The 57,671-nt window shown below is 44.3% G+C and carries 47 protein-coding genes and 1 pseudogene (1 of these 48 cut by a window edge); 11 read left to right on the top strand and 37 right to left on the bottom strand.

Translation table 11 applies throughout. The features are described 5' to 3' along the window. A protein-coding gene (locus Xsze_RS09115; protein WP_038239223.1) for a 5-formyltetrahydrofolate cyclo-ligase crosses the window boundary here: on the top strand, positions 1 to 206 show its 3' portion. The gene continues 391 nt to the left of window position 1, outside the view; 206 of the gene's 597 nt are visible here — the last part of the coding sequence; the start codon falls outside the window, past its left edge; its stop codon occupies positions 204 to 206. Positions 207 to 259: 53 nt separating this feature from the next. On the opposite strand, the gene serA is transcribed toward Xsze_RS09115, so the two are convergent. Then, a complete protein-coding gene (serA, locus tag Xsze_RS09110) occupies positions 260 to 1,501 on the bottom strand; it encodes a phosphoglycerate dehydrogenase (protein ID WP_038239226.1) in 1,242 nt (413 codons plus the stop codon). Between the two features lie 397 nt (positions 1,502 to 1,898). Further along, entirely contained in the window at positions 1,899 to 2,558 is a 660-nt protein-coding gene (gene rpiA, locus Xsze_RS09100; protein ID WP_038239228.1) for a ribose-5-phosphate isomerase RpiA, read from the bottom strand. A gap of 128 nt (positions 2,559 to 2,686) precedes the next feature. On the opposite strand from rpiA, the gene Xsze_RS09095 reads away from it, so the two are divergent. Next, positions 2,687 to 3,592, top strand: coding sequence for a LysR family transcriptional regulator ArgP (locus Xsze_RS09095; RefSeq protein WP_038239230.1), 906 nt, complete (start codon positions 2,687 to 2,689; stop codon positions 3,590 to 3,592). Here Xsze_RS09095 and Xsze_RS09090 read toward each other — a convergent pair. The 5 genes from Xsze_RS09090 to acnB all read right to left on the bottom strand — a co-directional run bounded on the left by Xsze_RS09090 (position 3,589) and on the right by acnB (position 9,458). Further along, entirely contained in the window at positions 3,589 to 4,323 is a 735-nt protein-coding gene (locus Xsze_RS09090) for an oxidative stress defense protein (RefSeq protein WP_038239232.1), read from the bottom strand. The two genes, Xsze_RS09095 and Xsze_RS09090, sit on opposite strands and share 4 nt — an antisense overlap. Positions 4,324 to 4,438: 115 nt before the next feature. Continuing rightward, complete coding sequence (argO, locus tag Xsze_RS09085; protein ID WP_038239234.1) at positions 4,439 to 5,050, bottom strand: arginine exporter ArgO; 612 nt, start codon at positions 5,048 to 5,050, stop codon at positions 4,439 to 4,441. A gap of 191 nt (positions 5,051 to 5,241) precedes the next feature. Then, a complete protein-coding gene (gene mscS, locus Xsze_RS09080) occupies positions 5,242 to 6,114 on the bottom strand; it encodes a small-conductance mechanosensitive channel MscS (protein WP_038239236.1) in 873 nt (290 codons plus the stop codon). Between the two features lie 172 nt (positions 6,115 to 6,286). After that, positions 6,287 to 6,658, bottom strand: a complete 372-nt coding sequence (locus Xsze_RS09075) for a YacL family protein (RefSeq protein ID WP_038239238.1) — start codon at positions 6,656 to 6,658, stop codon at positions 6,287 to 6,289. Between the two features lie 202 nt (positions 6,659 to 6,860). Beyond that, positions 6,861 to 9,458 (bottom strand): bifunctional aconitate hydratase 2/2-methylisocitrate dehydratase, encoded by a 2,598-nt coding sequence (acnB, locus tag Xsze_RS09070; RefSeq protein WP_038239240.1) that lies wholly within the window; start codon positions 9,456 to 9,458, stop codon positions 6,861 to 6,863. 1,237 nt (positions 9,459 to 10,695) lie between these two features. Here acnB and Xsze_RS09065 point away from each other — a divergent pair. Beyond that, positions 10,696 to 11,724 (top strand): pyridoxal-phosphate dependent enzyme, encoded by a 1,029-nt coding sequence (locus tag Xsze_RS09065; protein WP_038239243.1) that lies wholly within the window; start codon positions 10,696 to 10,698, stop codon positions 11,722 to 11,724. Positions 11,725 to 12,169: 445 nt separating this feature from the next. Here the strand turns inward: Xsze_RS09065 and Xsze_RS09060 are convergent, their stop codons facing one another. The 8 genes from Xsze_RS09060 to ampD all read right to left on the bottom strand — a co-directional run bounded on the left by Xsze_RS09060 (position 12,170) and on the right by ampD (position 23,038). After that, complete coding sequence (locus Xsze_RS09060) at positions 12,170 to 12,661, bottom strand: hypothetical protein (RefSeq protein ID WP_038239245.1); 492 nt, start codon at positions 12,659 to 12,661, stop codon at positions 12,170 to 12,172. 492 nt (positions 12,662 to 13,153) lie between these two features. Beyond that, the gene (gene lpdA, locus Xsze_RS09055) at positions 13,154 to 14,581 is read right to left on the bottom strand and encodes a dihydrolipoyl dehydrogenase (RefSeq protein WP_099138873.1); all 1,428 of its coding nucleotides are present in this window, start codon (positions 14,579 to 14,581) and stop codon (positions 13,154 to 13,156) included. Between the two features lie 257 nt (positions 14,582 to 14,838). Then, positions 14,839 to 16,692 carry a pyruvate dehydrogenase complex dihydrolipoyllysine-residue acetyltransferase gene (gene aceF, locus Xsze_RS09050; protein ID WP_099139114.1) on the bottom strand — a complete coding sequence of 618 codons (1,854 nt, stop codon included), beginning with the start codon at positions 16,690 to 16,692 and terminating at the stop codon, positions 14,839 to 14,841. 13 nt (positions 16,693 to 16,705) lie between these two features. Continuing rightward, the gene (aceE, locus tag Xsze_RS09045; RefSeq protein WP_038241848.1) at positions 16,706 to 19,369 is read right to left on the bottom strand and encodes a pyruvate dehydrogenase (acetyl-transferring), homodimeric type; all 2,664 of its coding nucleotides are present in this window, start codon (positions 19,367 to 19,369) and stop codon (positions 16,706 to 16,708) included. Positions 19,370 to 19,610: 241 nt separating this feature from the next. Further along, entirely contained in the window at positions 19,611 to 20,375 is a 765-nt protein-coding gene (pdhR, locus tag Xsze_RS09040; RefSeq protein WP_038241851.1) for a pyruvate dehydrogenase complex transcriptional repressor PdhR, read from the bottom strand. Positions 20,376 to 20,828: 453 nt separating this feature from the next. Then, complete coding sequence (locus Xsze_RS09035; RefSeq protein ID WP_038241853.1) at positions 20,829 to 21,200, bottom strand: hypothetical protein; 372 nt, start codon at positions 21,198 to 21,200, stop codon at positions 20,829 to 20,831. Positions 21,201 to 21,635: 435 nt separating this feature from the next. Next, positions 21,636 to 22,490, bottom strand: a complete 855-nt coding sequence (gene ampE, locus Xsze_RS09030; RefSeq protein ID WP_038241856.1) for a beta-lactamase regulator AmpE — start codon at positions 22,488 to 22,490, stop codon at positions 21,636 to 21,638. A gap of 5 nt (positions 22,491 to 22,495) precedes the next feature. Next, complete coding sequence (ampD, locus tag Xsze_RS09025; protein WP_038241859.1) at positions 22,496 to 23,038, bottom strand: 1,6-anhydro-N-acetylmuramyl-L-alanine amidase AmpD; 543 nt, start codon at positions 23,036 to 23,038, stop codon at positions 22,496 to 22,498. Between the two features lie 447 nt (positions 23,039 to 23,485). Between ampD and ppdD the strand changes: the two genes are divergently transcribed. The 6 genes from ppdD (at position 23,486) to yacG (ending at position 28,776) form a co-directional block, all read left to right on the top strand. After that, on the top strand, positions 23,486 to 23,908 hold the full coding sequence (gene ppdD, locus Xsze_RS09020) for a prepilin peptidase-dependent pilin (protein ID WP_038241861.1): 423 nt from the start codon (positions 23,486 to 23,488) through the stop codon (positions 23,906 to 23,908). Positions 23,909 to 23,976: 68 nt separating this feature from the next. Continuing rightward, positions 23,977 to 25,512 carry a type II secretion system protein GspE gene (gene gspE, locus Xsze_RS09015; RefSeq protein WP_038241863.1) on the top strand — a complete coding sequence of 512 codons (1,536 nt, stop codon included), beginning with the start codon at positions 23,977 to 23,979 and terminating at the stop codon, positions 25,510 to 25,512. 238 nt (positions 25,513 to 25,750) lie between these two features. Further along, entirely contained in the window at positions 25,751 to 26,950 is a 1,200-nt protein-coding gene (gene hofC / locus Xsze_RS09010; protein ID WP_038241867.1) for a protein transport protein HofC, read from the top strand. A 138-nt stretch (positions 26,951 to 27,088) separates the two neighbouring features. Then, positions 27,089 to 27,727, top strand: a complete 639-nt coding sequence (gene coaE, locus Xsze_RS09005; RefSeq protein WP_038241869.1) for a dephospho-CoA kinase — start codon at positions 27,089 to 27,091, stop codon at positions 27,725 to 27,727. Further along, positions 27,720 to 28,478, top strand: coding sequence for a cell division protein ZapD (gene zapD / locus Xsze_RS09000; protein ID WP_038241872.1), 759 nt, complete (start codon positions 27,720 to 27,722; stop codon positions 28,476 to 28,478). Before coaE ends, zapD begins: the two co-directional genes overlap by 8 nt. 100 nt (positions 28,479 to 28,578) lie before the next feature. Then, the gene (gene yacG, locus Xsze_RS08995; protein WP_038241875.1) at positions 28,579 to 28,776 is read left to right on the top strand and encodes a DNA gyrase inhibitor YacG; all 198 of its coding nucleotides are present in this window, start codon (positions 28,579 to 28,581) and stop codon (positions 28,774 to 28,776) included. A gap of 104 nt (positions 28,777 to 28,880) precedes the next feature. Here yacG and mutT read toward each other — a convergent pair whose 3' ends face one another. After that, positions 28,881 to 29,285: an 8-oxo-dGTP diphosphatase MutT gene (gene mutT / locus Xsze_RS08990; protein WP_038241877.1), complete on the bottom strand. Its 405-nt coding sequence runs from the start codon at positions 29,283 to 29,285 to the stop codon at positions 28,881 to 28,883. A 762-nt stretch (positions 29,286 to 30,047) separates the two neighbouring features. Between mutT and Xsze_RS08985 the strand changes: the two genes are divergently transcribed. After that, complete coding sequence (locus Xsze_RS08985; protein ID WP_038241880.1) at positions 30,048 to 31,637, top strand: ATP-binding cassette domain-containing protein; 1,590 nt, start codon at positions 30,048 to 30,050, stop codon at positions 31,635 to 31,637. 62 nt (positions 31,638 to 31,699) lie between these two features. Here the strand turns inward: Xsze_RS08985 and secA are convergent, their stop codons facing one another. Next, positions 31,700 to 34,408: a preprotein translocase subunit SecA gene (gene secA, locus Xsze_RS08980; protein WP_038241881.1), complete on the bottom strand. Its 2,709-nt coding sequence runs from the start codon at positions 34,406 to 34,408 to the stop codon at positions 31,700 to 31,702. Between the two features lie 97 nt (positions 34,409 to 34,505). Beyond that, entirely contained in the window at positions 34,506 to 35,060 is a 555-nt protein-coding gene (gene secM / locus Xsze_RS08975) for a secA translation cis-regulator SecM (protein ID WP_038241883.1), read from the bottom strand. Between the two features lie 36 nt (positions 35,061 to 35,096). On the opposite strand from secM, the gene Xsze_RS08970 reads away from it, so the two are divergent. Beyond that, on the top strand, positions 35,097 to 35,633 hold the full coding sequence (locus Xsze_RS08970) for a DUF721 domain-containing protein (RefSeq protein ID WP_038241886.1): 537 nt from the start codon (positions 35,097 to 35,099) through the stop codon (positions 35,631 to 35,633). A gap of 105 nt (positions 35,634 to 35,738) precedes the next feature. On the opposite strand, the gene lpxC is transcribed toward Xsze_RS08970, so the two are convergent. The 19 genes and pseudogenes from lpxC to ilvI form a co-directional block, all read right to left on the bottom strand. Further along, a complete protein-coding gene (gene lpxC / locus Xsze_RS08965; RefSeq protein WP_038242045.1) occupies positions 35,739 to 36,656 on the bottom strand; it encodes a UDP-3-O-acyl-N-acetylglucosamine deacetylase in 918 nt (305 codons plus the stop codon). Positions 36,657 to 36,755: 99 nt separating this feature from the next. Further along, positions 36,756 to 37,916: a cell division protein FtsZ gene (gene ftsZ, locus Xsze_RS08960; protein WP_038241889.1), complete on the bottom strand. Its 1,161-nt coding sequence runs from the start codon at positions 37,914 to 37,916 to the stop codon at positions 36,756 to 36,758. Positions 37,917 to 37,982: 66 nt separating this feature from the next. Beyond that, positions 37,983 to 39,239: a cell division protein FtsA gene (ftsA, locus tag Xsze_RS08955; RefSeq protein WP_038241892.1), complete on the bottom strand. Its 1,257-nt coding sequence runs from the start codon at positions 39,237 to 39,239 to the stop codon at positions 37,983 to 37,985. Positions 39,240 to 39,271: 32 nt separating this feature from the next. Next, entirely contained in the window at positions 39,272 to 40,087 is an 816-nt protein-coding gene (gene ftsQ / locus Xsze_RS08950; RefSeq protein ID WP_038241894.1) for a cell division protein FtsQ, read from the bottom strand. 1 nt (position 40,088) lies between these two features. Further along, on the bottom strand, positions 40,089 to 41,009 hold the full coding sequence (locus tag Xsze_RS08945; RefSeq protein WP_038241897.1) for a D-alanine--D-alanine ligase: 921 nt from the start codon (positions 41,007 to 41,009) through the stop codon (positions 40,089 to 40,091). Continuing rightward, complete coding sequence (murC, locus tag Xsze_RS08940; protein WP_038241899.1) at positions 41,002 to 42,477, bottom strand: UDP-N-acetylmuramate--L-alanine ligase; 1,476 nt, start codon at positions 42,475 to 42,477, stop codon at positions 41,002 to 41,004. Before murC ends, Xsze_RS08945 begins: the two co-directional genes overlap by 8 nt. Positions 42,478 to 42,537: 60 nt before the next feature. Next, positions 42,538 to 43,629, bottom strand: a complete 1,092-nt coding sequence (gene murG, locus Xsze_RS08935) for an undecaprenyldiphospho-muramoylpentapeptide beta-N-acetylglucosaminyltransferase (RefSeq protein WP_038241900.1) — start codon at positions 43,627 to 43,629, stop codon at positions 42,538 to 42,540. Continuing rightward, a complete protein-coding gene (ftsW, locus tag Xsze_RS08930) occupies positions 43,626 to 44,819 on the bottom strand; it encodes a cell division protein FtsW (protein WP_038241902.1) in 1,194 nt (397 codons plus the stop codon). Before ftsW ends, murG begins: the two co-directional genes overlap by 4 nt. Beyond that, entirely contained in the window at positions 44,819 to 46,129 is a 1,311-nt protein-coding gene (murD, locus tag Xsze_RS08925; protein WP_038242048.1) for a UDP-N-acetylmuramoyl-L-alanine--D-glutamate ligase, read from the bottom strand. Before murD ends, ftsW begins: the two co-directional genes overlap by 1 nt. Before the next feature lie 17 nt (positions 46,130 to 46,146). Then, complete coding sequence (gene mraY / locus Xsze_RS08920) at positions 46,147 to 47,229, bottom strand: phospho-N-acetylmuramoyl-pentapeptide-transferase (protein ID WP_038241905.1); 1,083 nt, start codon at positions 47,227 to 47,229, stop codon at positions 46,147 to 46,149. Continuing rightward, positions 47,223 to 48,605: a UDP-N-acetylmuramoyl-tripeptide--D-alanyl-D-alanine ligase gene (gene murF, locus Xsze_RS08915; RefSeq protein WP_038241908.1), complete on the bottom strand. Its 1,383-nt coding sequence runs from the start codon at positions 48,603 to 48,605 to the stop codon at positions 47,223 to 47,225. Before murF ends, mraY begins: the two co-directional genes overlap by 7 nt. Continuing rightward, on the bottom strand, positions 48,602 to 50,089 hold the full coding sequence (gene murE, locus Xsze_RS08910) for a UDP-N-acetylmuramoyl-L-alanyl-D-glutamate--2,6-diaminopimelate ligase (protein ID WP_038241910.1): 1,488 nt from the start codon (positions 50,087 to 50,089) through the stop codon (positions 48,602 to 48,604). Before murE ends, murF begins: the two co-directional genes overlap by 4 nt. Continuing rightward, a pseudogene (locus Xsze_RS08905) lies at positions 50,076 to 51,856 on the bottom strand (peptidoglycan glycosyltransferase FtsI). The gene murE and the pseudogene Xsze_RS08905 overlap by 14 nt, the downstream one beginning before the upstream one ends. Before the next feature lie 27 nt (positions 51,857 to 51,883). After that, positions 51,884 to 52,204 carry a cell division protein FtsL gene (gene ftsL / locus Xsze_RS08900; protein ID WP_038241914.1) on the bottom strand — a complete coding sequence of 107 codons (321 nt, stop codon included), beginning with the start codon at positions 52,202 to 52,204 and terminating at the stop codon, positions 51,884 to 51,886. Further along, positions 52,201 to 53,145 (bottom strand): 16S rRNA (cytosine(1402)-N(4))-methyltransferase RsmH, encoded by a 945-nt coding sequence (gene rsmH / locus Xsze_RS08895; RefSeq protein ID WP_038241916.1) that lies wholly within the window; start codon positions 53,143 to 53,145, stop codon positions 52,201 to 52,203. Before rsmH ends, ftsL begins: the two co-directional genes overlap by 4 nt. Positions 53,146 to 53,147: 2 nt before the next feature. Further along, positions 53,148 to 53,606 (bottom strand): division/cell wall cluster transcriptional repressor MraZ, encoded by a 459-nt coding sequence (gene mraZ, locus Xsze_RS08890; protein WP_038241917.1) that lies wholly within the window; start codon positions 53,604 to 53,606, stop codon positions 53,148 to 53,150. Positions 53,607 to 54,251: 645 nt separating this feature from the next. After that, complete coding sequence (cra, locus tag Xsze_RS08885; protein ID WP_038241919.1) at positions 54,252 to 55,259, bottom strand: catabolite repressor/activator; 1,008 nt, start codon at positions 55,257 to 55,259, stop codon at positions 54,252 to 54,254. A gap of 87 nt (positions 55,260 to 55,346) precedes the next feature. Then, entirely contained in the window at positions 55,347 to 55,838 is a 492-nt protein-coding gene (gene ilvN / locus Xsze_RS08880; protein WP_013183632.1) for an acetolactate synthase small subunit, read from the bottom strand. Between the two features lie 2 nt (positions 55,839 to 55,840). Further along, entirely contained in the window at positions 55,841 to 57,568 is a 1,728-nt protein-coding gene (gene ilvI, locus Xsze_RS08875; protein ID WP_038241921.1) for an acetolactate synthase 3 large subunit, read from the bottom strand. Positions 57,569 to 57,671: the final 103 nt, after the last annotated feature.

The following is a 57,671-nucleotide window of genomic DNA, read 5'->3' as shown; positions in this document are numbered from 1 at the left end:
CACTGGTTGCTTTCGATTGCACCGGACAGCGTTTAGGCATGGGAGGCGGATTTTATGATAGAACTCTCGCCAAATGGCAACAACAACATTTTTATCCCATCGGGCTGGCACATGATTTTCAGTTGGTCGAAACATTACCCAGCGCAAGTTGGGATATCCCTCTGCCAGAAATCATTACCCCAGAAAAAGTATGGCAATGGGATTAAAGTTAACAGGGCTATTTTTATCAATAGCCCTGCTTTTTGAAGCGTAAAATCAATTAATACAGTAAGCGGGAGCGGATCGTGCCGGACACACTTTTCAGTTGTTGCAATACGGATTCAGCTTGAGTCGGGTTCTGCGTCGTAATATCGATCACCACATAACCAATATTCCCTTCAGTCCTCAAATATTGTGCTTCAATATTGATTTCCTGATTCGTAAATATCTGGTTAATGCTGGTTAAAATGCCTGGGCGGTTTTCATGGATATGCAGTAAACGGTGCGTATCTTTGGCGTGAATGGGCAATGAAACTTCGGGGAAATTGACTGCCGACAGCGTAGAACCATTGTCAGAATATTTCACCAACTTACCGGCCACTTCCAAGCCAATGTTCTCTTGTGCTTCCTGAGTTGAACCACCGATATGGGGAGTCAGCAGCACGTTATCAAATTTGCTTAGCGGCGAAGTGAAAGAGTTGCCGTTTGCGGCAGGCTCTACCGGAAATACATCAATTGCCGCTCCGGACAAATGACCGCTCTCCAGAGCTGCACTCAGTGCCGGAATATCGATTACTGTGCCACGGGAAGCATTGATCAAAATTGCTCCGGGCTTCATGAGTTCCAGTTCTTCTACACCTATCATTTTCTTGGTTGAAGCCGTTTCAGGAACATGCAGGCTCACAACATCACTCATATTCAGTAATTCAGACAAATGGTGAACTTGCTGCGCATTGCCCAGTGGTAATTTATTTTCAATATCATAGAAATAGACATTCAAGCCGATACTTTCAGCCAAAATACCAAGCTGTGTACCAATATGCCCGTAACCGATGATACCGAGTTTTTTTCCACGCGCCTCATAGCAACCTTTTGCCTGCTTGTCCCAGATCCCTTTGTGCACTTTTGCATTCGCTTCAGGTATGCGACGCAATAACAGCAGTAATTCACCCAGAACCATCTCAGCTACCGAACGGGTATTAGAAAATGGTGCATTAAATACAGGGATACCGCGTTTTGCCGCGGCCTCCAGATCAACTTGGTTAGTACCAATACAGAAGCATCCTACTGCAACCAGTTTCTCAGCTGCGGAGAAAATTTCTTCTGTCAGCTGAGTGCGGGAACGAATCCCTACAAATCGGGCATCACGGATTGCTTCTTTCAGAGCTTCAGGCTCCAATGCACCTTTGTGATATTCAATATTGCTGTACCCAGCCGCCTTCAATTTGTCTACTGTGCTTTGATGAACGCCTTCCAGCAGCAGAAATTTAATCTTATCCTTTTCGAGAGATACCTTAACCATTTGCCCGCCCTAGTTGTACTGTATACCCTTTATCTTTCTGGTTGCAGCCTTGCTGGCTGTACTCGCTAATTCCCATCACATAATGCTCAATGTTCCCAGAAAGTTGCTCCCGTGCCCCACACTGCAACTCGAAATCAATTAGGTATAACTTTCATAACGCCGATAGATTCCAACAAAATAACAAAAAAAACGGTAACGGCAATACAACCGATTGCGTATACGACAGAATAAGTAACAGTAAATGAGTTGTTATACAAAGTAAAATAATTCGTTACAGAATAAATGTGGGATTTTGCGTCTTTTTTAGGCTGAAATGTGATATATATCACCAAATTTTCTTTTTTTGAATAAATACAAAAATATTTTGAGGGCAGATTATTCTGCCCTCACTAACCGATTATTCTGTGAACGTTTTAACTCCGTCCGCAGTTCCCACCAACACCACGTTAGCGCCACGGTTAGCAAAAAGACCTACCGTCACCACACCAGAGATGCTATTAATTTTATTTTCTAATTCTTCTGGAGTGACAATGGAAAGGTTATGGACATCCAAGATACAGTTGCCATTATCTGTTATCACATTTTCACGATAAACCGGCGTTCCTCCTAATTTCACCAACTCACGGGCGACATAGGAACGAGCCATTGGGATAACTTCAACCGGCAGAGGGAATTTGCCCAAAACATCGACTTGCTTAGATGAGTCAATGATGCAGATAAATTTCTTTGCGACAGCAGCAATGATTTTTTCCCGGGTTAATGCTGCACCACCACCTTTAATCATCTGCATCTGACCATTGATCTCATCAGCCCCGTCAACATAAATATCCAAGGTGTCGACGTCATTACAGTCAAACACAGGGATACCAAGACTTTTCAATTTCTCAGTTGATGCTTCTGAGCTAGATACTGCCCCTTCAATTTGATCTTTAATCGTTCCCAATGCATCAATAAAGTGTGCAGCCGTTGAACCTGTACCAACACCTACGATTGTGCCTGGTTTGACGTATTCCAATGCTGCCCAACCTACTGCTTTTTTCAGTTCATCCTGAGTCATTTCAATCACAGCCTATAATCAGTTACAAGGAAAAATCTGATGGCCAGTATAAACAATATTGGCTCATCTCACGAAAAAATATGGCATAGTGCTGGCTGGGCCACATAAAATGGAGAATCTTACTTTCAATGAAACGTCCTGATTACCGCTCCCTACAAGCATTGGATGCCGTGATACGAGAACGTGGTTTCGAGCGGGCGGCACAAAAACTTTGTATCACCCAATCCGCGGTATCTCAGCGCATCAAACAATTAGAAAATCTGTTTGGTCAGCCATTACTGGTGCGTACAGTTCCCCCACGCCCAACAGAACAAGGGCAAAAATTGCTTGCGCTGTTGCATCAGGTAGAATTATTGGAAGCCCAGTGGCTCGGAGATGAAAGTAGCAATGAAATTCCGTTACTGCTTTCTCTCGCAGTTAACGCAGACAGTCTGGCAACCTGGCTTCTACCGGCCCTTCATCCTGTTTTATCCGATTTACCTATCCGGTTAAATATTCAGGTAGAAGATGAAACCCGAACCCAAGAACTCTTGCGGCGCGGGGAAGTTGTCGGGGCGATCAGTATTCAGTCTCAACCCTTACCAAGCTGTTTAGTTGACAAGCTGGGTGCTCTCGACTATTTATTTGTTGCTTCTCCTAAATTCGCTGGCCGTTTTTTCCCGAATGGCGTAACTCGTTCAGCATTGCTGAAAGCACCTGCCGTTGCTTTTGACCATCTGGATGACATGCACCAGGCATTTTTGCAGCAAAATTTTGATTTATCACCGGGCAGTGTTCCTTGCCACATCGTGAACTCTTCTGAAGCTTTCGTTCAATTGGCAAAACAAGGTTCAACATGTTGTATGATCCCGCATTTGCAAATCGATAAAGAATTGCAAGCAGGTGAATTAGTTGATTTAACGCCCGGACTGTGCCAGCGGCGTATGCTTTACTGGCATCGCTTTGCCCCAGAAAGCGGAGCGATGAGGAAAGTGACTGACGCCCTGCTTAAACTCGGGCGCCAGATGTTACGTCAGGATGATGGAGCGCATTAACGCTGTAATTCAAAAACCGCGTCAACGTGATCAGAAAACTCTATGCTCTGTGGCTCATATGTTTCACTCGCTGAATCGGCAACAGGTGCGGCCATTAGAGCTGCCTGGTATTTCTGGCGGCTCATTGGCATCGGCACTGCGTCAGGAGCACGATAATTGATGCTGTATACCGGGCCTAGTTTACCACTAAATCCTTTTGCCAATGCTGTCGCCTGCTGAATGGCATTTTCAATGGCTTTTTGTCTGGCTTCATCACGGTAGCGTTGTGGATTTTCAACACTGAACTGAACTGAATTAATTTCATTCAAGCCTGCCTTCAAAGCACCATCCAGCAAGGTATTCAGTTGATCCAGTTTATGAACTTTCACTTCAACTGAGCGCGAAGCTCTATAACCTGTAATGTTTGATTTACCGGTTTTTTGATCATATTGATATTCTGGCTGTGTGCGTAAATTGGCAGCATCAATATCTTTCTTTTCGATTCCATTGTTTTTCAGGAAATCAAAATACTTGGCTACACGTTCGTCCACTTTTTTCTTTGCATCAGCCGCACTCTTTTGAGTTTCGCTGACATTGATCATCAATGTGGCCATATCTGGTGCCGCTTTAATTATCGCGTTACCAGAAGTGGAAATGTGTGGAACAGATGGCAATTCAGCCGCGGAAGCTGTTGTGGCAGACAGGCTTCCCAGCGCCATCATTACAGCGAGTACCAGTGATTTATGTTTCACAAAACCTCCTCAAATAGGGCATAGTTACATTAATAAGGTACTTTTCAGAAACATTAGCACACTATCTATAAAGACGTTATAGATTATATAAAGAAGTATTGGAATCAATGAGAATCTATATTCCTTGCCTGATTAATCCCCAAGCGATGTACCACATCACGCAAGCAACAAAGATATTAATAATTCGTTGTGAACGAGGTTGGTTGAGAACAGGAGAAAACCACGCAGCCAGAAGCGATAATGCAAAGAACCAACTGATGGAGGCCAGCACTGCGCCCGTCGTAAACCATGGCCTTAGTTCCATGGACAATTGCCCGCCAACGCTCCCCAGTACTACAAAAGTATCCAGATAAACATGGGGATTCAGCCATGTTACCGCAAACAATGTTACTACGACCCGCCAACGGCTCTGGATAATATTCCCTGAACGGGCAAGTTCAACTTTCGCTGATAATGCGGCCCGGAGTGCATTCCATCCATACCATAATAAGAATGCGGCACCTCCCCACGTTACGGCTTGCAATAAAAATGTTGACTGACTAAGCAAAGCACTTCCGCCAAATATCCCTGTGACAATAAGCAAAGTATCACTCAGGGCGCATAATCCCGCAGCCATTAAATGATATTGCTTTCTGCTCCCTTGTTGCATGACAAAAACATTTTGTGGCCCGAGCGGAAGTATCATTGCAGCACCGAGAAAAAATCCCTGTATAAGAGTATAAAACATATGGATATTCCTAAAAATTGATTTAATCAGTTACGGTATGAATGCATATTAGGCAATATCACACATTAGTGAAAATGAATGATTCTTATCTATCATTAGAAAAAGTGATGGCGGTTTTATTCGAATTAAAACCCGGATTCATATTTGGCTTTGGTGTGAGCCAAAAAACACCTCACACCAAAATATGTTGATTATTCGCCCGTTTTCTTCTGTAAGGCGACTTGTTGTTGATGCAGATAAACATCCATTTGTGGAAACGGAATACCGATATTATGCTTATCTAAAGCGCGCTTGAAGTTTTCCATTAAATCCCAGTACACATTCCAGGCATCACCATTAGTCGTCCATACACGCACAATGAAGTTCAATGATGAAGGCGCCATTTCATGCAGGCGAATAGTGACGCCTTTTTCATGTTGAATGCGTTTATCTTCTTTAATCACATCACCCAACACCTTTTTCACTTCATCAATATCCGCATTATATGCGACACCAACGATGATCTGAGTTCGACGGTTAGGTTCACGGCTGGTATTAATGATGTTATCTGAAATGATCTTGTTATTGGGGATCACAACGATACGATCATCAGCGGTACGTAATGTTGTGGAAAAAATCTGCACTTGCACAACAGTTCCTTCCACTGAACCAATACTGACATACTCACCAGTACGAAGCGGGCGGAATATCACCAACAAAACACCGGCTGCAAAATTAGATAGGGAACCTTGCAAAGCTAAACCTACGGCTAAACCGGCAGCACCGATCACAGCAATGACAGACGCGGTCTGTATACCCAATTTTCCAAGAACAGCAATAATCGTAAATGCGATAACAGCATAACGTATAATCATGGATAAAAAATCAGAGATAGTGGTATCAATACCACGCAATGACATCACTCGCTTGACTGTCTTACCCACTATTTTGGCAACAAATAAACCAATAATGAGAATCAAAATGGCAGATACAATATTCATCGCATACTGAATCAGTAAATCCTGATTGTTGACGAACCAACCTGCTGCTTTATCAATCTCATTGGTTAGATTGATCTCTTCCATACAAAGTCCACCGTTATTGTTGTCACCCACCTCTATCCGGAGAGATTATTAGTTATAAACGCTGTCGGCTAACATGGGTTTCTGTTCAAAAAATGGAAAAAATTATCCCGACGCAGAAGGATAATATAATATCGATTATGGCAGAAAGTCCTTATTTATTGAACACTAATACTTATTTTTTGTTTTTTTGTAAAACAAAACACCTGTAATCAGTCAGCATATTGATAAAATCGTCTGTTCCACAAAAAGCCAGACTTTCGTTATCATAATAGCTCATGCCTTCTTCTATCATCTCAGTATCAAACTGGAGCTGGTTGGCTCTGATCATGATTTCATCCTCGCTCATGAATAGCGTATATTCATGACCAATCAGCTGCCACTGGCGCTCACTGCCCTTAAGCTTTTCCAATGCGGAAACAATTTGATCCAATTTACTCAAATCACTTTTTATTTCCTCATTTAACCAATGACCAATAGCTTCATGATCCATTGAAAATGATGTTGTGACTTGTCCTGTAACATCCTGCATAAATTCATATTCCATTACCGACCTCCACTATGATGACGTCCACCAGATAACCACCTCTGGATTTTAAACTCTTCTGCCAATCCCACCTCTGAGGCAGTCCACAAACTGACACAAAAACTACCTCAAAAAAACTACCTCAAAGTAGTCATAACTGCATCATAAAACGGAAGGCATAAAAAAAGGGAGGCATTGGCCTCCCTTTATTCAATATACTTTCTTACACAGCAGTTTGGAAGATAACATTATCCGCTTTGTCTGTGTATTGGCTCAATTGGTCAAAATTGAGATAGCGATAAGTATCTTCCGCTGTTTCTTCAACTTTACCCATGAACTGCAAATATTCATCCGCCGTTGGCAAACGGCCCAGCAATGAAGCCACTGCCGCCAGCTCCGCAGAAGCCAGGTAGACATTTGCACCAGCACCAAGACGGTTCGGGAAGTTACGGGTAGAAGTAGAAACCACGGTTGCACCATCTGCTACGCGCGCCTGATTCCCCATACACAATGAACAACCGGGGATCTCAATGCGTGCTCCGCTTTTACCGAAGACACTGTAATAGCCTTCCTCTGTTAATTGAGCTGCATCCATTTTGGTTGGAGGTGCAACCCATAAACGAGTCGGTAATTGACCTTTATGCTGATCCAGTAATTTACCCGCTGCACGGAAATGGCCGATATTGGTCATACATGAACCGATAAATACTTCATCAATCTTGCTGTTAGCCACTTCGCACAACAGACGTGCATCATCCGGATCATTTGGTGCACATAAAATGGGCTCTTTAATCCCAGACAAATCAATCTCAATCACCGCAGCATATTCTGCATCAGCATCCGCTTCCAGCAATTGAGGATCTTTCAGCCAGTTTTCCATGCCAATAATACGGCGTTCCAATGTCCGGCGATCACCATAGCCTTCTGCAATCATCCATTTCAGCAATACGATATTCGATTGCAGGTATTCAATGATCGGATCTTTATCCAGCTTAATCATACAACCTGCCGCCGAACGTTCCGCAGATGCGTCAGCCAATTCAAATGCCTGCTCAACTTTGAGTTCTGGCAGGCCTTCGATTTCAAGAATGCGGCCAGAAAAAATATTCTTCTTGCCTTTCTTCTCGACAGTCAACAAGCCTTGCTGAATCGCATAGTAAGGGATCGCATGAACCAGATCACGCAAAGTGATACCCGGTTGCATTTTCCCTTTAAAGCGCACCAACACGGACTCAGGCATATCCAGAGGCATCACGCCTGTTGCGGCAGCAAAAGCGACCAAGCCTGATCCTGCTGGGAAAGAGATGCCAATAGGGAAACGAGTATGAGAATCGCCACCTGTACCCACGGTGTCCGGCAGCAACATACGGTTCAGCCATGAATGGATAATTCCATCCCCCGGACGCAGTGATACCCCGCCACGGTTCATGATAAAGTCAGGCAGTGTATGATGTGTAGTCACATCAACCGGTTTTGGATAAGCCGCAGTATGACAGAATGACTGCATGACTAAATCCGCAGAGAAGCCCAGACACGCCAGATCTTTCAATTCATCCCGTGTCATTGGCCCGGTCGTATCCTGAGAACCCACTGAAGTCATTTTAGGCTCACAGTATTCTCCGGGACGTATACCCGTTGTACCGCAAGCACGGCCAACCATTTTCTGAGCCAGTGAGAAACCACGATCACTTTTCGCAACTTCTTTTGCCTGACGGAATACAGCACTGTGCGGCAGCCCCAATGATTCACGGGCTTTTCCGGTTAAACCGCGCCCGATAATCAATGGAATACGACCACCGGCACGTACTTCATCAATCAATACATCGGTTTTCAACTCAAAAGTTGCCAATAATTCGTTTGTATCGTGATGACGGACTTCACCTTTATATGGGTAAATATCGATCACATCCCCCATATTGAGTTTAGAGACATCCACTTCAATGGGTAATGCTCCCGCATCTTCCATTGTGTTGAAGAAGATGGGGGCAATTTTTCCGCCCAATACCACACCGGCACCGCGTTTATTCGGCACAAACGGAATATCTTCCCCCATAAACCACAATACGGAGTTAGTCGCTGATTTACGGGAAGAACCTGTACCGACAACATCACCCACATAAGCCAATGGATAGCCTTTTTTATTCAGTGATTCTATCTGATTAATCGGGCCAATCACACCGGCTTGATCTGGTTCAATACCTTCACGGGCATTTTTGAGCATAGCCAGTGCATGCAAAGGAATATCAGGACGTGACCATGCATCAGGCGCAGGAGAGAGATCATCTGTGTTGGTTTCACCAGTGACCTTAAAGACGGTAACTGTTATTTTTTCCGCCAACTCAGGACGCCCAAGGAACCATTCTGCATCAGCCCATGACTGCATTATCTGTTTGGCGTGAACGTTGCCTGCCTTCGCTTTTTCTTCCACATCATAAAAACTGTCAAACATCAGCAATGTATGGGAAAGTGCTTTTGCCGCAATCGGAGCCAATTTTTCATCATCAAGGGCATCAATCAAAGCATGGATATTATATCCACCCTGCATAGTCCCTAACAATTCAATGGCTTTTTCCTGTGTAACCAAAGGAGACAGCGTTTCTCCCTTAGCAATGGCTGCAAGGAAACCCGCTTTAACATAAGCGGCTTCATCTACACCAGGGGGAACTCGATTGGTCAGTAGATCCAGCAGGAAATCTTCTTCACCTTCAGGTGGGTTCTTCAGTAATTCTACCAGCGCGGCTGTCTGAGCTGCGTCTAATGGTTTAGGGACGATGCCTTGAGCTGCACGCTCGGCTACGTGCTTGCGGTATTCTTCTAGCACGATTTTCTCCTCACTCTCATTTTCATTTTATATACCCGGCTGTCTGCACCCGGTAACGATCATCAAAAAACAATCTGCTAAAACAATCATCAAGGGTGCCAGGTCAGAGGATTTTGCTCACATAACTTCAAGATTATGCTCTGCTTCGGGCAATTAGCATACCAAAATTTGAATACTATGTTAATTCATTCACATAAAATCAACATTATACAGCCATAAAATTCTAAAAAGACCTTATTTAGAGGGAGTATATTAGATTAATATGCTATTTTTTCTGGAGTGACCTGAAAATACCTGAGTTTTCTTTTTCTGTATCAGAATGAAATTATTTTTTATTAAAACTACTTTACTAGGAAGAAAAAACGACAAGGAAGTAAAAAAACGAAAGAACCTTGAGCTGCCATTGAATTTTGTGAAACATCATTAGCCCTGTATTTTTCTTCTAGACTTTCATAACATAGAGAGTCAAAAAACAGGCTCATCAAGAATCAATCTGAAATAACACTAAATAACACTTCAAGTAACAATACCATAGCCTCACTAACACGTTATTTAACTAATAAATCCATTTTTTCATTTAGTTATTCCGCAGAAAATAAATAAACTTCTGATTAATAAAAAATTAAGATAAATTGAATGAAACGGGTTAATAACTTTAGCACTTTTCATTCAATATATTTGCTTTCAAAATAATCACGTTAGCACAAAATGCCTCGACCGGCTCATGAACAATATGAATAATAGCTATCATCCTTTAACAACAATACAACATTATGGAACCTATTGAAGAATTATTGATATTGTCAGTTGAGATTGGCGTACCAGAGGAAATATTGAGAGAAGTGGATGAAGACTGGCACTCACATCAGGCTTTGGGATTACAATCTCCAGAATAAACGTTTCTCATATTCAAATTTACAGTAACAATCATTCTCTTTATGGAAGGAAAGGTTATTATTGACGTGAAATCAACAAAAATAACCCCTAACAGTATAGAAACCAAAGTATACTGAAAATATATCCAATGAATTTCAAGATACAGTGTTCGGATATTATTATTTTATTCCCGACAGCTCAAAAAAGAAAAAATGAAACAACGGTAATATAGAAAATATCGATAATGAAATAGTCATAATTTTTTATCTTGATAAATTAATGATAATCCTTTTCTTTTCATTTCTAAGCAATTCGTCATATTTTAATTTTCACTCCAAAAAAATTTCAAAGGAATATTATAATGAATTTTGAATTATTTAATCCACAAGATAATTTACCCAATACAGAAAAAGCATTTTCCCTGTTTCCTCAGTTAGAAGAAGTATATGCATCCTTGGGAAATACGCCTCTCATTTCTGTACCTTCACCGGAAGGGAAAGCATCCATTTTTGCTAAACTTGAATCTGAAAATCCATTTGGTTCAGTGAAAGACCGGGTCGCCTTCGGTTTATTTTGTGATGCGATCAATAAACATGATTTTTCCCAAGGAGAACTAAAATTACTTGATGCCTCTGGTGGTAATATGGCGAAGGCATTGGCACATTTGGGTTATATGTGTGGCATTCCAGTACATGCGGTGATTCCTGACGCTGTCTCAGAAAAACTCGTTGAGGAATTAAAATCAGTCAATGCGGTCATCACCACGGTTGATTACAATTTTTTCCTGCTCGGTGTCCTTGCTCGCGGCCAGGAAATTGCACATGATGACAGCAGTTGGACACTCCTCTCCCAACAACTCAATCTGGTGAATGTTGCTGTGCATCAATACCAAACCGGTGCAGAAATTCGACGCCAGTTAAACGGCGCACATGCTGATGGCTGGGTCGCTGCGGTCGGTACGGGCGGTACATTAGCCGGTGTAAGCGCGGCGTTACGTCAGGATAATCCTCAACTAAAAATATTGGCGAGCACACCGAAGGAATTACCTTATGGATCGCTTGCTGCACCTAACGGTAAGAAAAAATTTGCGGGTGCCGGTGGTTTTGGTTGGGGTTTACGCCAGCCTTTTATCAACAAATTCATGCCTGAAGAACCCTCCTTCAATCAAGTCTCCTATGAAGAAGCAATTATCGCAATGTATGAATTTTTCCAACTGACCGGAATAAAAATTGGCCCTTCAGCAGCAGCAAACTGGAAAACAGCCTGGAAACTTGCAGAAACGATGACTCCTGATCAGAAGGTAGTGACACTGTTTGCTGATGCAGGAACCGATGATGAAAGAGAGCAGGGCCGTGAATGGTTTAATCAGTTGAAAACATCAAACACATAATTGATGATTTATTCATAACGCAATGAATTTCTAGTTGTGTGGCAACATCAAAGAAACAGCACCCCGGGACATAAACAGCTCTGTGACCGGGGTGAAATAATCACTGTACTGCCCCTTCGGGAATAGGCATTAAATCCGAATAGCTCTTCAGTACCATGTGAGTTTACTGTATCCACGCACTTGGCAACGTGCAAGAAAACCGCCTTAGGTCCCTTTTTACCATAACGAATATCGTGAGTTGGATTATTGGCAATTCGATTATAACAGTGAACGAACCTACCAGAGAAAAACATACGGTAAGAGAAAATCTATGACACTATTATATAATAGCAAACGAGCTTAAACTGAAAAGAAATTAGCTCAAATCTCGACTAACACTGGTACTAAAAAATGGCTAACTATCATGTCAAGTTTGAGCTAATATGTACTTTTTATTCCAGATTATCTATTTATGTTTGTAAAATCCAAATGTTATTACAATATCACTTGGTGTATCACTCGTGTTACTCGGAATATCATCTATATTCATACAATTTTGTTTATCACATGTCGCTAACACGTTTAAGTTACAACGCCCAAGATCTTCCTTAACAAAAACATCGGTATACCATTTAAACCAAGAACGGTGAGTTCTTAGCTGTATAGTACAAATCCCAAGAGGTCTTCCATTTGGAGGATACAAATAATTATCGACTTCCCAAGTAACGTATTTATCATACCCACCACAATTATTACTGATACTTGCATAATCATTACTATCTTGAAGTGAAGTTGAAGCTTCCTTATCAATATCAATATATATTTTCGTTTCACCTGTACCATGCATACATTGTGAACCTTTCCTCCAAATCCGCAAAGGTGCACCTGTGTTATTTAAGAAAGTTACATTATAATTTTGATATAGTTTCTCTGTAGGTGGAATTTTTTCCGTTTGCATATTTTCACTGTCTTTAACGGTTATATCTTTATTTAATTCATTAGCATAAACAGATTAAAAAAAAGACATCATAAAAAACAATAAATAAAATGGCATTATCTTGATCGAAGTCATAATATCCCCATTCATTTTCCAAGTATTGCTTTTAAGGAAAAAACATTTTACGATCAATTCAAATATATTAAATTATTTTTTATATTAACTTATTAATATAAAAACACATTCATTTAATTTATGTGAATGCAAGTATTGAATTCATTTTAGGATAAATATTTTCTTATCATTTCTTGATATAAAATAATTTCTAATCTTTCCATTTGAAGTACTCTATTTTATATTGGCTGGAAACAAGCAATTTCCTATTCTGGAAAAAGTGGTAACCAAGTGATTATTTTCTGACATTCACAAAATAGCAGTTACCTGATGAAAAAAACGGCTTCCGAATAGAAGCCGTTTAAGACGTTTGCTTAACCTACCGCAAAAGAAAAAAGATTATTTCTTTTTCTTCGCCTTAGGGTTTGGCAAGTCAGTGATGCTGCCTTCATAAATTTCAGCAGCCATACCGATTGATTCGTACAGGGTTGGGTGAGCATGGATAGTCAGAGCGATATCTTCTGCATCACAACCCATTTCGATAGCCAGACCGATTTCGCCCAGCAGTTCGCCGCCGTTAGTACCAACAACAGCACCACCGATAACACGGTTAGTTTCTTTATCGAAAATCAGTTTGGTCATACCATCTGAACAATCAGAAGCGATTGCACGGCCAGATGCTGCCCATGGGAAAGTTGCAGTCTCGTAGCTGATGCCTTTCTCTTTCGCTTCTTTCTCAGTCAGACCAACCCATGCTACTTCTGGTTCAGTGTAAGCAATAGATGGGATCACTTTTGGATCGAAGTAATGTTTCTTGCCAGAGATGACTTCAGCAGCAACATGACCTTCGTGAACACCTTTGTGTGCCAGCATTGGCTGACCAACGATATCACCAATAGCAAAAATGTGAGGCACGTTAGTGCGCATTTGCTTATCAACATGGATGAAGCCACGCTCATCAACTTCAACGCCTGCTTTACCTGCATCCAGTGATTTACCGTTCGGTACACGGCCGATGGCAACCAGAACCGCATCATAACGCTGTGGCTCTGCCGGTGCTTTTTTACCTTCCATTGTTACATAGATGCCGTCTTCTTTAGCTTCTACCGCAGTCACTTTCGTTTCCAGCATCAGGTTGAATTTCTTGCTGATACGTTTAGTGAATACTTTAACAATGTCTTTGTCCGCCGCAGGAATGACCTGATCGAACATTTCCACCACGTCAATCTGAGAACCCAGAGCGTGATAAACAGTACCCATTTCCAGACCAATGATACCGCCCCCCATAACCAGCAGGCGTTCTGGAACAGTTTTCAGTTCCAGTGCATCAGTAGAATCCCATACACGAGGATCATCATGTGGAATGAATGGCAGTTGAATTGGACGTGAACCCGCTGCGATAATGGCATTATCAAAATTAATCGTTGTTGCGCCATTCTCGCCTTCTACTACCAGAGTGTTAGCGCCAGTAAATTTACCGATACCGTTAACAACGTTAACTTTACGGCCCTTAGCCATGCCGCCCAGACCACCTGTCAGCTGAGAAATAACTTTTTCTTTCCAGAGACGGATCTTGTCGATATCAGTTTGTGGCTCACCAAACACAATGCCGTGTTGCGCCAGTGCTTTTGCTTCTTCAATAACTTTTGCAACATGAAGCAGTGCCTTAGACGGGATACAACCCACGTTAAGACAAACACCACCCAGAGTAGAGTAGCGCTCAACCAGAACGGTATCCAAACCTAAGTCTGCACAACGGAAAGCAGCAGAATACCCTGCCGGGCCTGCTCCAAGCACCACTACCTGGGCTTTAATTTCAGTACTCATCATGACCTCTTAATTGTTTGTCCGGCGGGTCAGACGAAAATACCCTAGTATTTTACGTTGCCATTTTAGCTGCAAAGTGAAATCCATTGGGTAAAAAAACCATATTCCACCGGGACGTACACACCGCGAGCAGTTTACAGAATTGTAAATAACCTGAAAAGCGCGTTAACGTGACAGAAATCCCAACCTGCTAGATATACAAGGAAAATATCTGTCACGGCAGTAATTATTAGGCCGGCTATTCACCGGCCTTTGCATTACATCACCAAACGGCGAATATCGCTCATCAATTGATTAATATAAGTGATGAAGCGCGCACCATCCGCTCCGTCGATCACTCGGTGGTCGAAAGACAGAGACATAGGCAGAATCAGGCGAGGAACGAATTCCTTACCATTCCAGACTGGTTTCATGGAAGAACGAGACAGACCCATGATTGCCACTTCTGGCGCATTTACAATTGGTGCAAAACCGGTAGTCCCGATGCCACCCAGGCTGGAAATAGTGAAACAACCACCCTGCATGTCAGAAGCAGTCAGCTTACCAGCACGTGCTTTCTTGGAAACTTCAGCCAGTTCTCTGGACAGTTCCATGATGCCTTTCTTGTTGACGTCCTTGAATACAGGAACAACCAGACCGTTAGGCGTATCAACCGCGATACCGATGTTAACGTATTTTTTCAGGATCAACTTCTGGCCATCTTCAGAGATGGAGCTGTTAAAGCGAGGCATTGCTTCCAATGCTTTTGCAGCTGCTTTCATCACGAATACCAGTGGAGTGATCTTCACGCCCAGCTGTTTCTTCTCAGCTTCTTTGTTCTGCTGTTTACGGAATTCTTCAACTTCTGTGATATCCGCTTCATCGAACAGGTTAACGTGAGGGATCATGACCCAGTTACGGCTCAGGTTTGCACCGGAGACTTTCTGGATACGGCTCATTTCAACTTCTTCGATTTCACCGAACTTGCTGAAATCAACTTTCGGCCAAGGCAACATGCCCGGCAGACCACCGCCCGCAGCAGCAGGAGCTGCTTCTGCACGTTTGATGGCATCTTTCACGTAAGCCTGAACGTCTTCACGCAGGATACGACCTTTACGGCCAGTACCTTTAACTTTCGCCAGGTTGACACCAAATTCACGAGCCAGACGACGGATCACCGGCGTTGCATGAACGTAAGCGTCATTTTCTGCGAATTCGTTTTTGCCTTCTGCTGGCTTGCTTGCTGCCGGCGCTGCTTTCGCAGGAGCAGGAGCTGCTGCTGGTACTGCCACTGCTGGTGCAGGTGCTGCGCCGGCAACTTCGAATACCATGATCAGAGAGCCGGTTTTGACTTTATCACCCGCTGCGATTTTGATCTCTTTCACAGTACCTGAGAATGGAGCAGGAACTTCCATGGAAGCCTTGTCACCCTCGACTGTGATCAAAGATTGTTCTTCAGCGATGGTGTCACCGACTTTAACCATGATTTCGGTGACTTCAACTTCGTCACCACCGATATCTGGTACATGAACTTCTTTCGCCGCAGATGCTGCTGGCGCTGCTGGAGCAGCCACTGGAGCCGCCGCTGGTGCTGCACCAGAACCTGCCACTTCGAATACCATGATCAAAGAGCCGGTTTTCACTTTATCGCCCGCAGCGATTTTGATCTCTTTCACAGTACCCGCGAATGGCGCAGGAACTTCCATGGAAGCCTTGTCACCTTCGACTGTGATCAGAGATTGTTCTTCAGTGATGGTATCACCGACTTTGATCATGATTTCAGTCACTTCAACTTCATCACCACCGATATCAGGTACATGAACTTCTTTGCTTTCAGCCGCTGCTGGTGCCGCAACCGGAGCTGCCGCCTGCTGTGCTGGTGCTGCTTCTGCTGCACCATTTGCGGATTCAAAAATCATGATCAATTTGCCGGTTTCGACTTTATCGCCAACCGCAATTTTGATTTCTTTAACTACACCCGCCTGTGGCGATGGGACTTCCATGGAAGCCTTGTCACCTTCAACTGTGATCAGTGACTGCTCTGCTTCTACAGTGTCACCCACTTTTACCATAATTTCGGTGACTTCAACTTCATCTGCACCGATATCAGGTACGTTAATTTCAATAGACATTAATCTTTACCTCTTATGCCAGACGTGGGTTAACTTTTTCTGGATTGATGTTGTATTTAGCGATGGCTTCTTCAACCACTTTCACATCAACTTCGCCACGTTTAGCCAATTCACCCAGAGCCGCAACAACCACATAAGAAGCATCAACTTCAAAGTGGTGACGCAGGTTTTCACGGCTGTCAGAACGACCGAAACCGTCAGTACCCAATACACGGAATTCACTTGCAGGAACAAAGTTACGTACTTGTTCTGCAAACAGTTTCATGTAGTCAGTAGAAGCAACAGCAGGTGCTTCGTTCATGATCTGAGCAATGTAAGGAACGCGTGGAGCTTCTGACGGGTGCAGCATGTTCCAGCGCTCACAATCCTGACCATCACGAGCCAGTTCAGTGAAGGAAGTTACGCTATAGACATCAGAGCTGATACCGTATTCATCAGACAGGATCTTCGCTGCTTCACGAACATGACGCAGGATAGAACCAGAGCCCAGCAACTGAACTTTACCTTTTTCACCTTCCAGGCTTTCCAGCTTGTAGATACCTTTACGGATACCTTCTTCTGCGCCTGCTGGCATTGCCGGCATGTGGTAGTTTTCGTTCAGTGTGGTGAGGTAGTAGTAGATGTTCTCTTGTTTCTCACCATACATACGCTCCAGACCATCATGCATGATAACAGCCACTTCATAAGCGAATGCTGGGTCATAAGAGATACAGTTAGGAATAGTCAGAGACTGAATGTGGCTGTGGCCATCTTCGTGCTGCAAACCTTCACCGTTCAGTGTCGTACGACCAGAAGTACCACCGACCAGGAAGCCGCGAGCCTGTTGGTCACCTGCCGCCCAGCACAGATCACCGATACGCTGGAATCCGAACATGGAGTAGTAAATGTAGAACGGGATCATTGGCAGGTTGTTGGTGCTGTAAGACGTTGCAGCCGCCAGCCAAGATGAAGCAGCACCCAGTTCGTTGATACCTTCTTGCAGGATCTGGCCTTTTGCGTCTTCTTTATAGTAAGCAACCTGCTCACGGTCCTGTGGAGTATACTGCTGGCCGTTCGGGCTGTAGATACCGATTTGACGGAACAGACCTTCCATACCGAAAGTACGTGCTTCATCAGCAATGATTGGAACCAGACGATCTTTGATCGACTTGTTCTTCAGCATGATATTCAGTGCACGAACGAAAGCGATGGTGGTAGAAATTTCTTTGGATTGTTCTTCCAGCAGAGAGCTGAAGTCTTCCAGAGCCGGGATTTCCAGTTTTTCATCAAAGTTAACGCGACGGCTTGGCAGGTAGCCACCCAGTGCGTTACGACGCTCATGCAGGTATTTGGATTCTTCAGAATCTTTATCGAAAGTAACATATGGCAGTTTTTCGATTTGATCATCCGCTACAGGCACATTGAAACGATCACGGAACAGGCGAACGCCTTCCATGTTCATTTTCTTAACCTGATGGGCAATGTTTTTGCCTTCTGCGGTATCACCCATGCCATAACCTTTGATGGTCTGAGCCAGGATTACCGTTGGTTTACCTGTAGTATTCTGCGCCTTGTGCAGTGCAGCGTACACTTTCTTAGGATCGTGGCCACCACGGTTCAGGGACCAGATTTCTTCATCAGTCATATCTTTGACCAATGCCGCCGTTTCTGGGTAACGGCCGAAGAAGTGCTCGCGAACATAAGCGCCATCTTTAGACTTGAATGTCTGATAGTCGCCGTCCAGCGTTTCGTTCATCAATTGAACCAATTTGCCGCTGGTGTCTTTACGCAGCAGCTCATCCCAACGCTCGCCCCACAGAACTTTCAGTACTTGCCAGCCTGCGCCCTCGAAGATGCCTTCCAGTTCGTTGACGATTTTGCCGTTGCCGGTTACCGGGCCGTCCAGACGCTGCAAGTTACAGTTGATGATGAATACCAGGTTATCCAATTTTTCACGCGTTGCGATAGTGATCGCACCTTTGGATTCTGGCTCATCCATTTCACCGTCACCCAGGAAAGCATAAACGGTTTGTTTAGATGTGTCTTTCAGACCACGATTTTCCAGATATTTCAGGAACTTAGCCTGATAAATCGCGGAGATTGGCCCCAAGCCCATAGAAACAGTTGGGAACTGCCAGAAATCAGGCATCAGTTTTGGATGAGGGTAAGAAGACAGACCGTTGCCACCAATTTCCTGACGGAAGTTGTTCATCTGCTCTTCAGTCAGACGACCTTCAAGGAAAGCACGAGCGTAAACACCCGGAGAAATGTGTCCCTGGAAGTAAACCAAATCACCGCCATCATTTTCATTGCGAGCGCGGAAGAAGTGGTTGAAACAAACTTCATAAACAGTAGCGGAAGACTGGAATGAAGCCATGTGACCACCCAGTTCCAGATCTTTTTTAGATGCACGCAGAACAGTCATTACTGCGTTCCAGCGAATAGCTGAGCGGATACGGCGCTCTAAATTCTGGTCGCCAGGGTAAGCAGGCTCATCCTCAACAGGAATAGTGTTGATGTAATTACGACTTGCAGCACCTGCGGCAACGCTAACTCCACCTTTACGAGCTTCACTCAACACCTGATCAATCAGGAACTGAGCACGCTCAACACCTTCTTCACGGATGACCGATTCGATCGCCTGTAACCAATCGCGAGTTTCGATCGGATCCACGTCATTTTTCAACATATCTGACATGGTTTATTCCTTATCTGTTATCTATTTCTAATGGTTGTTGGAGCCTATCTTCTGGTCATACCCTTTGACAAACCGCCTGTTATGACCGGAAGATAGGCCCTGCTATATATCGCTGCTAAAACTCTTAGATGAAGAGTCGACGAACTGTACAAACGCAGCAGTCAGGATTTGTACAGCCAAGTTTAGAATCTGCCCCTTTTCGGGTATTTCAGTTGCCGATAATATCCCAAGGGAAAGATTCTTATTCCTGGTGTTGCTGGAGTCGTCTCAATGAACGCTCGCGGCGAGTATGTTCACGAGTCAAATCCAATAAAACTTCTTCAATAAAAGCCAAATGGCGATGGGAAGCTTCTCGGGCTGCTTCCGGTTTTCTTGCCATAATGGCGTGAAAAATTTCAGCCCGGTGATCACTAACGGCTGCCAGCATTTCCTTACGGGTATAAATGAATTCGAAATTGCGCCTGATGTTTTGTTCCAACATTGGGATCATACAGCGCAATAAATGCAGTAATACCACGTTATGGGCAGCTTCCGTGACAACGAGCTGATATTGCAGGACCGCATCAGATTCCGCATTAACATCACCGCTTTGTTGTGCTTCTTGAATAGCAAGGTGACTTTGTTCAATGCGTTTGAAATCTTCATCAGTTCCCCTAAGCGCCGCATAATAAGCCGCAATACCTTCTAATGCATGGCGTGCCTCAAGGAGATCAAACTGGGATTCTTGATTATCTGCAATAAGTTGGACAAGTGGGTCGCTGAAACTTTGCCACAGATTATTCTGCACGAAAGTTCCTCCCCCTTGACGACGGAAAAGAAAACCTTTGGCTTCCAATTTTTGAATGGCTTCACGCAATGAAGGGCGTGATACTTCGAACTGTTTCGCCAGTTCGCGCTCAGGCAGCAGTTTTTCTCCCGGGCGAAGCGAGCCTTCAAGAATGAGCTGTTCAAGACGCTGCTCAATCACATCTGATAACTTTGGTTGGCGAATCTTGCTATAGGCCATATCTGCTGTAAGCCATTCAATAAGTAAATGTTGCTTTGGACTATGCCCTGCTTACCTAGAGCCTCGCAGCTTAAATTATAGTCAGCAAGCTCAAGATAACAAGGATGGAGTCAATTGGTAATACCAATTTAAAGTACAGGGTCTTAAAGTAACAAAGTATTCACCAGCTGTCTATAAAGACCTTGAGGCAAATCATAAAAATCTGCAAAATTTAACAAATTATTTTAAATTTTATCAGAAAATTATAACCAGAGAGGATTTTTTAGGCAGTAAATCTGCCGGAGTTTAACGTTTGAATAACGCATTTACCCTATAAAAAACTCGCGGTTATGGCGCAATAACACCATAACCGCGAGTTCTCCATTAATAAAAGAATATTAGCAAGCATATTTATCACGCAGGAATTAATATAAAGCTAATAACAAATAGCCAGAATAATTATTAAAATTAACCCTACTTATGTTTAATAGTCACTATTGGATTACTCTTTAATTTGCCTGTAGTATTCTCCGCAGTGTATGTCAAATCAGACAATTCATAAAAAGTGACAGTAAATGTATTACCGCCAAAAATTGGCATATCTATATAAATATCCATTCTACCATTATTACCCTGCGCATAATATGTAATAGTGCCCTCAAGTCCCATCACTAGCGAAGTCGAGCGAGCGTTAATAGTAACGGTCTCATGGCTACCAATACTATCTGGTGGATAGGGGTCTACAGTTCCTTCTTTCATATTTATACCAAAGTTACCCAGAGTGAAAGAAAAATCAGTATTATTTATAAAAGTCATATGCATATGCTTTAAATCCCAATCAGCCATTTTTTTACCCTCCCTTTAAATACCTTTCATAATTAAAATTAGTATCTATTTATAATATGTCAAATTTACATTAGATATTTATCAATAAATCCACAGATGAGAAACATTAAAAAAAGAATACTATCAAAATTATTTAATGATTTTAAATTACCATTTAAAAAAAAGTAAAATAATTAGAAATAAATAAAATACAAAAACCATTCCTTAACAAAGGAATATTAAGCAGTTAATTAATCCAAAAACAACTTGAGGTGATACCATTTAATAAATGGATATTTCTAAAAAACATCTAAAAAAATCACTATTTATTAACTTAATTTAAAAAATAAATATTTGATACACTATGAGTCATAGTTCAAAAAGGGATTTAAAAATCAAATCCCTTTTTATTTTCAATCAAATGATCATCAAATTAATAGCACATCATTTTATATATCAAACCAACGCCCCATAAACCGTTAATAGTGCAACAATAATAACAATCGTGAATGTCGCTTTTTTAGCCAATGCAACAGCAGCTACTGGTGTTTCCAGCGAATTCAAATGAGGTGCTTTGCTTAATGCAAATTGAGCCAGCTGGCTAACCACTTTATATTGGGATGTACGAAAATCAGTGAGTGAAGCGATCCAAGCAGGCAGCGCTTTTTCACCATGACCTAACAGCGCATAGGCAATCCCTGCCAGACGTGCTGGAATCCAATCCAACCAATGCAATAGAATATCAACACCAGATTGGGCTCGCTGTACTGCCGTTGCATTCTGCGCCAGCCATTCCTGATAGGCTCTGAGACATCCATATCCCACCAAAATAGCAGGGCCAAATTGTCCCAGAGCAATCAACCAAAAAATGGGGGCAAGATAATAACGGAAATTTATCCAAATTAATGCATTCTGTATCTCTCGTAGCCGCTCTTCTTTGGTTGTATCAGATAACACCCCTTGAATCATTGTCAGACGGGCTAAATAACCATTCTGTTGCTCAAGATCATCATGACGAACTGCCTGAAGATATCCGCGATAGTCAGCCCGAAGTCCTCCCGCACCAATGCATAGCAAACTTATGATAATGCTCAATAAAATTGCAGGAAGGCCAAATGCAAAAGAGCTCGAAACATCAAGTAATTTCCAAATTAACAGGGTGAATAAAAAAGTTATTCCCAAGCTCCCCCACAATGAATATGATTTTATTTTGGCAAAAACCGGGGATAAATAGCGTTCCAACTGCCAAGTGTTCCCCACCTTGAAAACACGTTCCCACGCCAGGATTAACAATAAAATAAAGAGTGTCATTCAACTCACTCCTTCAATAGTTGACGAAACTGTTCCCAGTAAAAATAAGGACCCGGGTCCGTCTTTCTACCGGGGGCGATATCACTGTGCCCTGTAATATTGTTCCGGATATCAGGATATTGGCTGATGAGCAATTTAGTGATTTCAGCCAGCTGAATGTACTGAATTTCAGTAAATGCTTCATAATCAGTACCTTCCAGTTCAATTCCTACCGAAAAATCATTGCATCTGTCACGCCCAAGGTAACAAGAGGCACCAGCATGCCAAGCTCTTTTGTCAAAAGGAACATACTGTACAATTTCCCCATTACGCCGAATCAGGCAATGGGCAGAAACCCGCAATTGCTTAATTTCCTCAAAAAAAGGATCATCCTCAGGATTTAGTGTTCCCATAAATAGTTGGTCAATATACGGCCCACCAAACTTACCGGGAGGTAAGCTAATATTATGAATAACCAACAATGATGGAATCTCATCTTCTGGGCGTAGATCACAATGTGGAGAGATAACCTTCCGTGCTGTGTCAATCCACCCGCTATGTAGTTTCATTCTGTTACCTTCTATCTTTGTTGTTTATACCCATTCAGAGCCTGATCGCCATTGGACGATTAAAGTGTAACAGATTCACTCATGAGTCCTTAACATACATCAATGTGTGTGGCGCTCTTTTATTTTATTTGCAAACCCGCCCGAAAAATTTTTTGTAAAAAATGCAACAGGTAATTAATTTCTCGATTCGATTCTACAAATATTCTTAACGCTATTTTATTTTTTTCCTTTTCCTTCATGCTGCTCATCACGATATCCCACGGATTTCGAGTTGCAGCACAACGGCGCGGGAACTTAAATTCCCGACAGTACCAAGATTCCGTAATTTTTTAAAAACAGCGGCAAGAGTGAATGGACGTAAACCAACAAAGCTACAGCTTGAAAACGATAAGTATATCTGCAAGTCAGCAATGTGTCCCCAATACTGAATACACCAAGGAAGAAAAAATGAATCAGAAAGGATTTACATTAATGGAAGTTATGGTTGTCATGGCCATTGTCTCCATTTTGAGTGCAATCGGCATTCCCAGTTATCAGGGGTATATCCAAAAAGCGGCATTGACCGATATGTTACAAGCTATTGTACCTTATAAATCTGGCGTGGAACTTTGTCGTTTTGAAACGGAAAATTACAAAGGCTGTCACTCAGGCCAGTCTTCCATTCCGTCAACTCACAACAGCCGTTATGTCAATGACATTACAGTCAAAGACGGAGAAATTACTGTCGTAGGACAACAAAATCTCAGTGAACTCAATATCACGCTGAAACCTACTCAAGATACTAAAACAGGAATAACACAATGGAAAATCTTGTGTAAATCAGAAAACGAATCACTGAAATTAAAATGTCAGGAAACGTTAAAGTTTTGAGGTGGCAATTTAAATCATTTATTTCAAAAAAACATGCTCATTCATTATCGTCATAAGGAAGAAAATTAATGATTACCAAAGAACATCCCTTAATAGAAAGAGAAATAAAAGAATTATGCCAAAAGCATCAGGCTATCATTTTAAAAAAGGATAGCCATGCTATTACTATTGCCTGCTGCCAATCACCTGACGAAGATTTTATAGCCGCATTACGTTTTATTTCTGGTTTAATCGTAAATATTGAAATTTGGCCTCAGGCAAAAATAGAATCGATGCTGGCAGAAAAAAATCTATTAATATCAGAAAAAAATTATTGTAAGGAAAATGATAATATTGCGCCTTACCGTATCGAGCAATTGGATGCCAGTAAACCGAATCATTATCCGACACAAGTCAACCATGTTCTTGATGAGGACGCCGACACACCTGTCATTCAATTAATTAATCAAACAATATTAACGTCGATACAAAAAAGATCATCTGATATCCACTTTGAGCCTTCTCAAAATGGCTATCAAATACGCATCCGGGTTGATGGCATCTTACATCTCATGCCTCCTCCCCCTGTTCAAATGAGTGTAAGTATTCCCGCTCGCTTAAAAATCATGGGCAAGCTCAATATTGCTGAAAAACGCCAGCCACAAGATGGGCAATTTGATTGGAACGATGGGAAAAACAGTTATGCAATACGTATATCAACACTCCCCATATTGCATGGAGAAAAGGTAGTCCTGCGCATTTTAAACACTATCCATCAATTATCCTTACAGCAACTTGGTCTGCCTGAAATACAGTTGCAACTGTTAAAACAAAAACTGAATTTGCCACAAGGCATGATTTTAGTGACTGGTCCCACAGGGAGCGGAAAAACTGTCACACTCTATAGCTGCCTACAATATTTAAATCAGGCAAAAATGAATATTTGCAGTGTTGAAGATCCTGTCGAAATTCCACTAAATGGTATTAATCAAACACCCGTCAATAATAAAATTGGGCTCGATTTTGCCAAAATACTCAGGGCATTGTTACGGCAAGATCCCGATATCATTATGGTTGGTGAAATTCGTGATAACGAAACTGCCGAAATATCAATGAAAGCCGCTCAAACAGGCCACTTGGTTTTATCAACACTCCATACTAATTCCACTATCGATACCTTGTCTCGTCTGCAAAATCTGGGGATTTCAGGTTATATCACCGCATCATGTGTAAAACTGATCATTGCGCAAAGACTGGTTCGGAAGCTCTGCCAACATTGCCGCCAACAAGACAATAATATTACATTGATCCCTAATCCTATAGGAAAAACAGACTCCCTCACATTAGCGATAAAAAAATGGAACGCAGTAGGCTGTGACCACTGTTTTTCTGGCTACTATGGCAGAACTGCCATCTATGAGTTTCTCGAAATCAATCCTGAACGCCAACAAATTCTATCCGAAAGATCAACGGATACACTTTCCCATTTACTTACCACACAACAAGATTCAACACTTTTTTCGGCCGGCCTTGCGTTAGTGGAAAAAGGAATAACAACCCTTGAAGAGGTTTATCAAATCACCAGCCAAGAAGTGATACCCAATGATTATCAAGATGCCACATAATGGAAAAAGAAAGAGCCAAGGTACATATAGCTCCACATAACCTGATGCGAATAGCTCAAAATCACCCAACCAAAAGCTGACCTATGGCGAGAGGCAAAGGCCTCTCACTTATTACCGGGAACTCTCAGGAACAGAGATAACCATCTGTTTATAAAAACGGTAACCAAAGTCAATAAACCAATAAAACTGCAACCTTAAAAATAGCAGCTGCACCATTTTTGAAAAACAATGAGAACATATGAACATAGAATTTATTTATCAGTGGAAAGCAATTAACAACAAAGGAAATATCATTAAAGGAGAAAGTCTTGGGCAAAGTAAAAAAAGTGTATTTCAGCAATTAAATTATCTCGAATTACAACCTTATGCCATTAAGTGCAAAGAGATGATTCATTACAGCGAAAAAGAAATTTCTTATCGCCTGCATTTTATCCATCAATTAAGTACATTACTGACATCAGGCATCCCCTTACTTCGGGGATTAACTATTTTATTGCAAGATTGCAAGTATGCTCTTTGGCGGTGTGTATTAACGGACATCATTCAAAAAATCAGTCAAGGTGAAACATTTTCCACAACGCTCGCACGTTACCCAAAGCTATTTCCGACACTATTTTGCCAAATCATCGCAGTTGGCGAGCAAACTGGTCAGCTTGAAAATTGCTGTCAATTAATTATCTCCCGACTTGAGCAACAAAATATATTGCGGGCAAAAATTCAAAAAGCTTATCGTTATCCTTTAATTGTTGCCTTCGTAACATTGATGGTCATTATTTTAATGCTGATTTTTGTTTTGCCAGAATTTCGGCAAGTGTATTCCTCCTTCGATGCCACTTTACCTTGGTTAACAACATGGGTACTGTCCAGCTCTGATTTTTTGATTCATTATGGCGCATTAATTCTTTTGATAATGTGCATTTTATTGACGGCTTATTTATGGTTGCGCCATCGTTTTCCCAAAGTGAAAATGAAAGAAAAAATGCTTCTGCTAAAACTTCCTCTATTTAAAAAACTTATCATTTACCAACAAACCAATCAGATATTTCACATTCTTTTTATGACCCAAAAAGCAGGATTAACACTCACTATGGGGCTAGAGTGTGCCCTGAATGCCACTCATCATCCTATTTTTATAAAGGGAGTGAGCAGCTTGCACAGGCAAATTCAACAAGGGATACCAATGAGTGAAGCCTTAAAAAAAGCAACTTGCTTTCCCTTTTTATGTCAACAATTTGTCACAATCGGTGAAGAATCCGGAGAGTTAGAGTCATTTTTACATAATATTGCAAAATGGTATCAAGAAAAATCCATTAACCTTGCGGATAATTTAGTCCAATTACTTGAACCCCTGTTGATGCTGATAATGGCTTTAGTTGTCGGTTTATTACTTCTGGCCATGTACCTGCCTATATTTCAATTGGGTAGCATACTGGCGTAACAACACTTTTGTGCTTGACGTTATTTTTATCACCTATCACTCGTAATGCCGGGAATAATAACGTGTTTGTTTATAGCCCAACACTCTCCCTTGAGTTACAATTTAATTATGCTATCAGACTATGTTTTAAGGGATAGAATGAATTATATTATTGCACTCACTGGTGGAATTGGTAGCGGTAAAACGACTATCTCTAATGTATTTTCGTCCCTTGGCGCTCCCATTATTGACGCAGATGTTATTGCCAGAGAAGTGGTTGCTGCCGGGACGCCTGCATTGCAGGCAATCGTTGAGCATTGTGGTGCTGATATACTACTTCCTGACGGTAACCTTAACCGTGCAATGTTACGTCAAAAAATCTTTGATTCTCCAATAGAAAAGCAATGGCTTAATGCGCTTTTACACCCATTGATACACACAGAAACACGGCGGCAATTAGGCCAAGTTACAGCCCCTTATGTCATCTGGGTTGTTCCTTTGCTAATTGAAAATAATTTAATGCACTTAGCAAACCGTATTTTGGTTGTCGATGTCCCTCCTGAGATACAAATCAGCCGAACAATGGCCCGTGATGGCGTAACTCGTCAGCACGTTGAAAATATTTTGGCTGCACAGGCCAGCCGCCACCAAAGATTGGCACAAGCAGATGATGTCATTTCCAACCACCAGAGCGAGCAAGACATAACCTCCCGTGTAATGGAGTTACATCAGCAATATCTGAAACAAGCAGAAGCGTTTAAAACAAAATCAGTCAGACAGGAAAATCATAATGAGTGATGCAACCTCCTCTATTATTTTTGAACATCCACTCAATGAAAAAATGCGTTCATGGTTGAGGATTGAGTCTTCATTACAACAATTGGAAAAACAGCGCTGTCTTGACTCACAATCAAGTAGCCTTGCGTTCTTTCGTACCATTGCCGAGTTAATTGAAATCCTGGAGCGTGGGGAAGTCCGTTCTGAATTACTGAAAGAGTTAGAACGCCAACAAACAAAATTAAAACACTGGCTAAGTGCTCCTAATGCTGATGCAGCGATGATCCATACTTTAACGGAACAACTCAAAGAACGCAGCATAGCCCTGAGTCAGGCTCCCCGGCTTGGTCACTCTATCAAAGAAGATCGGATGATTAACATGGTTCGCCAGCGACTCAGCATTCCGGGAGGGTGTTGTAGTTTTGATCTGCCGACATTACACCTGTGGCTGCACTTGCCACAATCAAGCAGAGATCAAACCGTCAAGCTCTGGCTAGATAGCCTTGCTCCCCTGCAACGAGCATTAGAAAGTATTTTGGGGCTGATACGCCAAACTGCACCTTTTACGCCTAGAATTGCCCATAATGGTTTCTTTCAAGGTAATGCAGATGAGGCTGATTTATTGAGATTAAAATTAGACATTGATATAAATTCACTGGCTTATCCGCAAGTCTCTGGCTACAAAACTCGCTTTGCCATTCGTTTTTTACCTATGGACAGTGAGCATGGAATTGTCCCTGCCAATTTGTCATTTGAATTAGCCTGCTGTTAACATATACCCAATGCATTCCAAGTTGCTGCCCGGCACACCACCCAGCAACTTGAGAATGAGAAGGATAACCTTCAAATCGTGTTGTGCAGGAGAAATTGAAATGTCTGAAGTATTAACGGTTGAATGCCCAACATGTGGCAATACCGTCATTTGGGGAGAAATTAGCCCGCATCGTCCATTTTGCAGCAAGCGTTGCCAATTAATAGACTTAGGTGAATGGGCCAGCGAGGAAAAGAAAATACCGAGTCAGAGTGACTGTTCAGAAAATGAGAACTGGAGCGAAGACCCAAACTTGTAGCATCATTCAGTTGACATCGCAGCTGTCCTCCATGGGTCGGAACATGCTGCGATGTAACATGAATATCTTAAAATTGTTCAATTCAAGAGGTTAAATTCTATTTTTCAATGGGCATTATTTTTCGTCAGAAAAGCCACGATACTGCGGTTTGCAGGTGGAAATTCATCCGCAATTAATGCTGATTGCGGGACCCAGCGGAAAGGCTGTCCTTCTTTACCAAATGGTTTATCTTCCCATTTATCAACCATAAAAAAGTAGAGCGTAATATTTCTGTCAGGAAAGTCATGTTGGATAGTATCCATCAACTCCCAATGGGTGACAGTAATTCCAACTTCTTCCCTTAATTCTCTAATCAAGGCTTGTTCTGGTGTTTCTCCTTGTTCAAGTTTCCCGCCGGGAAACTCCCAAAAACCGCCCATATGTGAATCAACATGACGCTGAGTGATAAATATTTCATCTTGACTATTTTTGATGATGCCTGCGGCAATATGCAGATGTTTTTTTTCCATAATGATTTTTTCTTGCTGTTTACTCTTTAAACGAAGCTCTACTTGAGGAAGGAACGAAAAAGGAACTAAGAGTCTGAGGCACGATCAAAATTTTTGCAAAGAAAAATCACAGGGCATTGCCTTTATTGATTTCGCCAAAATCATCGTCTTTCATAATCTGCGGCTTCCCGAAATAAAGTTTTTGATGGGTAGTACAGCAAAAAAATACAGATGGTCACCATCCGGTTAAGGGATTGGGAAAAAATTAACAACACAGAGATTACATTGACATAATTCTGAAAAATAAATGAATTGCCATCACAACTTTCCCCTTCTCTGTCAGAAGCTGTGAATGCCGAAAGAAAGTGATATCCATTAGTTTTTTGCTTAAGAATAGCAATGTCAGAATCCTGTCAATGTAAGCTTGGTTTTTTTCGGTTGGAAGGTATATGCAATTAAAGCCGATCTCATTGAATTAATGGCAAAAATCAGCCGTAAGGTATTGTTGTGCCTATTCGATATTAAATGCTTTGAAATAACGATTATGACTCATGTGAAATAAATTATGGGCATAATTCAGGTTATTTAATCTGGGTTATTATCTCTTGCAAACAACAATAAAATTAGCTTAAATTGAAAAGCTGCATTTCATTCAACTGTTAATAAACTTTACCCTTCACAAGAACATATCATGTAAAAACAGATAGCAAGCGGTGTAAAAAAATCCATTTCAAAATAGATTCAGATTGAGCCATTCTTTCAAAGAATAAGGAAAAACCGTTTATGCAATATGGCGCTCAACAATTAATTGAAGCAAAACAAATCGCCTATCAATTTTCCAGTGAAGCAGCCCCTTTGTTTTCAGGTATTGATATGTTTTTAAATGCAGAACAACATGCGTTAGTCGGGCGTAATGGTATTGGCAAGTCTTGGTTGGCATCTATATTGGCACAAAAGATCTCACCCACCGAAGGCGGTGTAAGGCATTTTTGTGATGTGGGCTATTTATCACAAGGTTTGGCATCTTTTGCTGGCAACGCCGCCGATATGCTGGGATTAACCAAGATCATGAAGGCGAATGAGCGGGTTCTGGCCGGTGTTGGTGACACAAGCGATTTCGATGTGATGGAGGGTAATTGGGATTGGCAATTTCAGGTTGAATCTTTGCTAGCAGAAGGTGAACTCAATCCAAACATACTGAACCAACCTTTTAATTTCCTGAGCGGAGGAGAGCAAACACGAATCAAACTATTGACACTAAAAAGACAAGGTGCCGGCTTTATGATTTTGGATGAACCCAGCAATCACCTTGATCGGCAAGGGCGTCTTTGGCTAGCGCGATGGCTGGATGCTTTCAATGGCGGTATTTTGCTGGTTACCCACAATACCCAATTGCTGCAACATACATCAATTGTCTATGAACTCAACGGATTAAGGTTATCCCGCAGTATCGGCGGGTGGGCGACGTGGTTGGAAAGTAAGGAACAACTCCGGCTGGGTATTCAGCGTGAAGCCGAACAAACCCAGAAAAGCTTGAAACAAGTATTGCAAGACAAGCAAAAAGATCATGAAAAAATAAACAAGAGGCAGAGTCAGGACAAGCAACGGCGAGAAAATGCCAACCAAGCTAAAATTCTTCTTGATCGTCAGTTGGATCGTTCAGGGGCCACTCTGTCACGACAAGCAAAATTACATGAAGAACGAATACAAAGGCATAGCTCACTTGCCACAGATGCCAGAACGAAATTAGAAATTGTTGATCCGCTGTCCATTGCTGTAGCCACTCCACAAACTGCTACCCCACCGTTACTTCACTTGCAGGATGTTATTCTCCCTTTTGGCTCAGATTCCCCCATTAGTCTCACAATGAATAGTAATGAACGTCTTGCTGTTGTCGGCAATAATGGCAGCGGAAAATCAACCTTATTGAAAGTCATGACAGGGCTTCTCTCTCCCAAACAAGGAACTTGCCGAATCACTCTCTCCTATCGTCTGATGGATCAACATTTTTCGTTTCTGGATAAAAATCAATCCGCTTTGCATAATTTTCAATTACAGTCTCCGGGCTGGACTGACGATCGCTACCGAACCCACCTCGCGCAATTACGCATTCGTGGGGAAGAAGCATTAAAACCTGTCGGCAATCTGAGCGGTGGCGAACAACTTAAGGTTGCACTGGCGTGTCTGTTTTGTGGCCCATATGCTCCCGCCCTATTGCTATTGGATGAGCCAGACAATCATCTGGATATTGAATCACGAGAACTGCTTCAGAAAGCATTACACGATTATGCCGGTGCCATGGTTTTGATTTCCCATGATGAGCAGTTTATTGATGGTGTGGGTAATATGCAGGAATTGGTATTGAAAATTTAACGGGTTCGCCAGTGGTCATCGTTGGCTTCACAATGACCACTGGCATTTTACATTAAATCTAATTATAAGCGGCCATGACAATGCTTATATTTTTTGCCAGAACCACATGGGCAAGGGTCGTTACGCCCGACTTTACGTTCCCCGCTTGCCATCTTCGCCTCAGCCTCTGACATCAGCGCACCTTGTTCAACTTCATGGCTTAAATGTTGTCTTCTCGCCAAACGCTCCGCTTCTTCACGACGCTGTTGCTCTAGCGCTTCAACTTCTTCCGGCATTCTGACCTGAACCTTGCCCAAGGTGCTGATCACTTCGTATTTCAGTGATTCCAGCATGTTAGCAAACATGGCGAAGGATTCACGCTTGTATTCTTGCTTTGGATCTTTCTGTGCATAACCACGCAAATGAATGCCCTGGCGCAAGTAATCCATCGCAGCCAAATGCTCTTTCCATAATGTATCCAGCGTTTGCAGCATGACGCCTTTTTCAAAGTTACGCATCATCTCTTCACCAACGATCTCTTCTTTCTGTTGATAAGATTCAATCGCTTTCTCAAGGATGCGTTCACGCAATGTTTCTTCGTGTAATTCTGGCTCTTTATCCAGCCATTCTTTGATTGGCAACGGCAAGTCAAAATCGTTGGTCAAACGTTCCTGCAAACCTTCCACATCCCACATTTCTTCCAGTGATTGTGGTGGAATATAGGCATCAATGGTAGATTTGAAGACGTCTTCACGAATGCTTGCAATGGTTTCGCTGACATCGCTCACATCAAGCAAATCGTTGCGTTGGGCATAAATTGCACGGCGCTGGTCATTCGCTACATCATCATATTCCAGCAGTTGCTTACGAATATCGAAGTTACGGCTCTCAACCTTGCGCTGGGCATTGGCAATCGCTTTGGTAACCCATGGGTGTTCGATCGATTCACCCGGCTGCATACCCAGTTTGCGCATCATTCCTGTAACGCGGTCAGAAGCAAAAATACGCATCAGGGAGTCTTCCATTGAGAGATAGAAGCGTGAAGAACCCGCGTCTCCCTGACGCCCTGCACGACCACGCAGCTGGTTATCAATACGGCGTGATTCATGGCGTTCTGTACCAATGATATGCAAACCACCGGCTGCCAGAACCTCTTTATGGCGCACTTGCCATTCGGCTTTGATTTTCTCGATTTGTTCTTCAGTCGGCTCTGACAATTTAGCAATTTCAGCCTGCCAACTTCCGCCCAACATGATATCTGTACCACGACCGGCCATGTTGGTTGCGATAGTCACGGTTCCTGCCTGACCCGCCTGAGAGATAATATCCGCTTCCATTGCATGGTATTTTGCGTTCAACACATTGTGTGCAATGCCCGCATGCGTCAATGCATTGGAAACCACTTCTGATTTTTCAATCGAAATTGTCCCCACCAATACAGGCTGGCCTTTGCTGGTACGCTCTTTGATATCTTCAATGATCGCTTCAATTTTTTCCGCTTCCGTCATGTAAACCAGATCGGCTAAATCTTGACGGACCATCGGACGGTTTGTCGGTACGACAATGGTATCCAGTTTATAAATAGAACTGAATTCAAAGGCTTCCGTATCAGCAGTCCCCGTCATCCCTGCTAATTTTTCATATATGCGGAAATAATTCTGGAAAGTGATTGAAGCCAATGTCTGGTTTTCATTCTGGATTTCAACGCCTTCCTTCGCTTCCACAGCCTGATGCAGACCATCAGACCAGCGACGCCCCTGCATTGTACGCCCGGTATGTTCGTCAACAATGATAACTTCACCTTCTTTGACGATATAATCGACATCGCGGGTAAACAGGGCATGTGCACGCAAGGCGGCTGTTACATGATGCATCAACATGATGTTAGTCGGTGAATACAAGGATTCGCCTTCATCCATCAATTTGGCAGCAACCAACAGCTCTTCAACCAACACCAAGCCACGCTCTGTCAGGTTAACCTGACGTGATTTTTCATCGACAGAGAAGTGCCCTTCACCCTGGAAAGTATCTGAATCCTCTTTTTCCTGACGAACCAATTTGGGTATCAGCTTATCCACCTTGATATAAAGTTCAGAGCTATCTTCAGCAGGCCCTGAAATGATCAGCGGTGTACGCGCTTCATCAATCAGAATTGAATCCACTTCATCCACTAAGGCGTAGTGCAGTTTGCGTTGAACTCGTTCTTCTGGGCTAAATGCCATGTTGTCACGCAGGTAATCGAAACCATACTCATTGTTAGTTCCGTAAGTAATATCTGCGGCATAAGCTTCGCGTTTTGCTGGCGCAGGCATACCCGGTAAGTTGATGCCAACGGTCAAACCAAGGAATTCAAACAATGGGCGGTTATTTTCGGCGTCACGCTGGGCCAAGTAATCATTCACAGTAACAACATGAACCCCTCGTCCGCTCAGGGCATTGAGGTATGCCGGCAATGTTGCTGTCAGGGTTTTACCTTCACCGGTACGCATTTCCGCAATGCAACGTTCATTCAGTACCATGCCGCCCAGCAACTGAACATCAAAATGACGCATGCCAAAAACACGCTTGCTGGCTTCACGAACAGTTGCAAAGGCTTCCGGCAGAATTTTTTCCAGTGTGTCCCCTTCTTTCAGGCGGGCACGGAATTGGTCTGTTTTGGCTTTCAGTTCTTCGTCAGTGAGTTTTTCAAAATCCGGCTCCATGCGGCTGATCACATCAACCACTTTGCGCAAACGGCGCAAGGTACGATCATTACGGCTACCAAAAATTTTAGTCAGTAATTTAATTAGCATATTTAGTACATCTCAGATAAGGCTATCGTTGTAGCCAACCAATCATTAATCAAAAAAAGCTGTCTTATTCAGTCAAAAACAAAATAAAACAGCATTATTACAGCAAAGAAAAATGATTAGAAATTGGCCCGGCTCTGATACCTTGTATTTGAGCGACCCAGAGTGCCGGAGTATGAATATCAGGAAGCGCAGCCATCGCCAAAGAAACATCAGCAACAGTTTCATTCAATGGCATGGAGGCTTGTGTCAGCATCGCATGCAACGTATCTAACATCAGTTGTTGCATGGATGGAGAAGAGATCTGTGAACTTTCTTTTACTGTTTCGTATCTGGCTGGTTTTGCCATCGAAAAAGCAAAAGAAAGTTGACGGATCACATTACGTACAACATGTTGCTGCCAGTAATTTAAAGAGCTTACCGGTTGACGCTGCGCACTTTTTAATTGAAACAAATGGAGTTGAAATAAATGTTCAAACGAAGAGAAAGCTTGATTTTGGTTTCCTTGGGAGGAAGATGTATTCGTGTGGGGAAGGCTTTCTGCCACTCCAGCGAAAACAGTAGGAACACCAATTCCTGTTGCAACCATGCCCAGTAAAAGGTGAGACCAAAAATAACGTCTACCAAATTGTCGCCAAAGATTTAAAATACTCATTAATCCTTCATTAATAAATACTGGAGCTGCCTTGTTATGCGAGATAGTCGCCCAAAACTACTGGATACATTATTTGAAGACTCGGTGACTGTCGGAAAAAGCCCGCTTCAAAATATTCAACAACATACCAGCGCATTATTAAAATTAAACCGTGTTGTTCTCTGTTTACTTCCCGCACAATTGCAGCCATTGTGCAGGGTCGCCAATTATCGCAAACAAATTCTGGTACTGGAAGTAGGAAATGCCAGTTGGATGACACGACTTCGTTATGAAATCCCGACATTGCTTTCTACTCTGAGGAGTGAAATTCTACCATCTTTATCCTCAATCGACATCAGGATTAATCCATCATTGATGGTTAAGAATAGCAATCATCTCCAGAATTCATCAAAATCGCTAATAAAAGAAACCAATAATGATAGTCAGGATCTTCCGAAACGCCATTTAACACATGAAAGTGCAAAAATATTAATGGGATTGGCTGAACGTAGCCCGGAAAAATTAAAGAAGAAATTAGAACAATTGGCTGCGCTGGCCGGAGAGGGTACCAGTACAGCCAAAAGGAAACGCTAACGTTGAATGAAAAGCATCAACGAAAGGAGCGTAATCGATAACATAACCCATTGATGTATCATAGGCGTACTCTCAACACGCTCTAAGCTGATTGATTATCAGCCATTATGCCAACACGAGTGATGGGGCACGGAAAGCCAATGGCATCTCAGCTTCATCTTCGAAGGTGACAAATTCCCAAGCACTTTCTTCAGCCAAGACTGCTTGCAGTAGCTTGTTATTGAGTGCATGGCCTGATTTGAAGGCAGTAAACGCACCAATAATATTGTAGCCACACATAAACAGATCACCGATAGCATCCAGCATCTTATGGCGGACAAATTCATCAGCAAAACGCAAGCCATCTTCATTGAGCACTCGGTAGTCATCAACCACAATGGCGCAATCAAAACTGCCGCCAAGACACAATCCTTTAGATTGTAAGTACTCAATGTCGCGCATAAAACCGAAAGTCCGTGCACGACTAATTTGACGAACAAACGAGTCCGCAGAGAAATCCAGACAATAACGCTGGGTGCTGGAATCAATTGCCGGATGGTTAAAATCAATGGTGAAATCCAGACTAAAACCATGGTAAGGCGATAATTCAGCCCACTTATCACCATCTTCTACACGAACGGTATCTTTTATACGTACAAATTTCTTCGCGGTATTCAACTCTTCGATACCTGCATCCAACAGCAGGAATACAAATGGGGCAGCACTTCCATCCATAATCGGGATCTCGGGTGCATCAACATCAATAATAATGTTATCAATGCCTAGACCTGCCAACGCCGCATTCAAATGTTCAACGGTTGAAATCCGTACATTCTGCTCATTAACCAGACAGGTGCAGAGCATAGTATCACGCACAGATTTAGCATCTGCCGGAAAATCTACCGGAGGATTCAAGTCAGTACGACGATAGATGACCCCGGTATTAGCCGGTGCTGGACGCATTGTCAGCGTGACCTTTTTACCGGTGTGCAAACCGACGCCAGTCGCTTGAACAATACGTTTTAGTGTCCTTTGTTTGATCATCATTTATATCTCGCAATGTTACGTATCCCGCCAGTCAGTATAAAGTATGACTGGCAGGACAGTTTAGCACAAAAAGCGGAGAAACCAATTTTTTAGCTATTAATCAGCCTGCTTGCGCAAAAATGCTGGAATATCTAAATAATCAGGTTCTTTACTGGTCTGTGCATTTTGGTCATTCACGACTTTTGCAACAGTCTTATTCTCATCAGACAAAGAAGAAATCCCCGGCATCTGCTGATAGCGACGATCTATTGTATTTGCCTGAGGTGCCTTGTTATTGGTTACCAGTGTAATTTCTGGACGTTTGTCCATACCAATACCTGTTGCCACAACAGTAACACGCAGTTCATCGTTCATGTCCGGATCGAGTGACGTACCGATAACCACGGTTGCATTATCTGAAGCAAATGCACGGATCGTGTTACCCACCGTTTCAAACTCATCCAGACGCAAGTCAAAGCCCGCCGTAATGTTAACCAGAACACCACGTGCACCAGAAAGGTCAATATCTTCCAGCAAGGGGCTGGAAATGGCCATTTCGGCTGCTTCTTCCGCGCGATCTTCACCTTGTGCAATACCTGATCCCATCATGGCGTAACCCATTTCAGACATCACAGTACGAACGTCAGCAAAGTCAACGTTCATCAGACCCGGACGTGTAATCAGCTCTGCAATGCCTTGAACCGCTCCTTTCAAGACATCATTGGCAGCACCGAATGCATCCAGCAAGGAAATGCCACGGCCGAGAACTTTCAATAATTTGTCATTCGGGATCGTGATCAATGAGTCCACATGCTTGGACAATTCAGTGATCCCCTGTTCCGCGAAGGCCATGCGTTTTTTGCCTTCGAAGTTAAATGGCTTGGTCACAACAGCAACCGTCAATATGCCAAGCTCTTTGGCAATTTCAGCCACCACAGGTGCCGCACCCGTACCTGTTCCACCGCCCATACCCGCAGCGATGAATACCATGTCAGCCCCTTCCAGTGCAGTACGCAATGACTCACGATCTTCTTCTGCCGCTGTCCGACCCACTTCAGGGTTTGCACCAGCACCCAATCCTTTCGTAATGCCGTTGCCAATCTGGATAGTCTGACCAACAGCCGTCTTACGCAGTGCCTGAGCATCTGTGTTAACCGCAAAGAAGTCTACGCCTTCAATGCGTTCACGCACCATGTGCTCAACAGCATTACCGCCGCCGCCGCCGACGCCGATGACTTTAATCACCGCGTCATTGGTTAATTCCAGTGGTTCAAACATAATCTCTCTCCGTTTTGTGCCTTTATATCGAGGCCGGCGACATTGTCGTAGCCTCAGAATAAAAAATCAAAATTCTTTTTTCAGCCAGTTGCTGGCTCGCTTGAACCAGCCACTCACTGACGTTCTTTTATCAGCATCTGAATCTCCGCCAAGGTGAGATTCTTTGCCATAGTGGAGAAGCCCTACTGCCGTTGAATAGCAAGGCTCCTGCACGTAATCTGTCAGTCCAGTAATGTTCAGTGGACGGCCAATGCGCACCTGAGTGTGAAACACCCGCTGGGCACAATCGGCCAGACCATCAATCTGGGCTCCCCCTCCAGTTAAAACAATCCCCGCTGCCAGATGATGTTTTACCCCCTGCTGACGCAATTGCTCCTGCAATCGCAAGATTTCATCATTTACTAAATTCAGCAATTCGGTATAACGGGGCTCAATCACCTCTGCCAAAGTTTGGCGCTGCAAGCTACGGGGCGGCCGTCCTCCGACACTCGGAACTTCTACACTTTCATCCTTGCTGACTATCGAACCCAATGCGCAACCGTGACGAACTTTGATGGTTTCAGCATCACTTGGGGGAGTACCAAATGCATAAGCAATGTCACTCGTTACGACATTTCCTGCATAAGGAATGACTTTAGTGTGACGCAATGCACCACCGGTGTATACGGCGATATCCATTGTTCCACCACCGATATCCACAACGCACACACCCAATTCACGCTCATCTTCTGTCAGCACGGCATAACTTGCTGCCAACCCTGCAAAAATAAGCTGGTCAACTTTGAGTCCACAGCGTTCCACTGCTTTTACAATATTCTTTGCCATATCGTTATGGCAGGTAATCAAGTGGACTTTTGCCTTCATACGTACACCAGAGAGGCCAACCGGGTTTTTGATCCCTTCCTGATAGTCAATCGCGTATTCCTGTGGAATCACATGCAAAATACGGTGCTCGTCACGAACACGAACCGATTTGGCGGTGTGGACAACACTGTCCACATCATCTTGTGTCACTTCTTCTTCCGAAATCGGCACCATACCAATTTCGTTCTGACAACTAATGTGCTTGCCGGAAAGCGCCAGATAAACTGACGATATCTGACAATCAGCCATCAACTCAGCCTGATCAATGGCGCGTTGCACGCATTTAACGACAGATTCGAGATCATTGACACCGCCTTTATCCATGCCGCGGGATGGGCAACTTCCTACTCCGATAATATTAACCATACCATCGGGCAGAATTTCACCAACCAGGGCAGATACCTTTGCTGTCCCGATTTCTAGGCCAACTACTAATTTTCTGTCCGTTGATTTGATCATTGTTATTCTGCCTGTCTCTGTATTATTACCAGTCACTGTTTATTTTTTTGCTCGACTTTGAAAACCGGCGTATCAGTTAATAAAGGAGCCCAACCTACCGCTGCACCGCTGTCATAACGTAAGTCAACATAAGCCACGCGTTTTTCCGTGTTTTTCAACAACACAGGATAAAGTTCAACAAAACGTTTTATTCGCTCCATTTTATCCCGATTTCCTAATTCCAACCGCACATCATTATCGAGTATTAGCTGCCAGGAATTCCGTGCTGTCATGATCACTGCTTTCAATATTACCTGATGTTCCACAAGCAAGGATTTCATTGCCCGATAGCCTTCAAGCACCTCTTTTTCCTTGCCTTCCGGGCCATACAGCATCGGATATTGCCCATTAATGCTGCGATCTATCGGTAAACTGAATACCCGGCCTTCCGCATCCAGCATTTGTGTATCATTCCAGCGCGCATAAGGCACATATTCTACCAGATGTATTTTCAGTTCATCAGGCCATTGTTTACGCACAGTGACTTGGCGAATCCATGGCAACTGTTCAATTTTTTTTTGAATACCGTTGACGTCCTGTGTCATAAATGTACCGGGAGTCCCCAATGACAAAATGGCCTGCCTGACATCATCATTCGTGGTGTAGTGGCGCTCACCAGTCAATACCAACTTTGAGAGCGGCAATCGATTTGAATCCTTCATCCAATCCAGAGTCATCCATCCACCCCAAATAATCGTACCAGCCACCATCAGGAAGAAGATAAACCCTGCCAAATAGTAACCGTTACTGGGACGAGTGCCTTGTGTCTCTTTTTCCCGCTCCCGGATATTCCGGGCTGCCTGTGACATATCAATCAGCCAACTCCAAAATTCTCGCTACGAGTTGAGAGAAGCTGATCCCTGCCTGACGCGCAGCTATCGGTACCAAGCTATGGCTGGTCATGCCCGGCGAGGTATTGGCTTCCAGCAGATGGAAGTTCCCCTTGCCGTCATCCATAATATCAACACGCCCCCAGCCACTGCATCCCAGCGCTTTATATGCCCTTGAAGCGATATCAACCAATTCCTGTTCTTTTTCTGCACTCAAACCACTTGGGCAAAAATATTGCGTTTCATTGGAAATATATTTTGCTTCATAGTCATAAAACACATCAGGCGCCTGAATGCGGATAGAAGGAAGAGCCTCATCCCCCAAAAATCCCACCGTATACTCCGGGCCGAACATCCATTTTTCAACAAGGACATCAATGTCATATTTGAATGCCAATGCTAATGCACTGCGCAATTCAGCATAGTCATCCACTTTGGTCATTCCTACGCTGGAACCTTCCAGATTGGGCTTGATCATTAATGGAAGGCCTAATTCCTGAACATACTCTTTGAGTAGAAAATCATTAAGTTGTTCAAATTTTTGGAAATTAATTGCGACATAAGGAGAAATAGGTAGTTTTGCCCCTTCCCATAACATTTTTGTACGCAATTTATCCATTGATAAAGCTGATGCCATTACACCGCTACCGGTATAGGGAAGTTGCAAAAACTCCAGCAAGCCTTGCATGGTGCCATCTTCACCACCACGGCCATGCAGCGTGATAAAGATTTTATTAAAACCTTCTTCTTTGAGTTTAGTCACATCAAAGTCTTTTGTATCGACTGGATAGGCGTTAATGCCAGCTTCTTTCAGACCAGTCACAACAGCTTGTCCTGATTGCAATGAAACTTCACGTTCTGCTGAAGTTCCTCCCAACAAAACTGCGACTTTATCAACCATGATGTTCTCCCTCATTAAAAGATGGCTGCAACTTTGTTTCAGCCAGATTGCGCGCTATTTTACCGATATTACCGGCACCCTGTACCAAAACTAAGTCGTTGTTTTCCATAATCTGTGACAGTATGGATGAAATTTGTTCCGGATCTGAGACTAAAATGGGATCCAGTTTCCCACGACTGCGGATAGTCCGGCATAAAGAACGGCTATCGGCTCCCGGAATCGGGGGTTCACCTGCGGCGTACACATCCAGCATCAATAAAACATCTACCTGGCTGAGTACGTTGGCAAAATCATCATATAAATCACGGGTTCTCGTATAACGATGAGGCTGAAATACCATCACAACCCGTTTATCAGGCCAACCGACCTGTGCGGCTTTAATCGTAGCGTCAACTTCTGTTGGATGATGCCCATAGTCATCTACCAGCATGACACGGCCGTCTTTGCCATTAATATGTTTGAGTGAAAATTCCCCCAGAAAATCAAACCGGCGTCCGGTGCCCTGAAATTCTGCCAGTGATGTCAGAATATCAGCATCATTGATATTCTCTTCTGTCGCGACTGCCACGGCAGCGGTCGCATTCAGCGCATTATGGCGACCCGGTGCATTCAGCACTACATGAAGTTCGGGTAAGTCATCCCGACGGATAGTGAAAAATCCCTGTGCACCTTTTTGCTCATAATGGGCAATGCGGACATCGGCTTCCTCACTGAAACCGTAAGTCGTGATATAGCGCCCAATGCATGGGAGCAGTTCTTTCACAACCGGATCATCAATGCACATCACCGCGCGGCCATAAAACGGCAAATTATGCAGGAAATTCACGAATGTTTGTTTCAGGTTTTCAAAATCGCCCTGATAAGTATCCATATGGTCGGCTTCAATATTGGTGACAACCGCCATCATGGGTTGCAAGTGCAGGAAAGACGCATCGCTTTCGTCCGCCTCCGCAATCAAGTAGCGGCTGCTGCCCAAACGGGCGTGTGTTCCTGCCGCTTTCACCAACCCGCCATTCACGAATGTGGGATCAAGGCCAGCCTGGGCATAAATACCCGCAATCATTGCTGTCGTCGTGGTTTTCCCATGCGTTCCCGCAATGGCAATGCCATGACGATAACGCATTAATTCTGCCAGCATTTCTGCCCGGCGGATAACGGGTATCCGCATTTCACGGGCAGCCACAATCTCCGGGTTTTCCGCAGAGATCGCTGTTGATGCAACAACCACATCGGCATTTTTCACATTTTCCGGGCGGTGATTAAAATAAATAGTTGCACCCAGAGCAATCAGCTGTTGTGTGACAGGGTTGGGGGCCAGATCCGAACCACTTATCTGATAACCTTCATTAGCCAACACCTCGGCGATACCACCCATGCCAGCACCTCCAATGCCGACAAAGTGGATATGCCTGACCTTTCTCATCTCAGGCACTGAAGCTCTTAATTTCGCCAATTGTTGTGTATTCACGTTTTAATCTTCACTCGTTATGTTTACGTCACCGCTCTGCTTTCTATTTAGATCTGCTGTCTAATTAGATCCAGTACGGCCTGAATGATTTTCAGCAGCATCAATTAGCGCCGCAGCGACACGTTCAGTTGCATCAATGATGGCAACCGAGCGTGCTTTTTCTGCCATTTCCAATAATTGAGGGCGCTGCCATTGTGTTAATAATGTTGCCACTGCATCAGCCGTAAATTCTGGTTGCTCAAGTATTTTGGCTGCTCCCGTTTTTTCCAGCGGCAACGCATTCCAATATTGCTGGCGATCTTTATGCTGGAATGGAACAAAAATCGCGGGTAATCCCGCAGCAGACACTTCGCTGACCGTCAATGCGCCAGAGCGGCATACAACAACATCCGCCCATGCATAAGCCTGCGCCATATCATCAATAAACTCAGTCACTTTGAATTCAGACTGAGCCAAACTTTCGTATTTTTCCTGAGTTTCTTGTTGAGCGCCTTTCCCCGCCTGATGCCATACCGTGATTTTGTCCCCCAAACGGCAAACCACTTCTGGCATTGTTTGATTCAGTATTCTTGCGCCCTGGCTGCCACCCACAACCAGTACTCGAACAGGACCTTCCCGACCGGAAAAACGTTGTGCAGGTTCAGATAATGCCAAAACATCTTCCCTCACAGGATTCCCCACAACAGGTGCATTGGGGAAAGCCCCCGGAAACGCCTGCAACACGTTTTTTGCAATTTTAGACAACCAGCGATTGGTCAAGCCTGCAATGCCATTTTGCTCATGCAGGACAACGGGAATGCCACACAACCATGCCGCAATGCCTCCCGGCCCTGAGACATATCCACCCATGCCCAAAACGACATCTGGCTGATAGCGGCGCATAATGGCCTTTGCCTGCCGGATCGCATTAAAAATCCTTATGGGGGCGGCAAGCAACGCTTTGATGCCTTTGCCCCGCAACCCTGAAATCTGGATAAATTCGATATCAATACCCTGCTTGGGAACCAAATCCGCTTCCATGCGATCGGCTGTGCCTAACCAGCGAATCTCCCAACCTTGCTCTTTTAAATGATGGGCAACCGCCAATCCGGGAAATACATGACCGCCCGTACCACCTGCCATCACCATTAAACGCCGGTTTTTGCCACTCATTTAGGGCTCCTTACAAACGCCTGTGCTTTTGCCAGACGTAGCTCATGATCTATTCTCAATAACAAAACGATAGCGGTTGACATCACTATCAGACTCGAACCACCATAACTTACTAAAGGTAATGTCAGGCCTTTTGTTGGCAACATACCTGCCGCTGCGCCGACATTAATAAACGCCTGAAAGCTGAACCAGATGCCAATTGCACAAGCCAGAAAACCGGAAAACCGCTGATTGAGCTGTAATGCCCGGCGGCCAATTACCATTGCGCGGAAAGCGACGAAGAATACCATTGACAAGACTAAAACCACACCGAAATAACCCAATTCTTCCGCAATAATTGAGAAAATAAAGTCAGTGTGAGCTTCCGGCAGGTATTCCAGTTTCTGGACTGAATTTCCCAGCCCCTGCCCGAAAAAGTCGCCCCGGCCAAATGCCATTAAAGATTGGGTTAATTGGTAGCCACTGCCGAAAGGATCTTCCCAAGGATTCAGGAAAGAAGTCACCCTTCGTATACGGTAAGGTTCAGCGGCAATCAGAACACATACTGAAAATATTCCACAGCTGATGATGGCAATAAATTGCCATAATTTGGCGCCGGCCAGAAACAGAAGCGCCAATGTTGTCACAAACAGTACAATCACTGTCCCCAAATCAGGCTGCGCCAACAGCAGGATAGCCAATGCAATCATAACGCCCATCGGCTTGCAGAATCCCCAGAAATTGTTTCTGACTTCTTCCACTTTTCTGACCAGATAACTGGAGAGATAGCAAAAGAGCGATAATTTCGACAATTCCGCAGGCTGGATGCGCAATGAGCCAATCGCTACCCAACGTGATGCCCCGTTAACCGAACTACCGACAAACAGCACCACCACTAGCAGCATGATCGTAGCCAACAACATTATGTAACTGTAACGCTGCCAGAATCCCATCGGGATATGCAATGTAATGAGGGACAAAATGAAACACAGGGACAAGTAAATAGCATCACGTTGGGCAAAGATAAACGGGTCTTTAGCGAGACGCTGACCCACTGGCATTGAGGCTGATGTCACCATGATAAAGCCAATCACAACCAACCCAAATACCATCCAGACCAGAGTACGATCATACATGGCGGTTTCTGTGGCATCTAAGTCCACAGTTCCCACCAACCAATTTTTAAATTTACTGAGGCCTGGAAGGGTCATTAACCTAACTCCTCTGCCAAACGGGCAAATACATGACCACGATGTTCGAAACCATTAAATTGATCGAAGCTGGCACAAGCCGGGGACAGCAATACCATGTCTCCGGCGTTCAATCCGGAAGCAATCTCTCTCATCGCCTGTTCCATCGTTTCTGTCAGTGTTGAGATTTCAGGACGCAATTGCGCTAACTGATTGCCATCACGACCAAAACAGTAAAGGCGAATATTGTCCCTTGACAGGTAAGGTTTCAGCGGAGTGAAATCGGCTGATTTGCCATCTCCCCCAACTAAAAGATAAAGTGTCCCTTCCAAACTCAGCCCACTGAGTGCCGCTTGAGTACTGCCGACATTCGTTGCCTTGGAATCATTCACCCAACGGATACCGTTTCTCATATGAACGACCTGAAAGCGATGTGCCAGCCCTGAATAAGTGCGCAATGCCTCCAGACTCGCATCACGCGGAATATTCACCGCATCGGCCAATGCCAGTGCTGCCAGCCCGTTAGTGTAATTATGCTGCCCTGCCAGCTTCATTTCCCGAATTGGCAATACCGGCGATTGGTCGGCAATTAATTGTTGGGACTCACTATCCAGCCGGTAATCACCACCATCAACACCAAAGCTGATACAGCGGCTGTCTTTTCCAGTTTCCGGCAGTGTCAGCGGATCTTGTTCATTCACTACACAGACTTGTGCCTGATCGTAAATTCGCAATTTGGCAGCACGATACTGGGACAGCCCATCAGGATAACGAACCATGTGATCTTCGCTGACATTTAACACAGTTGCCGCTGCGGCTTGCAGGCTATAAGTTGTTTCGAGTTGGAAACTGGACAATTCCAGTACATATAACTGACAGGGAGATTTCAGTAATTCCAGAGCAGGAACGCCAATATTTCCCCCGACACCCACTTCCCATCCGGCTTTTTTGGCCATTTCACCCACGAGCGTCGTCACGGTGCTTTTGCCGTTTGAGCCGGTAATGGCAACAATCGGTGCTGTCGCTTCACGGCAAAACAGCTCTATGTCGCCAATGATTTCAACGCCTGCGTTAGCGGCTGCCAGCAATTCAGGTGTTGCCAGTGCAACCCCCGGACTGGCAATAATTAAATCAGCATCCATCAACCATTCGGCATTTAAGCCGCCCGTATGGCATTCAACGCCATCAGGCAGCTTATCGCTGCCCGGTGGTATGGTACGGGTATCCATGACACGTGGGATCACCCCACGCGCCATAAAAAAATCAACGCAGGAGAGGCCTGTCAGCCCCAACCCAACGATAACAATCCGTTTATCTCCGTATTCATTCATGAGTACTTCAGCCATGATTAACGAACCTTCAAAGTTGCCAGCCCAATCAGCACCAGCATGAGGGAAATAATCCAGAAACGCACAATAACGCGTGGTTCAGGCCAGCCTTTCAATTCATAGTGATGGTGAATCGGTGCCATACGGAAAATACGCTGTCCACGCAGCTTGAATGATCCCACCTGCAAAATAACGGAAAGTGTTTCCACCACGAATACCCCCCCCATGATGATCAGCAGGAATTCCTGACGCAGCAATACGGCGATAGTGCCCAATGCGCCCCCCAGCGCCAATGAGCCAACATCTCCCATAAAGACTTGGGCCGGATAAGTGTTAAACCACAAGAATCCCAACCCGGCACCCACTATTGCAGTGCAGACAATCACTAATTCACCGGCGTGACTCAGATAAGGAATATGAAGGTAGTTGGCAAAGTTCACATTTCCCGTTGCCCATGCGACCAACGAAAAGCCCGCTGCAACCAACACGGTTGGCATAATAGCCAGACCATCTAAACCATCGGTTAAGTTGACAGCGTTACTTGTTCCTACGATGACAAAGTAAGTCAGCAAGATATACAACAGCCCGAGCTGGGGCATAACTTCTTTGAAAAACGGAACAACCAATTGTGTTGCAGGTGTATCTTTACCAATGCTGTACATCGCAAATGCCACACCCAGCGCCAGAACGGATTGCCAGAAATACTTCCAGCGGGCAATTAACCCTTTCGTATCTTTGCGGACGACTTTACGGTAGTCATCCACAAATCCGATGATGCCATAACCCAGTAATACCAGCAGCACACACCAGACATAAGGGTTGTCCAAACGTGCCCATAACAGAACGGAAATGGAGATGGCAAACAGAATAAGCAATCCCCCCATTGTTGGCGTGCCGCGTTTGCTGAAGTGCGACTCCGGGCCATCATTACGCACAACTTGACCAATTTGCAGTTTTTGCAGATATGCAATCAAGGTTGGCCCCATCCACAATGCAATAAACAATGCAGTAAGCAAGCCGACAATAGCCCTGAACGTCAGATAAGAAAAGACGTTAAAGCCTGTGTGAAACTGAACCAAATACTCGGCTAGCCAAACTAACATTGAAAATTCTCCTCCAGCATGTTCACGACCTCTTCCATTGCGGCACTACGTGAACCTTTAATTAATATTGAAATCGTGTCGTGTTGTTCCAGTAAAGGAAGCAGCGCTGCCACTAATTCAGCCTTGTTTGTAAAATGCTGCCCCCGACCACTTGCATCACTAATGTGCGCACTGAGTTTTCCGGTACTGAGGACTTTGGCTATGTTGGTTGATGCTATGGCTTCACCCACTTCACGGTGGCATTCAATTGCCTGCTCCCCCAACTCTCCCATATCGCCAACAACCATGACCCGAAAACCTGCCATTTGCGATAACACATTCGCGGCTGCAAGCATCGAACCGGGATTGGCGTTATAGGTATCATCCAACACCACTTTTCCCTCTGTAAGGTAAACCGGGAATAAACGACCGGAAACCGCTTTCAGACCGGATAATCCGGCACGAACATTTTCCAGCGATGCCCCTACTGAAATGGCGAGGGCACTGGCTGCCAATGCATTGGCAATATTATGTTTCCCCGGTAGTGGCAGTGTCAGTTCGATATTGCCAACAGGCGTGTGGAGAGAAAAATGGGTTGCCAGCGGTTGCTCGGAAATATTTGTCGCATAGAAATCAGCATTTTCCCTTGATGAAACAGAAAAACGCCATACGGCCTGCTTATCGCCCATTTTGTGCTGCCAATTGTTCCAATCATTGCTATCCAGATTGATAATGGCGGTTCCGTTTGGGGCAAGGCCGTCAAAAATTTCCCCTTTCGCCTTTGCCACTCCGGCTAAAGAACCGAATCCTTCCAGATGGGCGGAAAACAGGTTATTGACCAATGCACTTTCAGGACGGGTTATGTCAGTGGTGTAGGCAATTTCACCAATATGGTTAGCCCCCAACTCAATCACGGCAAATTGATGTTCATCGGTCAGCCTGAACAGAGTTAACGGTACACCAATGTCATTATTGAAGTTGCCTGCGGTATAAAGGGTATTTCCGCATTGACGCAAAATCGCCGCGGTCATCTCTTTCACGGATGTTTTACCGGATGAGCCAGTCAATGCCACGACCCGTGCCTTGCTTTGCTGACGTACCCAGCCTGCCAGTTTCCCCATTGCCAGACGGGTGTCTTCTACGACAACCTGAGGACAGTCAACATCAAGACGGCGACTGACCAATAACGCACCAGCGCCGAGTTTCACGACATCCCCGGCGAAATTGTGGGCGTCGAAATTATCCCCTTCCAAGGCAATGAATAAGCTTTTATGCGCAATTTTGCGACTATCAGTTTCTACGGCATTAATTTGGAAAGCCGCAGCCTGCTGTTCAGTCACACGATACAACGTACCACTCGTTAGCTGAGCCAATTGCTGAAGTGTCAGTGTGATCATGCAATAACCCCCAACAAACGCGCAACAGTCAGGCGATCTGAGTAATCCAGACGGCGATTGCCGACCAACTGGTAATCTTCATGGCCTTTACCTGCCACAAGAACAACATCTTCTGCTTCTGCCTGCATAATCGCACTGGTAACCGCTTCAACACGCCCATGAATAGCCGTCACTTGCATTGGATCAACAAACCCTTTCAGGATATCTGACACAATGGACTGCGGTTCTTCACTGCGGGGATTGTCATCAGTGACAATCACGCGATCTGCTCCCAGCTCTGCAACCCCGCCCATCAAAGGCCTTTTGCCTTTGTCGCGATCACCGCCACAGCCAAAGACACACCAGAGTTGCCCCTTGCAATGCAATCGTGCTGCGGACAAGGCTTTTTCCAACGCGTCAGGGGTATGTGCATAATCAACAACGACAGTGGGGCGGCCCGGCGCCGAAAAGACTTCCATCCGTCCACACACAGGTTCAAGGCAAGATGCTGCCGCCAGCAATTTTTCCAGGGGGTATTCCAGTGACAATAACGTCGCAAGCGCCAATAGCAAATTGCTGACGTTAAATGCCCCCATCAAGGGACTATTCAGTGTTCCATTTCCCCAACTGGAAGAGAACGCAACAGAGGCACCTTTATCGTGGTACTGGATTTCATTCGCTGATAACCAACGCCCTTGCCAATTTTCCGGCAAACGGTTTTCCATCGTGACTGCGATGGCTTCCGGCAGACGTGTCAACCATTTTTGCCCTATTTCATCATCAGCATTGATGATTTTTTGTCTGACATCATGGTTGCTGAAGAGCATCCATTTAGCGTTTTCGTAATTTTCCATATCACCATGGTAATCAAGGTGATCACGGCTCAGGTTAGTAAAAACGGCAGCTTGGAATGGTAAGGCAGCCACTCTTCCCTGAATCAATCCATGGGAAGAAACTTCCATTGCTGTAAACGTCGCCCCCTGATTGGCGAGCAGTTGCAGATCCAGTTGAACATCAACGGCAGAGCCTGTGGTGTTTTCGCTGGGGATGACCATGCCCAACAAACCATTTCCTACGGTTCCCATCACAGCACCCGTTTCGCCAAGGCCCTGGCTCCATTGCGCCAACAGTTGTGTTGTCGTTGTTTTCCCGTTAGTACCGGTAACACCGACCAATTTCAATTTCGCGCCGGGATGTTGATAAAACTCCCCCGCCAATCTGGATAATTTATCATTCAAATTATCCAAGTATATAACAGGCACGCCATGCATCTTTTGCACTGTGCCGTTATCCGCTTTTCCTTTCGCTTCTGCGATCACCGCCGAAACACCTTGGGCGATGGCTTGAGGAATATATTTTCGACCATCTGTCTGATGCCCTTTAACCGCAATAAACAGATCTCCGGCAGCCGCTTTACGGCTGTCCAATGTCATTTCACGTAGCGGAAGCTCCGGTGCATCAACACCCCATGGAGCCAGTAAATCGCGTAAATTACGATCTGCCACTTTTATCCTCTTTTATTGATTAATCACAAATTCGTTTTTATCGCCCACAGGCAATGCATCCGGCTCGACGTTCATCGTACGCAGAACACCACTCATGATGGCACCGAAGATGGGCGCCGATACCGCACCGCCATAATATTTTCCTGCTTGTGGATCATTGATGATCACAACCAGTGCAAACCTCGGATTACTCGCGGGCGCAATACCTGCGGTATAAGAAATATATTTATTGACGTACTTGCCGTCCGGCCCGACTTTTTTTGCCGTTCCTGTTTTAATCGCTATGCGATAACCTTTTATCGCCGCCCGTACACCACCGCCCCCCGGCAATGCGACGCTTTCCATCATGTGTACCACTGTCCGCATGACAGGCTCAGGGAATACCCGGGTTCCGGGGACAGGAGGATCAACTTTAGTAATTGACAACGAACGGTAAATGCCCAAACTACCTATCGTTGCGTAGACTCGCGCTAACTGCAACGGTGTCACCATTAGCCCGTAGCCAAAAGAAAAGGTGGCCCTATCAAGATCAGACCACCGTTGTTTATTTTTTGGAAATAAGCCACTACTTTCTCCGACCAACCCCAAATTGGTCGGTTTTCCCATCCCAAAGCGTGAGTAAACATCCACAACTTCTGAGGCGGGCATCGCTAACGCCAGCTTGGAAACACCAACGTTACTCGACTTCTGTAAAATACCGGTGATGGTTAATTCAGTACGAGGTGCAACGTCTTTGATTTCGTGCCCCCGTGAGCCATACGTCAATCGGTATGGTCTGGTATCCAACACGGTATTTTCCTTGACAATGCCACTGTTCAGGGCACTCATCACAACCAACGGTTTCACCGTAGATCCCGGTTCAAAAATATCGGTGATAGCACGGTTACGCATCGCATCCTTTGGTGTACCCGCAAAATTATTCGGGTTATAGGATGGACTGTTTGCCATCGCCAGCACTTCACCGGTATTCACATCAACCAGTACCGCACTACCGGATTCCGCTTTATTCAGCGAAACCGCTTTCGTCAGTTCGCGATATACCAGTGTTTGGAGACGCTCATCAATGCTGAGTGTCAAATCATGTGCCGCCATTTTATCGGTTGAGGCAATATCTTCAATGACACGCCCAATACGATCCTTTCGGACCGTCCGGCTTCCCGGCATGCCTGTCAGCCATCTGTCAAAACTCTTCTCAATGCCTTCAATCCCATTGCCATCAATGTCCGTGACACCAATAATATGTGCAGTTACCTGCCCCGCCGGATAATAACGGCGAGATTCCTGACGCAAATAAATACCGGGTAATTTCAGTTTTTCGACATAATCACCAATAGAGGTATTTACTTGGCGGGCAAGGTAAACAAAGCGCCCATTGGGATACTCACTGATTTTTTGAGTTAAGTGATCCATCGGCATGGAGAGTGCATCCGCCAATGCTTTCCAACGGGTATCATCTGTGATGCCTCCCTTTTCAAATACTTCTTTAGGATCGGCCCAGATAGCATCAACGGGTACGCTGACAGCCAACGGACGCCCGTTGCGATCGTGGATCATGCCACGGGCGGTTGGAATAGACTGAACACGTAAAGAACGTGAATCACCTTCTTTCACCAGACGGTCAGGGTTGATAATCTGCAAATCAGCAACTCGAATCAAAAGCCCGATTAAAGCCAACCCAATGCCCCCACACAGCAAGGCAAAACGCCAGCTTACAAAACTTACTTTATCTTCTTGCTTTTTCAACTTTAAAGAGCGTGCAGCTTTCATCGCCTACCTTTTGGTTATCAACTGGACTCATTGTGTGATTACAATATTTTCTTTTGCCGGATCGACGTGTTGCATGTGCAATTTCTCAGTCGCAATACGTTCAACCCGACTGTGATCACCCAGAGCATTCTCTTCAAGGAGCAAATTGCGCCATTCAATATCCTGAGCATCAAGCTGGATCACTTGCCGCTCTTTCTCCGCCGTCAATAAACGGGTCTGATGTGTGACCGTCACGACGCAAATAGCCGAAACCACAATGGCTATCAGCAGAATTAACGGGATTTTGGCATTGCGGAGTAAATCTTTGGCAATAATCCCGACTAACCCATGACGTTCACCCGCCATTATTCAGCCGCCTTTTCAGCAAATCGCAAAACCGAGCTTCTCGCCCTCGGATTTGTGGCAACTTCATCCTCGGATGGTTTCATTTTGCCAATCGATTTTAGGCTCCGCCCTCCCAGCGCTTTTAACTGTGCATCCGTAAGAGGCAAACCAACCGGCACCTGAGGACCCTGACTATGTTGCCGGATAAAACGTTTCACAATGCGATCTTCCAGCGAATGGAAGCTGATAACAGATAATCGCCCCTGTGGCGCCAGAACCTGCAATGCACCATCCAATGCACGTTCTATTTCTTCCAGCTCACTATTAATGTAAATTCTGATAGCCTGAAAGCTGCGTGTTGCCGGATGTTTGTGCTTTTCTTTAACCGGGCTTGCCTGAGCAATGAGCTCCGCCAGCTCCCGGGTCCGTGTCATGGGTTGTTCCTGATTGCGGGCCACAATCGCCCTTGCAATACGTTTGGCAAAACGTTCTTCACCAAATGTCTTCAATACCCAAGCGATGTCTTCAGCTTCCGCTTTCATTAACCATTCTGACGCTGACTGCCCACGTGTGGGGTCCATTCGCATGTCCAGCGGCCCGTCACGCATAAATGAAAATCCTCTTTCAGGATCATCAAGTTGCGGGGATGAAACACCTAGATCCAGCAATATGCCATCAATTTTTCCAACCAGACCGGCGTCTTCCACATATGCCGCCAATTCCGAAAATGGCCCATGAGTGATAGAAAAACGCTTGTCATTAATGCCTTTCGACGCTTCAATGGCCTGCGGGTCCCGATCAATCGCCAATAAACGCCCGTTTGGCCCCAGTTTTGATAATATCAGGCGAGAATGCCCTCCCCGCCCAAATGTGCCGTCTATATAAATTCCGTTTTCTTGGATATTCAGTCCATTGACAGCTTCATCCAGTAGTACACTGGTATGCTTAAGATGACTATTTGCCATGTTTATAGTGATAGATCCTGTAGCCTTGCTGATAAAGGTTCTTGTGTGGATTGTTCGGTTGCAATGTCATTTTCTACTTGCTGGTACCAAACTTGCTCATCCCACAATTCAAATTTATTAAATTGCCCAACCAGCATGACTTCTTTTGTTAGCCCTGCGTGCTGGCGCAGCACATTAGCTAATAAAAGACGCCCTGCACTGTCCATTTGACATTCACTGGCGTGTCCCAATAACAAACGTTGAACGCGACGTTCAGCGGGGTTCATGCTGGATAAGCGAGATAATTTTTCTTCGATGATTTCCCATTCGGGTAATGTATAAAGCAACAGGCACGGCTGATGGAGATCAATAGTACAAACCATTTGACCATTTGATTCTTTATTCAGCATTTCTCTATATCGGGCAGGTACAGTGAGCCGCCCTTTACTATCGAGATTAACCAGTGTTGCTCCACGAAACATACTCAGGTTACCCCTTGATGGCTCAAATCTCCACATTATCCCACAAATCACCACAATTAAGAGTTTACGGATGGTATGAAAACCTTGTCAAGCCAGCGCCCGTGCGCTTTAGCTAGATTTACAGAAAGATTGGGAAGAGAAAAAAGGGGATTATCAAGATTTGATGATATGAATAATAGATAACACTATGATAATTTTAAACAATTTAACAAAGTTTGAGAAAACTTCCTTAAGATAGGTATTCAGGTTAAATAATTACCACTTAAATTAATTTATGTTAAGTTCATCTCATTGTTGCTCAATTGTTAACCATGCTTAATCTATCAATAATAAAAATTCATTTATCGCGTGATAGTAAAAAAAATGGTAAGTAAACAAAATAAATTATTTCGGAAAAATAAAAAAACTTTAATATCAATTAAATAAAAAAAATACGCCAATAAAAAATAAAATCACATAAAAAATATAAAACCAAATCAAAACAATAAGTGAAAGTAACTTTACCATGTTGTTATCATTTTAAATGGTTATGAAACACACTTTAGTCGGAGTTTAGTAAGAATAATCTTAAAATGATGTCAAAAACAACATTTAGAATATTTTTAGCAGGTTAAAAACACCCTCACTTTTCATGAGGGTGCTGGATCAGGCTTTTCGACTCAATTTACCACGACGGCATAAATGACGACGCATTCGAGTAATTCCGGGGGCCGGGCGCTGTTTTTCATCCAAACTTGCCAAAACCAGTTCAAGGGCACATTCCGCGACATCACGATGACGCTGCGCAACGGATAAAACGGGGCATTCAAGAAAATCCAGTAGTTCATGATCGCCAAATGTCGCAATAACCAATTGACTCGGTAAGCGGCCACTTTGTTTAAGGATGGTGTCCATGACGCCCTGAAGCAGTGCAAATGACGTTGTGTACAGCGCCTGAGGAATGGGATTTGTTTCCAGCCAAGAAGCAAAAACTTCTGCTGCCGCTTCACGTTCATAGCTATTCGCATACAGGTAGTGTACTTTTTGCTGGTCACTTTCCCATGCTTCACGAAAACCTTTTTCACGCAAGAAACTCACCGATAACTCAGGCAGCGCTCCCAAATAAAGTACGGATTCTGAAGGAAACTGCCGCAACTCTTGGGCCAACATTTTTGCATCTTCAAGATCATCCCCGACAACACTGATGAAGTGTTCGCTGTCCAGAGCACGGTCAAGCGCAATAATAGGCAGGGAACGATTTGCCCAGCGTTGGTAAAAGGGGTGTTCAGGAGGCAGAGCGGTAGAAACAATGATGGCATCAACTTGACGCTGCAACAGATGCTCAACACAACGCATTTCATTATCAGGCTGATCCTCAGAACATGCGATCAACAACTGGTATCCACGCTGACGTGCCTGACGCTCGAGATAATTGGCAATGCGAGTGTAACTTGTGTTTTCCAAATCGGGTATGACTAAACCAATAGAGCGTGTGCGCCCTGCCCGAAGGCCTGCGGCAACAGCATTAGGATGATAGTTGTGCTCTCTGACCACAGCCATTACCTTTTCTACTGTTTTGTCGCTGACTCGATACTGTTTGGCTTTACCATTGATGACATAACTGGCCGTAGTCCGTGAAACACCTGCTAAGCGGGCGATCTCATCCAGTTTCACATTAATCCCTCGGTAATATGATGAAAAGCCCTACATTACAGTAGGGCACGATGAATATCTGTATCTTAACCCGCAGATTGCGATTTTTCACCGCATAATTTTATCCCCGCGAGAGACACCAACGATACCTGAACGCGCAACTTCGACAATCTCCGCCACATCTCTTACCGAATCAAGAAACGCATCCAGTTTTTCACTCGTTCCAACCAATTGAACGGTATACAGCGTAGACGTCACATCCACTATCTGCCCACGAAAAATATCGGTACTGCGCTTGATGTCTTCCCGGCCATATCCGCTGGCCTGTAATTTCACCAGCATGATCTCACGTTCAACATGAGGCCCGGACGTCAATTCATTGACCCGCAGCACATCCACCAATTTATGCAGCTGCTTTTCGATTTGCTCCAGTACCTTAGCATCACCTTTGGTCTGGATGGTCATGCGTGACAGCGTCGGATCTTCTGTCGGGGCAACGGTCAGACTTTCAATGTTATAACCCCGCTGGGAAAACAACCCGACTACGCGGGATAATGCTCCCGATTCGTTTTCAAGTAATACAGACAAAATCCGGCGCATGATCAGGTCCTCTCTGTTTTGCTTAACCACATTTCATCCATTGCCCCGCCACGGATCTGCATCGGATAAACGTGTTCTGTTTCATCAACGGTAACATCCACGAAAACCAAACGATTATTCTCATTCACTTCATGCAGAGCCTGGGCTAATTTTGTTTCCAGCTCTTCGTTGGTTTCGATAGAGATACCAATATGACCATAAGCTTCAGCCAATTTGACGAAGTCAGGCAAGGATTCCATATAGGATTGCGAATGGCGGCCCTCATACAGCATATCCTGCCACTGTTTTACCATTCCCAGATAACGGTTATTCAGATTCAGTACAAGAACAGGCAAACCATATTGCAAGGCGGTGGATAATTCCTGGATATTCATCTGAATACTGCCGTCACCCGTCACACATACAACCATGGCATCAGGTTTTGCCAACTTCACGCCAAGCGCGGCAGGTAAGCCGAATCCCATTGTGCCTAAGCCACCGGAATTGATCCAATGCCTCGGTTCATCAAATGGATAATGCAGGGCCGCAAACATCTGATGCTGTCCCACATCGGATGTCAGATATGCCTTACCTTCCGTTAAGCGGTAAAGCGCTTCAATGGCGGCTTGTGGCTTGATCTTTGTTGTGGTGCGATCATAATCAAGACACTTCCGGCCTCGCCACTGTTCGATGGAATTCCACCAATCCCTCAACGCATCCGGATCTTGGCTATCTTCCGTGGAATCCAATAACTCCAGCATTTGAGTGATGACTTTTTTGGCATCCCCCACAATGGGAATATCGGCAGCTACGGTTTTAGAAATTGAGGTAGGATCAATATCAATGTGCAGGACGGTGGCATTCGGGCAATATTTTTCCAAATTATTGGTTGTGCGGTCATCAAAACGCACCCCCACTGCAAAAATCACATCAGAATTATGCATGGCCTTGTTGGCTTCAAAAGTACCATGCATCCCCAGCATCCCTAAATTTTGCCGATGAGTGGCAGGGAATGCACCCAATCCCATCAGCGAGCTGACAACCGGTAAATGTAAGCGCTCAACCAGCTTCCGCAATTCGGCTGAACATGCGGAACTGATTACACCGCCTCCCACATAAATGACCGGATTCCGGGCATTCAGCAATGTTTTCAAGGCACGCTTAATTTGCCCTTTATGCCCCTGAACCGTGGGATTATAGGAGCGCATACTCACTTTATTGGGGTACACATAAGGAAATTTTAATTTTGGATTGACGGTATCTTTAGGAAAGTCAATAACGACGGGTCCGGGACGCCCGCTCAATGCCAAATAAAAAGCTTTTTTGATCGTATCCGGAATATCTTCTGCTTTTTTCACCAGAAAACTGTGTTTCACAATCGGGCGGGAGATCCCCACCATGTCACATTCCTGAAAAGCATCATTACCTATCAAGGAACTGGCAACCTGACCGGACAGAACCACCATAGGAATGGAATCCATGTATGCAGTTGCAATACCTGTAATAGCATTCGTTGCTCCCGGCCCAGACGTGACTAAAACAACGCCGACCTTTCCCGTGGAACGGGCATAACCATCCGCCATATGAACGGCACCCTGTTCATGGCGAACAAGGATATGCTCAATGCCTCCCACCGTGTGCAGGGCATCGTAGATATCCAACACGGCTCCCCCCGGATAACCGAATACATGTTCAACCCCCTGATCGACCAACGATCTGACGACCATTTCGGCTCCTGACAACATCTCCATCGAGTTTGCCTCCAGGCTCTGTTTGCAAGTTAACTGTCGGAATTTCATAAGGCCATCATCAAAATGACCTTATTTATCCCATTTTTTAATGACATAGCGTTAA

It is taken from the genome of Xenorhabdus szentirmaii DSM 16338, assembly GCF_002632585.1.
Taxonomy (GTDB): Bacteria; Pseudomonadota; Gammaproteobacteria; order Enterobacterales; family Enterobacteriaceae; genus Xenorhabdus; species Xenorhabdus szentirmaii.
This window is presented reverse-complemented; position numbering and strand designations above follow the sequence as displayed.

Excerpts from the sequence above, each read along its gene's own strand:
- serA (WP_038239226.1), bottom strand. The coding sequence starts at position 1,501 with ATGGTTAAGGTATCTCTCGAAAAGGATAAGATTAAATTTCTGCTGCTG.
- rpiA (WP_038239228.1), bottom strand. The coding sequence starts at position 2,558 with ATGACTCAGGATGAACTGAAAAAAGCAGTAGGTTGGGCAGCATTGGAA.
- Xsze_RS09095 (WP_038239230.1), top strand. The coding sequence starts at position 2,687 with ATGAAACGTCCTGATTACCGCTCCCTACAAGCATTGGATGCCGTGATA.
- argO (WP_038239234.1), bottom strand. The coding sequence starts at position 5,050 with ATGTTTTATACTCTTATACAGGGATTTTTTCTCGGTGCTGCAATGATA.
- mscS (WP_038239236.1), bottom strand. The coding sequence starts at position 6,114 with ATGGAAGAGATCAATCTAACCAATGAGATTGATAAAGCAGCAGGTTGG.
- Xsze_RS09075 (WP_038239238.1), bottom strand. The coding sequence starts at position 6,658 with ATGGAATATGAATTTATGCAGGATGTTACAGGACAAGTCACAACATCA.
- Xsze_RS09065 (WP_038239243.1), top strand. The coding sequence starts at position 10,696 with ATGAATTTTGAATTATTTAATCCACAAGATAATTTACCCAATACAGAA.
- Xsze_RS09060 (WP_038239245.1), bottom strand. The coding sequence starts at position 12,661 with ATGCAAACGGAAAAAATTCCACCTACAGAGAAACTATATCAAAATTAT.
- lpdA (WP_099138873.1), bottom strand. The coding sequence starts at position 14,581 with ATGAGTACTGAAATTAAAGCCCAGGTAGTGGTGCTTGGAGCAGGCCCG.
- aceF (WP_099139114.1), bottom strand. The coding sequence starts at position 16,692 with ATGTCTATTGAAATTAACGTACCTGATATCGGTGCAGATGAAGTTGAA.
- aceE (WP_038241848.1), bottom strand. The coding sequence starts at position 19,369 with ATGTCAGATATGTTGAAAAATGACGTGGATCCGATCGAAACTCGCGAT.
- pdhR (WP_038241851.1), bottom strand. The coding sequence starts at position 20,375 with ATGGCCTATAGCAAGATTCGCCAACCAAAGTTATCAGATGTGATTGAG.
- Xsze_RS09035 (WP_038241853.1), bottom strand. The coding sequence starts at position 21,200 with ATGGCTGATTGGGATTTAAAGCATATGCATATGACTTTTATAAATAAT.
- ampE (WP_038241856.1), bottom strand. The coding sequence starts at position 22,490 with ATGACACTCTTTATTTTATTGTTAATCCTGGCGTGGGAACGTGTTTTC.
- ampD (WP_038241859.1), bottom strand. The coding sequence starts at position 23,038 with ATGAAACTACATAGCGGGTGGATTGACACAGCACGGAAGGTTATCTCT.
- ppdD (WP_038241861.1), top strand. The coding sequence starts at position 23,486 with ATGAATCAGAAAGGATTTACATTAATGGAAGTTATGGTTGTCATGGCC.
- gspE (WP_038241863.1), top strand. The coding sequence starts at position 23,977 with ATGATTACCAAAGAACATCCCTTAATAGAAAGAGAAATAAAAGAATTA.
- hofC (WP_038241867.1), top strand. The coding sequence starts at position 25,751 with ATGAACATAGAATTTATTTATCAGTGGAAAGCAATTAACAACAAAGGA.
- coaE (WP_038241869.1), top strand. The coding sequence starts at position 27,089 with ATGAATTATATTATTGCACTCACTGGTGGAATTGGTAGCGGTAAAACG.
- zapD (WP_038241872.1), top strand. The coding sequence starts at position 27,720 with ATGAGTGATGCAACCTCCTCTATTATTTTTGAACATCCACTCAATGAA.
- yacG (WP_038241875.1), top strand. The coding sequence starts at position 28,579 with ATGTCTGAAGTATTAACGGTTGAATGCCCAACATGTGGCAATACCGTC.
- mutT (WP_038241877.1), bottom strand. The coding sequence starts at position 29,285 with ATGGAAAAAAAACATCTGCATATTGCCGCAGGCATCATCAAAAATAGT.
- Xsze_RS08985 (WP_038241880.1), top strand. The coding sequence starts at position 30,048 with ATGCAATATGGCGCTCAACAATTAATTGAAGCAAAACAAATCGCCTAT.
- secA (WP_038241881.1), bottom strand. The coding sequence starts at position 34,408 with ATGCTAATTAAATTACTGACTAAAATTTTTGGTAGCCGTAATGATCGT.
- secM (WP_038241883.1), bottom strand. The coding sequence starts at position 35,060 with ATGAGTATTTTAAATCTTTGGCGACAATTTGGTAGACGTTATTTTTGG.
- Xsze_RS08970 (WP_038241886.1), top strand. The coding sequence starts at position 35,097 with ATGCGAGATAGTCGCCCAAAACTACTGGATACATTATTTGAAGACTCG.
- lpxC (WP_038242045.1), bottom strand. The coding sequence starts at position 36,656 with ATGATCAAACAAAGGACACTAAAACGTATTGTTCAAGCGACTGGCGTC.
- ftsZ (WP_038241889.1), bottom strand. The coding sequence starts at position 37,916 with ATGTTTGAACCACTGGAATTAACCAATGACGCGGTGATTAAAGTCATC.
- ftsA (WP_038241892.1), bottom strand. The coding sequence starts at position 39,239 with ATGATCAAATCAACGGACAGAAAATTAGTAGTTGGCCTAGAAATCGGG.
- ftsQ (WP_038241894.1), bottom strand. The coding sequence starts at position 40,087 with ATGTCACAGGCAGCCCGGAATATCCGGGAGCGGGAAAAAGAGACACAA.
- Xsze_RS08945 (WP_038241897.1), bottom strand. The coding sequence starts at position 41,009 with ATGGTTGATAAAGTCGCAGTTTTGTTGGGAGGAACTTCAGCAGAACGT.
- murG (WP_038241900.1), bottom strand. The coding sequence starts at position 43,629 with ATGAGTGGCAAAAACCGGCGTTTAATGGTGATGGCAGGTGGTACGGGC.
- ftsW (WP_038241902.1), bottom strand. The coding sequence starts at position 44,819 with ATGACCCTTCCAGGCCTCAGTAAATTTAAAAATTGGTTGGTGGGAACT.
- murD (WP_038242048.1), bottom strand. The coding sequence starts at position 46,129 with ATGAATGAATACGGAGATAAACGGATTGTTATCGTTGGGTTGGGGCTG.
- mraY (WP_038241905.1), bottom strand. The coding sequence starts at position 47,229 with ATGTTAGTTTGGCTAGCCGAGTATTTGGTTCAGTTTCACACAGGCTTT.
- murF (WP_038241908.1), bottom strand. The coding sequence starts at position 48,605 with ATGATCACACTGACACTTCAGCAATTGGCTCAGCTAACGAGTGGTACG.
- rsmH (WP_038241916.1), bottom strand. The coding sequence starts at position 53,145 with ATGGCAAATAGTCATCTTAAGCATACCAGTGTACTACTGGATGAAGCT.
- mraZ (WP_038241917.1), bottom strand. The coding sequence starts at position 53,606 with ATGTTTCGTGGAGCAACACTGGTTAATCTCGATAGTAAAGGGCGGCTC.
- ilvN (WP_013183632.1), bottom strand. The coding sequence starts at position 55,838 with ATGCGCCGGATTTTGTCTGTATTACTTGAAAACGAATCGGGAGCATTA.
- ilvI (WP_038241921.1), bottom strand. The coding sequence starts at position 57,568 with ATGGAGATGTTGTCAGGAGCCGAAATGGTCGTCAGATCGTTGGTCGAT.